Source organism: Streptomyces sp. NPDC035033 (assembly GCF_040636735.1).
In the GTDB taxonomy this organism is placed as follows: domain Bacteria; phylum Actinomycetota; class Actinomycetes; order Streptomycetales; family Streptomycetaceae; genus Streptomyces.
This window is the reverse complement of the sequence record NZ_JBEZUZ010000072.1, coordinates 1-41961: the sequence shown is the minus strand read 5'-3', so window position 1 is coordinate 41961 and position 41961 is coordinate 1. Positions and strand designations below refer to the sequence as shown.

The following is a 41961-nucleotide window of genomic DNA, read 5'->3' as shown; positions in this document are numbered from 1 at the left end:
ACCCCACTTCAGTTTTAGCCCGTTCGTGTTTGGTCAACGCGCATAAACGGCTCCCGCCGGCCAGAGCGGCGCGCGCGGGGGGGGGGGCCGCCCCCCCCCCCCCCCCCCCCCGCCGGTCCGGAAAACCCATGGTGATCAGGCCAGATCCGTCGCGCACGTGTCACCGGCGGCTCCGGGGCCGTGGCAGATTGCTGCCATGGTGGAAATCAACGGCCTGCTGGCCGGAAGGAAGGCGCTGGTCACCGGCGCCAGCAGCGGCATCGGCGCCGCCGCGGCCCGGGTGTTCTGCGAGGCGGGAGCCTCGGTGTTCCTGGTCGCCCGGCGGGAGGCCGAACTGGCGTCGCTCACGGCCGAGTTGACGGCCCAGGGCCATACTGCGGGCTACGCCGTCGCCGACGTCGCCGACCCCGGTGCGGCGCGGGCGGCGGTCGAGGCCGCGGCGGAGCGCCTCGGCGGGCTCGACGCGGCGTTCAACAACGCGGGAACGGCGACGGTGCCCGCGCCCCTGCACCTCACGGACGACGCGGCGTTCGAGGACGTCATGGCCGTCAACGTCCGCGGCACGTGGAACTGCATGAAGCACGAGATCGCCACCATGCTGCCCGGCGGCGGGGCGATCGTGAACAACAGCAGCGTCGCGGGCCTGGTGGCCACCCCGGCGGCCGCGCCCTACATCGCCTCCAAGCACGCGGTCATCGGCCTGACGAAGGCCGCCGCCGAGTACGCCGCCCTGGGCGTCCGGGTCAACGCCCTCGCGCCCGGCACCACCCGCAGCGAGATGATGGACCAGTGGTTCGCGCTCAACCCGGGCCTGGAGGAACGGCTGCACACCATGGCCCCCCTGCCGCGGACGGCGGAGCCCCGGGAGATCGCGGTCGCCGCCGCCTGGCTGCTCAGCGACGCGGCCTCGTTCGTCGTGGGGGCGACCCTCCCGGTGGACGGCGGCTGGACCGCCCGCTGACCGCGGACTACGCGCGCTTGGGCTTCCTGCGGTTCGCCGGGTTGCCGGTGCGGGCGCCGCGCCGCTTCTCGTGGCGGGCGCGGGCGGCCTCGTACTCGGCGCGGCGGAGCTTCTCGCCGGGGGCCTCCAGGAAGCAGCGGAGGAAGTAGGCGAGGAGCACGCCGATGAAGCCGATGGCCTTGAGGCTCCTGAGGGAGTCCTCGCGGGCCTGGTCGGCGGGGCGGCGGCCGAAGCCCTCCCAGGTCCTGGCGAAGGCGATCGCCGAGCAGATCGCGAACATCAGGATCACCAGGGTGTTCACGAGGCCGCCCACCTCGGCGACCTGGAGCCCCTCGTAGGCGAAGCGCAGGACGAAGGCGCCCGCCACGGCCGCGGCGAGCGCGCCGGCGGCGAGGCCGGCGCGCCGCGGTCCGTAGTGGGCGCTGTGATCGACCCAGCTCGTACCGAAGAAACGGATCTCCTCGGGCCGGGGTCCGTCCGCGCCGCTTCCGGGGTTCTGCTTGTCCTCGCTCACGAGGTCGATTATCCCCGGAGCGGCGCGCGGACGGGCGGGGCGAAGGTCCTCAGGCGCAGCGCGGCGCCACGTAGTCGTCGCTGCCGGTCCTCACGTACGCGTCGGAGACGTACTGCCCCGCGGCGATGCTGTCCCAGAGACGGGTGGTGCCGTACGGCCCCGAGACCCACTCGCCGGGCTTCTGGCAGTGGATCGGGACGGTCGCGCCCTCGGCGAGCACCCGGACCACCGGGTACTGCGTGCTCGGACCGGAACGGACGTTGACCCGGTAGCCCGGGGCGACCGGGTAGTACTTCACCGCCATGATGTTCTCCCCCTGGTTTCACTCTGTGCGACGCGCGCAGGCTAGCAAGCTCCTCCGACATCGCGGTGCGCATCGACTAGGCTCCGTCGCGTCGCGCACGCGCGCGGGGACGGACGCGGAACCACACGGGGGTGGGAGATGCCGCCGTTGAGCGGTACCGGCGCCGGCCGGGGCGCCGAGGGGCCCGAGTACGCCGGTGCGTACCGGTTGCAGGCGGTGCTCGGCGCGGGCGGCATGGGCGTCGTCCACCTCGCCTCCTCGCCCTCCGGGCTGCGGCTCGCGGTGAAGGTGGTGCACGCGCGCTATGCCGAGGATCCCGACTTCCGGGCCCGGTTCCGGCAGGAGGTGGCCGCCGCCCGCCGGGTCAGCGGCGCCTTCACCGCGCCCGTGGTGGACGCCGACCCGGACGCCGAGCGCCCGTGGATGGCCACCCTCTACGTCCCCGGGCCCACCCTCGCCGACCAGGTCCGCCAGCGCGGCCCCCTCTCCCCCGCCGAGCTGCGCCGGCTCACCGCCGGGCTCGCCGAGGCGCTGCGCGACATCCACCGGGCCGGCGTCGTCCACCGGGACCTCAAGCCGAGCAACGTGCTGCTCACCGATTCCGGGCCCAAGGTCATCGACTTCGGGATCTCCCGGCCCGTCGACAGCGACCTGCGCACGGAGACCGGGAAGCTGATCGGCTCGCCGCCGTTCATGGCGCCCGAGCAGTTCCAGCGGCCGCGCGAGGTCGGGCCGTCCGCCGACGTCTTCGCGCTCGGCTCGGTCCTGGTGCACGCGGCGACCGGCCACGGCCCCTTCGACTCGGACAGCCCGTACATCGTGGCGTACCAGGTGGTCCACGACGAGCCGGACCTGTCCGGGGTGCCGGCCGAGCTGGCCCCGCTGGTCGCGCGCTGCCTCGCCAAGGAGCCGGCCGAGCGGCCGACCCCGGGCGAGATCATGGCGGCCCTGCTCCCGCCCTCGTACGAGGCCGAGGCGTTCATACCGTCCCAGCGGCGGCGGCCCGCGCTGCCCGCGGACCCGTTCGCGCCGGACGGGCGCACCGGCGGCTCCGGCGGCCCCGGCGGCTCTCCCGGCTCCTCCGGCTCCTCCGGCTCCGTCGGAGGCGGTGGGGACGGCGGGGACGGCTTCTCCCGGGGCGACACCACGACCCGGACCGCCGGGGCCGCCGTGCCCGTCCGCCGCGGGCGCTCCCGGCTCGCGCCGCGCCTGACGGTCTCCGCCGCGGTCGTGCTCGTCCTCGCCGGGGCCGGGGTGTACGCGGCGCTGCGCCCGCCGGCCCGGCCGGCGGCCGAGGAACCCGTCCACCCCGCCGAGGTCGCGACCGCCTTCGACGGCTGGCACGCCCAGGTGCAGGAGCACGGTGACACCGCCGCGCCCGCCTGCGTCCACGAGGCGGGCTCCCTCTACTGCGCGGCCCGCGGGGTGGCGCTCGCCCGCCTCGACCCGATGACCGGCGAGGTCCTGTGGAAGCGGACCGGGCCGGTCACGGCGGAGCCGCCGGACGCGCCCGTGCCCCTGGCCGGCGGGACGCAGCCGCTGGTGGGCGCGGCGGCGGAGCCCGGTCCCCTGCGCGCGTACGCCGTCGGGGACGGGGCGCCCGGCTGGACCGCGCGCGCGGACGTGCCCGAGACGTACCGTCCGGCGGGCGCGGTGGTGGTCCTCTCCGACGGGCGCGGCGCGCTCCGGGCGCTCGACGCGCGGACCGGGGCCGCGCGGTGGGCCCACCGGCTCGACGGGTTCGACATGCCGGTCCTCGGCGCGTACGACGCCCCGACCGGGCTGCTCACCGTCTCCGAGACGGCCGCGGACGGCCGCAGCACGCGCGTGGGGGCGGTTCTGCCCGCGACCGGCGAGGTCGTCTGGAGCCGGGTGGTGGCCGGGGACGTCACCCCGGTCGGCCGCACCGGCGACGGGACGCTGGTCCTCGCCTCGCGCTACCGGGGCGGCCCGGTCGACGCGCTGGTGCTGCTCGCGCCGGGCGACCCCGCCGACCCGGGCAGCGGGCCGGACGCGGGTGCGGAGCGCCGGATCGGGATCCAGGAGCGGATGCAGCTCAGCGGCGTCGCCGTGCGGGGCTCGGTCGCGTACCTGCTCTCCCTGGACGGGCGGCTGGTGGCCCTGGACACGGCGGCGGAGCGGGGGAGCCGGCGGTGGGACCTGGTGACGGGGGCCGCGAACGTCTCGTCGCCCGTCCTCGGCCCCGACGAGCGGCTCTACCTCTCCGCGGCGGACGGGCGGCTGTTCGCCGTGGACACCGCGCGCGGGGCGGTCGTCGGGCAGACCCGCCCCCGGATGCGGAACGGGCGGCTCGGGTACGCGACCCGGGTGCCGGCGCCGCTGGTCGCCGGGGACCGGGTGTTCGGGTCGGCCCCGGACGGCTCGGTCTTCGCGGTGGACGCGCGCGTGGCGGAGTCCTGGTAGCCGCCCCCCCGGAACGGGACGCACGCGCGCGGGGAGGCGGGAGGAGACCCGTCTCCCCGCGCGCGTGCGGCGGAAAGGGCGGCCGTCAGCCGAGCTTGGACACGTCCCGGACGGCGCCCTTGTCGGCGCTCGTCGCCATCGCCGCGTACGCCCGCAGCGCCGCCGAGACCTTGCGCTCGCGGTTCTTCGGCGCGTACACGCCGCCCAGGGCCTCGCGGCGGGCGGCGAGGGTCTCGTCGTCGACGAGCAGCTCGATGGAGCGGTTCGGGATGTCGATGCGGATCCGGTCGCCGTCCTCGACGAGGGCGATGGTGCCGCCCGAGGCCGCCTCCGGGGAGGCGTGGCCGATGGAGAGGCCCGAGGTGCCGCCGGAGAAGCGGCCGTCGGTCACCAGGGCGCACGCCTTGCCCAGGCCGCGGCCCTTCAGGTACGAGGTGGGGTAGAGCATCTCCTGCATGCCGGGGCCGCCCTTGGGGCCCTCGTAGCGGATGACGACGACGTCGCCCTCCTCGACCTGCTTGAGGAGGATCTTCTCGACGGCCTCCTCCTGCGACTCGCAGACGACGGCCGGGCCCTCGAAGGTCCAGATCGACTCGTCGACGCCGGCGGTCTTCACGACGCAGCCGTCGACGGCGAGGTTGCCGTGCAGGACGGCGAGGCCGCCGTCCTTGGAGTAGGCGTGGGCGACGTCGCGGATGCAGCCGCCGGCCGCGTCCACGTCGAGGGCCTCCCAGCGCTCGGACTGGGAGAAGGCGGTCGCGGAGCGGACGCAGCCGGGGGCCGCGTGGAACAGCTCGGCGGCCTCGGCGGAGGCGGCGCCGCCGCGGACGTCCCAGGTGTCCAGCCACTCCTTGATGGAGGCGGAGTGGACGGCGTGCACGTCCTCGTTGAGCAGGCCGGCGCGGTACAGCTCGCCGAGGATGGCCGGGATGCCGCCGGCCCGGTGCACGTCCTCCATGTAGTACGTGCGGTCCTTGGCGACGTTCGGGGCGACCTTCGCCAGGCAGGGCACCCGGCGCGAGACCTCGTCCATGTCCGGCAGGCCGTAGTCGACCTCGGCCTCCTGGGCGGCGGCGAGCAGGTGCAGGATCGTGTTGGTCGAGCCGCCCATGGCGATGTCGAGGGCCATGGCGTTCTCGAAGGCGGCGCGGGTCGCGATCGAGCGCGGCAGGACGGAGGCGTCGTCCTCGTCGTAGTAGCGACGGGTGATGTCGACGACCGTGCGGGCCGCGTTCTCGTACAGCCCCTTGCGGGCGGTGTGGGTGGCGAGCAGCGAGCCGTTGCCGGGGAGGGAGAGGCCGATGGCCTCGGTCAGGCAGTTCATCGAGTTGGCCGTGAACATGCCGGAACAGGACCCGCAGGTCGGACAGGCGTTCTCCTCGATCCGGAGCATGTCCTCGTCCGAGATCGCGGGGTTCACGGCGTCGGACATCGCGTCGACCAGGTCGAGCGTGCGGACCGTGCCGTCGACCAGGACCGCGCGGCCGGCCTCCATCGGACCGCCGGAGACGAAGACCGTCGGGATGTTGAGGCGCAGGGCGGCCATCAGCATGCCGGGGGTGATCTTGTCGCAGTTGGAGATGCAGATCAGGGCGTCGGCGCAGTGGGCCTCGACCATGTACTCCACGCTGTCCGCGATCAGGTCGCGGGAGGGCAGGCTGTAGAGCATGCCGCCGTGGCCCATGGCGATGCCGTCGTCGACGGCGATCGTGTTGAACTCGCGGGCGATGCCGCCGGCGGCGGTGATGGCCTCGGAGACGATCCGGCCGACCGGCTGGAGGTGGGTGTGGCCGGGGACGAACTCGGTGAAGGAGTTCGCCACGGCGATGATGGGCTTCCGGCCGATGTCCGCGCCCGGTACACCGGAGGCGCGCATAAGGGCGCGGGCGCCCGCCATGTTGCGGCCGTGGGTGACTGTGCGGGACCTCAGCTCGGGCATCGTCGCTCGCTCCTCGTGATGGGTGTGCTTGTATCGAGCGTACGTCGCCGCTCCAAGATCTGGACATGGTGTCCGGAATGCGGGACGGATGTTCAGGGTTCGGTCAGGTGCCGGCAGGTCGGCCCCGGCCGGACGCTCAGGCTTCGGTCAGGTACCGCTGGAGCGTCGGGGCGACCTCCGCCACGATCCGCTCCGGGTCCGCCGAGGCCAGCGGCTCGACCTGGATCACGTACCGCAGGATCACGATCCCGATCATCTGCGAGGCCGCCAGCTCCGCCCGGAACTTCGGGTCCGGCACGGCCAGGCCGGCGGCGATCCGCTCCAGGAGGCGGCGCAGGACGAAGCTCCGCAGCACCTTCGCCGCCGCCTCGTGGGTCACCGCGGAGCGGATGACGGCGAGCAGCGGGGCCCGGGTCACCGGGTTCTCCCACACCCCGATGAAGAAGCGGGCCAGCCGCTCGCCGACGGCCTCGCGCGGGCCGTCGAGGATGGCCGGGACGACGAGGTCCGGTTCGAAGGAGACCTCGACGGCCGCCGCGAAGACCTCGTCCTTGGTGCCGAAGTAGTGGTGCACCAGGGCCGGGTCGACCCCGGCGGCCTTGGCGACGCCGCGGACCGAGGTCTTGTCGTAGCCCCGCTCCGCGAACTGCGTCCGCGCCGCCTCCAGGATCCGCTCGCGCGCGCCCGGACCGCTGTCGCCGTCGCGCGCGGGGCGGCCGCGGCGCCGGGGGGAGGACTCGCTCACGCGCGCGTGCCCCGGGTCGCCGAGGCGAGGTGGAGCCGGGTGAAGGCCAGGGCCTCGGCGAGGTCGGCCTCCCGTTCGGCGGCGGACATCGCGCGCCGGGTGTTGACCTCGATGACGACGTGCCCGTCGAAGCCGCTGACGGCCAGCCGCTCCAGGAGCTCGGCGCACGGCTGGGTGCCCCGGCCCGGCACCAGGTGCTCGTCCTTGGCGGAGCCGCGCCCGTCGGCGAGGTGGACGTGGCCGAGCCGGTCGCCCATGCGGTCGATCATCGCGAGGGTGTCCGTGCGGGCGGTCGCCGTGTGCGAGAGGTCGATCGTGAAGTGCCGGTAGTCGTCCTTGGTGACGTCCCACTCGGGGGCGTACGCGAGCATCTCGCGGTCCTTGTACCGCCACGGGTACATGTTCTCGACGGCGAAGCGGACGTCGGTCTCGTCGGCCATCCGCCAGATGCCGGTCACGAAGTCGCGGGCGTACTGGCGCTGCCAGCGGAACGGCGGGTGGACGACGACCGTGGACGCGCCGAGCTTCTCGGCGGCCGCCCGGGCGCGCCGGAGCTTGACCCAGGGGTCGGTGGACCAGACCCGCTGGGTGATGAGCAGGCAGGGGGCGTGGACGGCGAGGACGGGCACCTGGTAGTGGTCCGAGAGCCGGCGCAGCGCCTCGATGTCCTGGCTGACCGGGTCGGTCCACACCATGACCTCGACGCCGTCGTAGCCCAGGCGCGCGGCGACCTCGAAGGCCGTCGCCGTCGACTCCGGATAGACCGAGGCTGTCGACAGGGCGACCTTCGCATCCGGGACGCGCACCGCTGGTTCTGCCACGAGAGACAGGGTACGGGGCGCACCTGGGCGCGGGAGGGTGGTTCCGGTCACCCCGCCGCGCCCCGCACGCGCGCGTGCGGACGCGGTCAGGCGCCCGACAGCACCTCCGGCAGGTGGTCGAGGCGGCGCAGGATCACGCCCTCGCGCAGGGCCCACGGGCAGATCTCCAGCCGCTCCACGCCGAGCAGGTCCATCGCGCCCTCGGCGACCAGGGCGCCGGCCAGGAGCTGGGCGGCGCGTCCCTCGGAGACGCCGGGGAGGGCGGCGCGCTCGCCGCCGGTCATGCCGGCGAGCCGCGGCACCCACTCCTCCAGGGAGGCGCGGGTGAGGAGCCGCTCCACGTACAGGCCCTCGCCGGAGCCGGGCGCGCCGGCGATCCGGGCGAGCTGCTTGAAGGTCTTGGAGGTGGCGACGACGTGGTCGGGCTTGCCGAAGCGGCTGAACTCGCCGACCGTACGGGCGATCTGGGCCCGCACGTGGCGGCGCAGCGCCTTCACGTCGTCCGTCTCCGGCGGGTCGCCGGGCAGCCAGCCGACGGTGAGCCGGCCCGCGCCGAGCGGCAGGGAGACGGCCGCGTCGGGGTCCTCGTCGATGCCGAACGCGACCTCCAGGGAGCCGCCGCCGATGTCGAGGAGGAGCAGTTTGCCCGCGGACCAGCCGAACCAGCGGCGGGCGGCGAGGAAGGTGAGCCGGGCCTCCTCCTCGCCGGTGAGGACCTGGAGGCCGACGCCGGTCTCGGTCTTGACCCGGGCCAGGACGTCGTCGGCGTTGGTGGCCTCGCGGACGGCGGAGGTCGCGAACGGCAGGACCTCCTCGCAGCCCTTGTCCTCGGCCGCCTGGAGGGCGTCCCGGACGGTGCCGATGAGCCGCTCGACGCCGTCGGGGGCGATGGCGCCGCGCGCGTCGAGGAGCTCGGCGAGCCGCAGCTCCGCCTTGTGGGAGTGGGCGGGCAGCGGGCGGGCACCGGGGTGGGCGTCCACCACGAGCAGGTGCACGGTGTTCGAACCGACGTCGAGGACTCCGAGTCTCATGGCGGAAACGCTACTGCGCCCACCCGCATACGCTTGGGGTTGTGCCAAAGACGAAGAAGGCGAAACCGGGCGAGGACAGTGCCGCCGGCCGCGACGAGGCCGTGCGCGACGAGGCCGTGCCCGGCGGGCGGGACGTGCGGGACGTCAAGTACGCGCGGGACGTGAAGGGCGGGAAGCCGCCCGTCAAGGGCGTGAAGAAGCAGCGCAAGGGCGCGGAACCGGACGAGCAGGGGCTCGACTTCCCGCGCGCGTGGGTGGAGTTCGCGGACCCGGCCGACGAGGAGCAGGTCTTCCGCTGCGACCTGACCTGGCTGACCTCGCGCTGGACCTGCGTCTTCGGCAGCGGCTGCCAGGGCATCCAGGCGGGCCGGGCGGCGGACGGCTGCTGCACGCTGGGCGCCCACTTCTCCGACGAGGACGACGAGAAGCGGGTCGCGGAGCACGTGGCGCGGCTGACGCCGGAGCTGTGGCAGTTCCACGACGTCGGCAGCGAGACGGGGTGGACGCAGACCGACGAGGACGGCGACCGGCAGACCCGCCGCTGGAAGGGCTCGTGCATCTTCCAGAACCGGCCGGGCTTCGCGGGCGGCGCCGGCTGCTCGCTGCACATCCTGGCGCTGAAGGAGGGCCGGGAGCCGCTGGAGACGAAGCCGGACGTGTGCTGGCAGCTGCCGGTGCGCCGGACGTACGACTGGATCGACCGCCCCGACGACACGCGCGTGCTCCAGGTGTCGATCGGCGAGTACGACCGGCGAGGCTGGGGCCCGGGCGGTCACGACCTGCACTGGTGGTGCACCTCGGCGACCTCGGCGCACGGCGGCGGGGAGCCGGTCTACGTCTCGTACCGGCCGGAGCTGATCGAGATGATGGGCAAGGACGCCTACGACGTGCTGGTCGGGCTCTGCGAGGCGCGGCTCGCCTCGGCGCTGCCGATGGTGGCGCCGCACCCGGCGGACCCGAAGCCGTAGCTCCTCCCGAGGGGGCTTCCCCGGGGGTGCCCCTTCAGGAGGAGGGCGCCGGGGTCGGTTCGTCCGTGGCGGGCGGGGGCGTGGTGGGGTCGGGGGTGCCCGGCTCCGTGGTCGGCGGCGGGTCCGTGGTCGGCGGGGGGTCCGTCGGGTCGGTCGTCGGCGGCGGGGTCGTGGGCTCCGTGGTCGGCGGCGGAGTGGTGGGTTCCTCCGTCACCGGCGGGGGCGTGGTCGGCTCCGTGGGCTCCACCGGATCGGTCGGCCGGGGGTCGACCGGCCCGCCGGTGGGGGGCGGCGCGGTCGGCGGGGTGGTGGGGTCGGTGGTGACGGGCGGGGGCGGGACCACCCGGTCGTCGACCGGGGCGACGGGCCCCCGGCCGCTGATCCGGAGCACCGCCCCGGTGGGGTGGACCCCGATCCGGGCGCTCCACGGGCCGCGCGGTTCGCGGGCGCGGTCGACGTGGACGGCGACGGTGACGGTCCCGCCCGGGTCCAGGGTGCCGGAGGCACGGCTCACGTACAGCCAGGGCGCGTCCGTCCACAGCGACCAGTCGACGGGGGTGCCGCCCTGCCCGGTGAGGGTGATCAGGGTGACGCCGCCGAGGCAGCGCGCGGTGACGCCGATCCAGCCCGGGACCGGGTCGCCGGGCCGCGCGGGGGCGGCCGGGACGGCGGAGCGGGCGGGGGTGACGACCTCGACGGAGAGCTCCGGGGAGCGGCTCCCCCGGGGGAGGCGGGGGTCGGGGGTCGCACGGGCGCTGCCGGCGTTCTCGTACGGGTCGTGGGTGCGGTCGCCGCCCGTGCCGTCCCCGCTCTCGCTCGCGCTGACCCGGGAGCCGTCCCGGCCGGCCTCGGCGCCCGCGGGGACGCCGCGGTACGAGGTCCACAGGGCGAGCACCGGCGCGGCGACGACGGCGGCGACCACGGTGGTGGTGACCGCGCGGGCCCGCATCCGGTCGCGGCGGGCGACGAGGTCCTTGGGGTCGATCGGGAAGCCGGTCGGGGCGAAGCGGGGGGCGCCGGCACGCGCGCGGGGGACGTGCAGCATCGCCATGTAGGCGGCGGCCCGGGGGGCCTCGACGAGCGGCAGGCGGTCCTGGACGGCGTGGGGGCCGCCGCCGGGCCAGGGGGCGGTGGCGCCGGCCCGCTCGGCGGTGCGGCGGCAGACCGGGCAGTCGTCGACGTGCCGGACGAGCTCGGCGCGCAGGGCCGCGGAGAGGATCATCCGCTGGTCGCCGGTGTGGAGCCGGGCGACGGTGGGGCAGCCGCCGGCGGCGACGGCGGCGAGCGCGGCCCGGGTGCGCTCGACCTCGCAGCCGGCGGTGGCGAGCAGGTCGCGGGCGGCCTGCGGGTCGAGGGCGAGGACGGCGGCGACCTGGCGCGGGCTCAGGCCGTGCCGGACGGCGAGCTCCAGGGCCTCGCGCTGCTCGGGGGTGATGCCGGCGGCCTCGGGCCAGGCGAGGGTGGCCAGTTCCGCGCGGCGGCGCTCGGCGGTCCCGGCGGAGACGGGCGGCGGCCCGGGCGGGGTGACGGCGGGGCGGCCGGTGTGGGCGCCCTGGCGCCGGCGCCGCTGTTCGCCGAGGCTGCGCAGGCAGGCCCAGCGGGCCAGCGCGTAGAGCCAGGCGGTGCGGCCCTCCTCGTCGGAGGGGCAGCGGCCGTGGTGGCGCTCGGCGGCGGCGAGGACGTCGCCGAGGACGGCGGTGGCCGTGTCGTGGTCGCAGAGGACCGAGAGGCAGTACGTGAAGAGCCCGTCGAGAACGTCCTCGTAACGGGCGGGGGGCCGCTGGCCGAGCGTGCGCGGTCCCTGCTGCGGACCGCGGCGCGCCCGGTGGGCGCCCGGGGTGCGGGAGGATTCCAGCCTGCTGCTCGTCACTGGGCGACCGTAGGCGCGCAGGGGGGCACTTTTCATACCGGATCCGCTCTTCTCAGCCTTACGGGTGAAGCCATCACTCGAAAGGGGACGGGAAGGGGGCGTTCCGCTGCCGTGGGGGCCGACTGTCCACAGGGGGCGGGGCCCCGTCCACAGGGCCGGGGCGGGTGGCGGCCCGCTGTCGGTGGCGGCGGCTACGGTGGGGCACATGGCTGCCCGTACGAAAACCACCAAGGACCGTCCGTCCTACCGCTGCACCGAGTGCGGCTGGCAGACGGCCAAGTGGCTCGGCCGCTGCCCCGAGTGCCAGGCGTGGGGCACGGTCGAGGAGTACGGCGCGCCCGCCGTCCGGACCACCGCCGCCGGCCGGGTCTCCACCGCCGCCCTCCCCATCGGCCAGGTCGACGGCCGGCAGGCGACCGCCCGCTCGACCGGCGTCGACGAGCTGGACCGGGTGCTGGGCGGCGGTCTGGTGCCCGGCGCGGTCGTGCTGCTCGCGGGCGAGCCGGGCGTCGGCAAGTCCACGCTGCTGCTCGACGTGGCGGCGAAGGCGGCCAGCGACGAGCACCGCACGCTGTACGTGACGGGCGAGGAGTCCGCGAGCCAGGTCCGGCTCCGCGCGGACCGGATCCACGCCCTCAGCGACCACCTGTACCTGGCGGCGGAGACCGACCTGTCGGCGGTCCTCGGCCACCTGGACGCGGTCAAGCCCTCGCTGCTGATCCTGGACTCGGTGCAGACGGTCGCCTCGCCGGAGATCGACGGCGCCCCCGGCGGCATGGCGCAGGTCCGCGAGGTCGCGGGCGCGCTGATCCGGGCCTCCAAGGAGCGCGGGATGTCGACGCTGCTCGTCGGCCACGTGACGAAGGACGGGGCGATCGCCGGTCCCCGGCTCCTGGAGCACCTGGTGGACGTGGTCCTGCACTTCGAGGGCGACCGGCACGCGCGCCTGCGGCTGGTCCGGGGCGTGAAGAACCGGTACGGGGCGACGGACGAGGTCGGCTGCTTCGAGCTGCACGACGAGGGGATCACCGGGCTCGCCGACCCCTCCGGGCTCTTCCTCACCCGCCGTGACGTGGCCGTGCCGGGCACCTGCCTCACGGTCACCCTGGAGGGCCGCCGGCCGCTGGTCGCCGAGGTGCAGGCGCTGACGGTGGACTCGCAGATCCCGTCCCCGCGCAGGACCACCTCGGGCCTGGAGACCTCCCGGGTCTCGATGATGCTGGCGGTCCTGGAGCAGCGCGGCCGGATCAGCGCGCTCGGCAAGCGGGACATCTACAGCGCCACCGTGGGCGGGGTGAAGCTCTCCGAGCCCGCCGCCGACCTGGCCATCGCGCTCGCCCTGGCCTCCGCCGCGAGCGACACCCCGCTGCCGAAGAACCTGGTCGCGATCGGCGAGGTCGGCCTCGCCGGCGAGGTGCGGCGGGTCACCGGCGTCCAGCGCCGCCTCGCCGAGGCGCACCGGCTCGGCTTCACCCACGCGCTGGTCCCCGGCGACCCGGGGAAGGTGCCGGCGGGCATGAAGGTGACGGAGGTCGCGGACATGGGCGACGCCCTGCGGGTCCTGCCGTCCGGCCGCCGCGCGGCCCGGCGGACGGAGGAGCCCGGGGGCTGACCGGACCCGGCCGCGGGACGGCCCCGGGGCGGTCCCGGGACGGCTCGGGGTGCCCCGGAGCGGCTCCGGGGCCGTTCCGTCCGCGCGTGCGGGAGGTACCCCGGTGGGGCGGGAAAGGGGTAGGCGCGCGGTTCGGCGGGTAGGGCGGATCGCGACCGGGCCGCCCCGGCGGGCGCCCGTCCGGAGCGCCCCGGACCGGCGTGCGGCCCAGGGCGGCGGGGTGGTGTCGCTAGACTTTGCCCTGGTCTCGCCCATCCGTACGAGCCGGAGGAGTGCAGTGGCAGCCAAGGACGGGGCAGCAGCTCCTGGAAAGTCCGGCGCGGGCTCCGGCAACGAAGCGCTGATGCGCGCGGCCCTGAGCGCGGTCGCGCCCGGCACCGCCCTGCGCGACGGCCTGGAGCGGATCCTCCGCGGCAACACCGGCGGCCTGATCGTCCTCGGCATGGACAAGACGGTCGACTCGATGTGCACCGGCGGCTTCGTGATCGACGTCGAGTTCACCGCCACGCGCCTGCGCGAGCTGTGCAAGCTCGACGGGGCGCTCGTCCTCGACAAGGACATCTCCAAGATCCACCGGGCCGGCGTGCAGCTGGTCCCGGACGCCTCCATCCCCACCGAGGAGACCGGCACCCGCCACCGCACCGCGGACCGGGTCTCCAAGCAGTGCAACTTCCCCGTCGTCTCCGTCTCGCAGTCGATGCGCCTGATCGCGCTGTACGTGAACGGCGAGCGGCGGGTCCTGGAGGAGTCGGCGGCCATCCTGTCCCGGGCCAACCAGGCGCTCGCGACCCTGGAGCGGTACAAGCTCCGCCTCGACGAGGTGGCCGGCACGCTCTCGGCCCTGGAGATCGAGGACCTGGTGACCGTCCGGGACGTCACCGCCGTCGCCCAGCGCCTGGAGATGGTCCGCCGGATCGCCACCGAGATCGCGGAGTACGTGGTCGAGCTCGGCACCGACGGCCGGCTGCTCTCGCTCCAGCTCGACGAGCTGATCGCGGGCGTGGAGCCGGAGCGCGAGCTGGTGATCCGGGACTACGTGCCGGAGCCGACGGCGAAGCGTTCCCGCACGGTCGCGGAGGCGCTGACCGAGCTGGACGCGCTGACCCACACCGAGCTCCTCGAACTGCCCGTCGTGGCGCGGGCCCTGGGCTACAGCGGCTCGCCCGAGACCCTCGACTCGGCCGTCTCGCCGCGCGGCTACCGGCTCCTCGCCAAGGTGCCGCGGCTGCCCGGCGCGATCATCGAGCGCCTGGTGGAGCACTTCGGCGGGCTGCAGAAGCTCCTCGCGGCGAGCGTGGACGACCTCCAGGCCGTGGACGGCGTCGGCGAGGCCCGGGCCCGCAGCGTCCGCGAGGGCCTGTCGCGCCTGGCGGAGTCGTCGATCCTGGAGCGGTACGTCTGACCCGCCGCCCGGACGGCGGGCGGACGCCCGCCGCCGGGGTCCCGCTCAGTCCTTGGCGAGGGTGAACGGCGCCGCGACCACCTTGCCGCCGGACACGGACGCCTCCACCAGGTAGTTGCCCGGGCCGGCCTCGCCCGCCGGGGCGGTGGCGCACCGCGGGGCGCTGCGCCGGCGGTCCCACTCCACGGTGTGGGTGATCGTGGAGTGCGCGGGGACCTTCAGCAGCAGCGGGTCGCCGGGGCTCGGGCAGTCGTCCGAGGCCCACAGCCGGCCGGTCTGCGGGTCGCTGATCGTGAGCACCGCGGTACGGGGGCCGAAGTCGGCCTTGCAGTCGGTGTCCGAGGTGTTCTCGGCCACGAGGTGGAACCGGGGCTTCTCGCCGGGCGCGTACTCGAGTTCGGCGCTGCGCAGCGTGAACTCCAGGGATCCCATGGGGCAGTTCGGGAGCGGCGAGCCGGCCGGGACGCGCTGGCCCGCGCCGGTGCCGGCGCCTCCGTCGCCGCCCGCGCCGTCGGTGTCGCCGTTCTTCCCCGCCGTACCGGAACCGGCCGTTGCGGAGCCGTCGCCGGACCCCGCGTCCGCGCCGGAAGCGGAGCCGCCGTCGGAGCCCGCGCCCTCGCCGGAGCCCGTACCGGACTCCCCCGCGTCGCCGGAGTCGCCCGACTCGTCGCGGCCGCCGGGCTGTTGGCTGATGGCCGGTCCCGTCCCGGCGGGACCGGGGGTGATGGAGGGGGCGGGGGACGAGCCGTTGGCGGCGTCGTTCGTCTTCTTCCCGCCGCCGTCACCGGAGGTGAGGGCCCACACGGTGAGCAGGGCGAGGAGCGCGATCAGGCACAGCGCGACCGCCCTCCGTCGCCAGTAGATGGTGGAGGGAAGCGGCCCGACCGGATTGCGCAAAGATCCCACGCCCCGAACCTTACGAGAGATCCGGCCCAACTCCCGCCCCACCCGCCGCCCGAGAACCCAAGTTTTGCCGATGATCACATCCCTCGGGAACGGGAACTCTCCCCGCGGCGGCCGGAAATCGCCCCCCTTCGTGCCCATCCCCCACTTTCGTCAGGGGTAGCCTCGTCCCTTGGCCCAGGGCACGACGGTCCGGATTCCGGTTAGCGTCATCCACCATGGACAACCTCCTCGACCTCTCCGACCGTCTCTACCTCGACGTCCTCGACTTCGCGCACACCACACCGCACTGGTTCCAGTGGCTCGCGGAAGTCTGGACGGAGCTCGGACTGCTGCTCTTCGGTGCGCTGTTCCTGGCCGGCTGGTGGCGTTCACGGACCGGATCGAGCCAGGCGATGACCCTCGCCCTCCTCGCCCCGCTCGCCACCGCCTTCGGTTACGTGGTGAGCGAGGGCCTGAAGTCGCTGATCGACGAGGAACGTCCGTGCCGCGCCGTCGCGGGGGCACCGGCCGCGCTCATCGACTGCCCCGTGTACGGCGACTGGTCCTTCCCCAGCAACCACTCGGCCATCGCCGGCGCCGCCGCCGTCGCGCTCGCCCTCTCCTGGCGCGGGATCGTCTGGCTGACCGTGCCCATGGCGATCCTCATGGCCTCCTCCCGCGTCTTCGTCGGCGTCCACTACCCGCACGACGTGACCGCGGGCCTGCTGGTCGGCGGCCTCGTCGCCCTCGTGGTCATGCGGGCCGGGCGGAAGCCGGTGCGCGCGCTGGTCGAGACGGCCCGTTCCAGCCGGAGCGCGGCGGTCGTGTGGTGCGCGGGGCAGGGTCCCGCGACCCCGGCACACACCTCCGCGCGCCCCGTGCGCCGCTCGCGGGCACGTCACGGCGCGTACTGATCACTCCCCGGACGTGCCAGGATCGGAGGTGCCATGACTTCCATCGATGCCCCCGCCTCCCCGTCCCTCCCCTCCGGCGCGTCCCCGTCCGCGGCGCGCTCCGGTACGACCCCGTCCGCGGCGGCGCGCGCCGCCGCGGACGCCGGCCCGGGTCCGGCCGTCGCGCCGGACGAGCTGCACGGACCGGTCCTCGCCTGGTTCGACCGGCACGCCCGCGACCTTCCCTGGCGCCGCCCCGAGGCCGGTGCCTGGGGCGTCATGGTCAGCGAGTTCATGCTCCAGCAGACCCCCGTCGTCCGGGTGCTCCCCGTGTACGAGCAGTGGCTGGCGCGCTGGCCCCGCCCGGCCGACCTGGCCGCCGAGCCGCCCGGCGAGGCCGTCCGTGCCTGGGGCCGGCTCGGCTACCCGCGCCGGGCCCTGCGCCTGCACGCGGCGGCCGTGGCGATAAGGGACCGGCACCGGGGCGAGGTGCCGAGCGACCACGGGCAGCTCCTCGCCCTCCCCGGCATCGGCGAGTACACCGCCGCGGCCGTCGCCTCCTTCGCCTTCGGGCAGCGCCACGCGGTTCTCGACACCAACGTGCGCCGGGTCCTCGCCCGCGCGGCGAGCGGCGTCCAGTACCCGCCGAACGCCACCACCGCCGCCGAGCGGCGGCTCGCCCGCGCCCTCCTCCCCGACGACGAGGGCACCGCGGCCCGCTGGGCCGCCGCCTCGATGGAGCTGGGCGCCCTGGTCTGCACGGCGAAGAACGAGGACTGCGCGCGCTGTCCGATCACCGACCGGTGCGCCTGGCTGCTCTCCGGCAAGCCCGCCCACGACGGCCCGCCGCGGCGCGGCCAGACCTACGCCGGCACCGACCGCCAGGTCCGCGGCCGGCTCCTCGCCGTCCTCCGCGACGCCCCCGGCCCCGTCCCCCAGTCCGCGCTCGACGCCGTCTGGGACGAACCCGTCCAGCGCGGCCGCGCCCTCGACGGCCTGGTCTCGGACGGGCTGGTGGAGCCGCTGGACGGTGGGCGGTACCGGCTCCCGCTGACCTGAGGCGATGGGATCCGATGTCCGGGATTCTGGATCCAAGATCCTGGGTCCCGGACATCGGATCCGGGATCGTGGACCCGGGACCGTGGACATGGGATCCGGGATCTTGGATCCGAGACCGTGGACATTGGATCCGGGATCTTGGATCCGGAACCGTGGACATGGGATCCGGGATCTTGGATCCGAGACCGTGGACATGGGATCCGAGATCTTGGATCCGAGACCGTGGACATGGGATCCGAGATCTTGGATCCGAGACCGTGGACATTGGCCCCGGACGTTGGGCGCTGGATCCCGGACATTGGATCCCGGACATTGGATCCAAGATCCGATATCCCGGCTGTTACACAACCGATGGACAGCCGTGCGCCCACCGACGGCTGCCCCGCACAACCCCGTGACAACCGCTCCGTAGCGTCGTCGTCGACACGGAGAACAAGCAGGTCACGGGGATGTGGAGGCGGCTGGGATGAGCCAGGGCGAGGTGCTCGACTTCGAGGAGTACGTCCGCACGCGGCAGGACGCGCTGCTGCGCAGCGCCCGCCGGCTCGTCCCGGACCCGGTCGACGCGCAGGACCTGCTGCAGACGGCCCTGGTCCGGACGTACGGCCGGTGGGACGGGATCGCGGACAAGTCGCTGGCCGACGCGTACCTGCGCCGGGTCATGATCAACACGCGGACGGAGTGGTGGCGGGCGCGCCGGCTGGAGGAGGTTCCCACCGAGCAGCTTCCGGACGCGAGCGTGGAGGACGCGACGGAGCAGCACGCAGACCGGGCCCTGCTCATGGACGTCCTGAAGGTGCTGGCGCCCAAGCAGCGCAGCGTCGTGGTGCTGCGGCACTGGGAGCAGATGAGCACGGAGGAGACCGCGGCGGCGCTGGGCATGTCGACGGGTACCGTGAAGTCCACGCTCCACCGCGCGCTCGCCCGGCTCCGTCAGGAGCTGGAGAGCCGCGACCTGAACGCCCTCGCCCTGGGGCGGCCCGTGGAGCGGACCGGTGGACAGCGGTCGGCTGCGGCGGCCGTGCGAGGTGACGAGGGAGGGCGCGAGCGGTGCGCGGCGTAGACGACGGCGACGTCGACGACGGCAGAACCGGCCACCGGCCCGATGACGGCGCCGGCGGGACCGGCGGGACCCGGGGCGGGGCGCCCCGGGGAGCCGGCACCAAGGCGGCGGGCGTCACGGCGGTGGCCGGGCTCGCCGCCCTCGGCCTGTTCGTGGCCGCCTGTTCCACGGGCGGCACGGGTTCGCGCGACGAGGGCGCGGCCCGCGCCGACGCGACGGCGGCCGGCGCCCCGACCCCGCCCGCCGCGGCCTCCGGTTCGGCGAAGGCGGCCGAGCGGGTGGACCCGGTCGCGCTCCTCAAGAGCGACCCGAAGATCGGCGCCCGGGTGAAGGCCGACCTGAAGCCCTGCGCGGCCGACGCCTACCCGGTGGACGCCTCGTACGGCAATCTCACCGACGGTGCGGCGCCGGACGTCGTCGTCAACGTGATGACCTGCGGAGACGCGGTCGGAATCGGGACGTACGTCTACCGCAGGCAGGCCGGCGGGAGCGCCGCCGCCGACACGGCCGCGGCCGCCGGCTACGAGAACGTGTTCATGTCCGAGGACGCGGCCGTGTACGGCACGATCGACCGCGGCGACCTGATCGTGACGAAGCAGATCTACGCGGAGGACGACCCGGTCGCGTACCCGTCGGGCGAGGACGTGCTCACGTACCGCTGGTCGGGGAACCGGTTCGTCCAGCACGACTGGGTGCACAACGAGTACAGCCAGGCCGTCGGCGAGGGCGACGGGGCCACCGAGGCGCCGGAGCCGGTGCCGAGCCCGTCGGCCGCCGGCTGACCCCCGGCGCCCTCCGCTCCCGCTCCGCACCGCCCCCTCCACGCTCCCCGTCCCCCACCCCATCCCCACCGAAGGACCGCACGATGGCCGAGACCCATGTCCTGTTCGTCGAGGACGACGACGTCATCCGTGAGGCCACCCAGCTCGCCCTGGAGCGGGACGGCTTCCGCGTCACCGCGATGCCCGACGGGCTCTCCGGCCTCGACGCCTTCCGCGCCCACCGGCCGGACATCGCGCTGCTCGACGTGATGCTGCCGGGCATGGACGGGGTGAGCCTGTGCCGCCGGATCCGCGACGAGTCGACCGTCCCGGTGATCATGCTGTCGGCGCGCGCCGACTCCATCGACGTCGTCCTCGGCCTGGAGGCCGGGGCGGACGACTACGTGACCAAGCCCTTCGACGGCTCCGTGCTCATGGCCCGCATCCGGGCCGTGCTGCGCCGCTTCGGGCACGCCGCCGGCCACGGGGCGGGCGACGGGGCGGAGGAGCCGGGCGGCGACGGCGGCCCGCTGGTCTTCGGCGACGGCGACCTGGAGGTCGACACCGAGGGCATGGAGGTGCGCCGGGGCGGCGCGCCGGTGGCGCTGACGCCGACCGAGATGCGGCTGCTCCTGGAGTTCTCGTCCGCGCCGAACACCGTGCTCTCCCGCGACAAGCTCCTGGAGCGGGTCTGGGACTACGGCTGGGGCGGCGACACCCGGGTCGTCGACGTGCACGTCCAGCGGCTGCGGGCCAAGATCGGCCAGGACCGGATCGAGACGGTCCGCGGCTTCGGCTACAAGCTCAGGGGCTGATCGGTGAGAGCGCTTCCGCTCCGCACCGGCGTCCGCTGGAAGATCGCCCTGGCCATCGCGGGGGTCGGCGCGCTGATCGCGGTCACCCTCAGCGTGGTCGTGCACAACGCCGCGCGGATCTCGATGCTGGACAACGCGCGCGAGGTGCAGATGGAGCGCCTGCTCTTCGCCCAGCGCCTGTACGAGACCTCGAAGCCGAAGGAACCGCGCTTCGGCGCGAAGCTCAACGACCCGGCGCTGCCGGACCAGCTCGACGAGCTGATGCGCGACCAGCGGCGGGGCACGTACGTGCAGGAGCACCGGCACGGCGGGCCGCCGGACGTGTGGGCGGCGGTGCCGCTGGCCAACGGCGACGTGCTCTCCCTCCACATCCCCTTCGCCGACCGCAGCGCCACGATCATGAAGGACCTCGACCGGGCGCTGGTCATCGGCTCGGTCTCGGTGGTGTTCGGCGGGGCCGCGCTCGGCATCCTCGTCGGCGGGCAGCTCTCCCGGCGGCTGCGGAAGGCCGCGGCGGCGGCCGGGCGGGTCGCCCAGGGCAACGGGGACGTCCGGGTCCGGGACGCCGTCGGCGGGGTCGTGCGGGACGAGACCGACGACCTCGCGTGGGCGATCGACTCGCTCACCGACGCGCTCAACGAGCGGATCGAGGCCGAGCGGCGGGTCACCGCGGACATCGCGCACGAGCTGCGCACCCCGGTGACCGGGCTGCTCACGGCGGCCGAGCTGCTGCCGCCCGGCCGCCCGACCGAGCTGGTGCGGGACCGGGCGCAGGCGATGCGGACGCTGGTCGAGGACGTGCTGGAGGTGGCCCGGCTCGACGGGGCCTCGGAGCGGGCCGAGCTCCAGGAGATCGCGCTCGGCGAGTTCGTGGAGCGGCGGGTGCGGTCGATGTTCCCGGACGCGGAGGTCCGGGTGGTGCACGAGTCCTGGGTGTCGACCGACCCGCGCCGCCTGGAGCGGATCCTCGGCAACCTGCTGGCCAACGCGGCCAAGCACGGCAGGGGCCCGGTGGAGGTCACCGTCGAGGGCCGGGTGGTCCGCGTACGGGACCACGGCCCGGGCTTCCCGGAGGCGCTGCTCCGCGAGGGCCCGAGCCGCTTCCGTACGGGCACGAGCGACCGCGCGGGCCAGGGGCACGGCCTGGGCCTGACGATCGCGGCCGGCCAGGCGCGGGTCCTCGGCGCCCGGCTGACCTTCCGGAACGTGGCCTCGGAGGGCGCGCCGGAGGGCGTCGGCGGCGCGGTGGCGGTGCTGTGGCTGCCGGACCACGCGCCGACCAACACGGGCAGCTTCCCGATCCTGCGCCTGCCGGACTGACCGGCGCCCGCCGGACCGACCGGCGCCTTCCCGGGCCGACCGGCGCCTTCCCGGGCCGACCGGCGCCCGCCGGCGGCGGGACCCGTCACTTCTCCCGGGGCGCCCCGAAGTCCTTGGAGAAGTCCAGCTCCTCGTTGCGCTGGGTCAGCGAGTACCAGTTGCCGTTGTCGTCGCGGAAGATCGCCTCGATGCCGTACGGCCGCTCCTGCGGCTCCTGGACGAACTCCACCCCCTTCGCCCGGAACGCCTCGTAGTCGCCCCGGCAGTCGTCGGTGCGGAAGGCCCCGGCGCCCAGGACGCCCTTGCTGACGAGCGTCTTCAGGGCGGTCGCGGACTCCTCGTCCATGGCGGGCCCGTCGGGGCTCATCAGGGCCAGCTCGACGTCCGGTTGGTCCTTGGCGCCGACGGTGACCCAGCGCATGGGTCCCATGGCGAGGTCGGTGCGCACCTCGAAGCCCAGCTTCTCGGTGAAGAACTTCCTGGTCCGCTCCTGGTCGAGCGTCCAGACGGTCGTGATGCCCAGTCCCTTGATCATGCGTCCACGGTAGGCAGGGGCCCGCTCAGCCCGCTTCTTCGCGATTGCTCTCCGCCCGGCCCGGGAAGGCACCCGCGTACAGCAGGGCGAAGCAGCCGGGTATGAGGGCGGCCCCGCGCCCCGCGTGCCGGGCGCGGTACTCGGTCGGGGTGAGGCCGGTCTGCCGCTTGAAGCGGGCGGAGAAGGTGCCGAGGCTGCTGAAGCCGACCAGGCAGCAGATCTCGGTGACGGTCAGGTCGGCCGTGCGCAGCATCTCCTCGGCGCGCTCGACGCGGCGGCGCGAGAGGTACTGGCCCGGCGTCTCCCCGTAGGCCGCCTTGAAGGCGCGGACGAAGTGGAACCGCGAGTAGCCGGCGCGGCCGGCCACCGCCTCCAGGTCGAGCGGGCCGGCCCAGTCGCGGTCCATGACGTCCTTGGCGAGCCGCAGCCGGCGGAGCAGGGCCTGCCGCGCCCCCTCGGGGGTGTTGGTCTCCACGTACGGAAGCGTCGCACGCGGCACCGACAACGGCCCCCGCCGTCCCCGGAGGGACGGCGGGGGCCGGGTCGCCCGGGAATCCGGGGCTCCGGGAATCGGGAATCCGGGAATCCGGAGCTCCAGGGCTCCGGGGCTCCGGGCTCCGGGGCTCAGACCGTCTCGGCGACCTTCGCCGCCCCGGCCGGCTCCTCGGCGGCCGCCGGTCCCGCGCCGCGCAGCGCCACCTCCTTGACGAGGAAGGCGAGGACGAAGCCGAGGACCGCGACCGCCGCGCCGACGAGGAAGGCGGAGTGGGTGCCGGCCGCGACCGCGTGCTGGTAGGCCTCGCGCAGCGCCTCCGGCAGCCGGGCCAGGCTCGCGGCGTCGAGCTGGGCGGTCCGCTCGGTGACGGCGGAGCCGCCGCCGGCGGCCATCTCGTCCTGGACCCGGCCGGTGAAGAGCGCGCCCATGACGGCGACGCCGAAGGAGGAGCCGAGGGTCCGGAAGAGGGTGGTGGAGCTGGAGGCCACGCCCATGTCCTTCATCTCGACGCTGTTCTGCGCGACGAGCATGGTGATCTGCATCAGGAAGCCCATGCCGGCGCCGAGGACGGCCATCCAGACCCCGGAGACGAGGCGGGAGGTGCCGGTGTCCATCGTGGAGAGCAGGAACAGGCCCGCGGTCATCAGGGCGCCGCCCGCGATGGGGAAGGCCCTGTACTTGCCGGTGCTGGTGGTGAAGCGGCCGACGAACAGCGAGACGACCATCATCGACAGCAGCATCGGCAGGAGCAGCAGGCCGGAGTTGGTGGCCGAGGCGCCCTGCACCGACTGCTGGAAGATCGGCAGGTAGAGGACCGCGCCGAACATCACGAAGCCGGTGATGAAGCCGATCAGGGACATCAGGGTGAAGTTGCGGCTGCGGAAGATGTGCAGCGGCATGATCGGGTCGCTCGCGCGGGTCTCCACGTACAGGAAGGCGGCGAGGGCGAGCGCGCCGCCGGCGGCGAGGCCGACGATGGTGGCCGAGCCCCAGGCGTACTCGGTGCCGCCCCAGGTGGTGACGAGGACGATCGCGGTGATGCCGACGGTCAGCAGCGCGGCGCCGAGGAAGTCGATGCGGGTGCCGGCCGCCCGCCGCTTCGTCGGCAGGTGGAGGACGGCGGTGACCATGGCGAGGGCGACGGCGCCCAGCGGCAGGTTGATGTAGAAGGACCAGCGCCAGCCCCAGTGGTCGGTGATGGTGCCGCCGACCAGCGGGCCGCCGATCATGGCGAGGGCCATGACGCCGGCCATCATGCCCTGGTACTTGCCGCGCTCCCGGGGCGGGATCAGGTCGCCGATGATCGCCATCACGCCGACCATGAGGCCGCCGGCGCCGAGGCCCTGGACGGTCCGGAAGCCGATGAGCTGGCCCATGTCCTGGGCCATGCCGCTGAGCGCCGAACCGATCAGGAAGATCACGATCGAGGTGAGGAAGACGCCCTTGCGGCCGTACATGTCGCCGAGCTTGCCCCAGATCGGGGTGGAGGCGGCGGTGGCCAGGGTGTAGGCGGTGACGACCCAGGAGAGGTGCTCCAGGCCCCCGAGCTCACCGACGATCGTCGGCATCGCGGTACCGATGATCATGTTGTCCAGCATCGCGAGGAGCATCGCGATCATGAGGGCGAGGAGGACCACGCGCACGCTGCGCGGCGGCTCCGGCTCCTCCCGGGTCTGTTTCGTGCTGGTCGGTGCGGTGCCCGTCATGGCCGTCCCCTTACTTGCCGCCCGGCTAGTTACTACACTGGGGACGGTAGGCGCGTCACTTGCCGGTCGTCAAGTAAGTTTTGTGGAAAGTGGGAGTGAACAGCCATGGCCCGAGGCAACACCCGGCAGCGCATCCAGGACGTGGCCCTCGAACTCTTCGCCGAGCAGGGCTACGAGAAGACCTCGCTCCGGGAGATCGCGGAACGCCTCGACGTCACCAAGGCCGCGCTGTACTACCACTTCAAGACCAAGGAAGACATCATCATCGGGATCTTCCAGGACCTGACGCGCCCGATGGACGAGCTGCTCGTCTGGGCCGCCGAGCAGCCGCGCACCCTGGAGACCAAGCGGGAGATCCTGCGCCGCTACCAGACCTGCCTGCTCGCCGCGACCCCCCTCTTCCGCTTCATGCACGAGAACCAGGCGACCGTGCGCGAGCTCAGCATCGGCCTCACCTTCAAGGAGCGGCTGCTCGCGCTCTACGAGTTCGTCCAGGAACCCGAGGCCCCGCTGAAGGACCGGGTCCGCGCCATGAGCGCGGTCTTCACCCTGCACGCGGGCACGTTCTTCATGCAGAACGACGAGGACGACCCCGAGGAGCGGCAGGAAGCCGTCCTCGGGGTCGCCCTCGATCTGATCGAGCAGGCCCAGCGGGCCTGACGCGCGTCGGCGTCAGATGGTCACGCCGTGGGTCCGCAGGAAGGCGGCCGGGTTGACGGCGGAGCCGTAGTTCGGGGTCGTGCGGATCTCGAAGTGCAGGTGCGGGCCGGAGGAGTTGCCGGTGTTGCCCGAGAGGGCGATCCGCTGGCCGGCGGCGACCTTCTGGCCGACGTGGACCTTGATCTTCGACAGGTGGGCGTACTGCGAGTACGTGCCGTTGGCGTGCTTCACGACGATGGCGTTGCCGTACGCGGGGCCGTCGCCGCCGCCGTTCGGGCCGGCCTTCACGACGGTGCCGGCGCCGGCGGCCTTGACCGGGGTGCCGACCGGGACGGCGAAGTCCTGGCCGGAGTGCTTGTGGGCCCACATGGCGCCGCCCTGGTTGTAGCTGGCGGTGAGGGTGTACGAGGTGACCGGCTTGACCCAGCCCTTCGCCTTCTTCGCGGCGACCGGCTTGGCGGCGGCCTTCTTCGCCGCGGCCTTCGCCTGGGCGACGGCCTTGACCTGGGCGGCGACCTTGGCCTGGGTCTCGGCCTGCGCCTCGACGGCGGCGGCCACGGTGCCGGCGACCGGAGCGGCCTTGCTCTCGGCGGCGAAGGCGGACCCGGCTCCGGCCACCAGCGACGCTCCCAGACCCGCGGTGGCGAGGGCGACGGCGGCGGTGCGGACGGCGGGGTTCATGACGCGCTTCGACATACGGGGGAAGACCTCCGGACAGAACGGGACCCGACGCGATCGGTGCGTTGCGCCGGGCTGGCCGTTCCTTGGTAACCCGCCACCCAGGTCATCCCAAAACACCCCATCTACGACAGAAGGTCGTAGCGATCTCCACCGGAATACGGCCCTTGACACCCGGGTGAGCCGCTCGCGAAAACGGACATAACGCCTGAAGTTTCCAGGTTTAGCCGCACGTCGACCGGGCTGGGAAAGCCCGGAAAGGCGGTGCGACGCCCGATTCGGGCGGTTCGGGACCGAGGTCCCGGTGGTTGACTCGTGAACGTCCCGAATAGTCCGTTATAAACCTACGATCCCGACTAGTACCCCTCGAAACCCCTGTGCGCCTTGTCACCGCGCGGCCCCCGCCGATGGGACCTGGGTCACGCGATCGCGGCCCTCCGCGGGCCGTCCCGCACTAGGCTGACCGCATCGGGGACGTACGGGGGGACAGGCATGGAACCGGCACTCATCGGCACCCGGCTCGCGTCGGCCGCCATCGGCCCGCTGCTGAGGAAACTGCTGGCCCGGGACGTCCCCGGGGCCGGCCTCACCGGCGCCGAGCGGCCCGTACGGCTCGCCTCGCTCCTCTCCTTCCGCGGCGAGAAGCGCACCCTCACCGAGAAGGACGTCCGGAAACTGGCCGCGACACTGGTCGCGCGGACCGTCGAGGGCCCCGGCGAGGCCCCCTTCCCCGCCGACGAGACCGAGGCCGTCACCGACGCGCTCGCCGCGAACCTGCTGGCCCTCGGCGACCTCGACATGGACGACGCCCAGGCCGTCCACCTCGGCCACCGCGCCCTCGCCCGGCGGCTGCGCGCCGCCGCGCCCGCCCCCGACGGCCTCTCCGCGGACGCGGTCCTCCACCTGGAGACCATCACCGAGGCGGCCTGCCGCCACATCCTGGAGTTCTTCACCCAGCGCCCCTCCTTCGTCGCCCGCACCCTCGTGGAACAGACCCGCGGCCAGGCCCGGATCTCCGCGAAGCTCGACGCGATGGCGGCGGCGCACCCCGGCCCGCTCGCCGAGGACGCCGCCTTCGAACGCCGCTACCTGGCACACCTGGCGAAGAAGCACGGCCGGCTGACGATCTACGGCCTCGACCTGCGCGACGCGGCGGCGGAGTGGCCCCTCGACGTGGCCTACCTCTCCCTGGAGGCGGCGGGCGAGGACCGCGGCCCCCACCGCGACCACCAGGAACACGCCGGCCACCGGCCGTACGCCTCCCTCCGCGCCGACCTCGCCCTCGCGGCCCACGACCGGATCCTGCTCCGGGGCCAGGCCGGCTCCGGCAAGACGACCCTCGTCCAGTGGCTGACGGTCGCCGCCTGCGCGGCGGACCCCGTGGACGGGATGGCGTACCTGTACGGTCGCGTCCCCCTCGTCCTCCCCCTGCGGACCCTCACCCGCCACGGCGAGCGGCTCCCCGACGCCGGGCGCTTCCTCTCCGCCGCCGGCTGCCCGCTCACCCCGCCCGACGGCTGGGCCGACCGCGTGCTGGCCGCCGGCCGGGGCCTGGTCCTCGTCGACGGCATCGACGAGATCCCCGAGGCCGAGCGCGGCCGGGCCCGCGAGTGGCTGCGCGGGCTGCTCGACGCGTACGGGGAGGGCAACCGCTGGCTCGTGACCTCCCGCCCCACCGCCGTACGCGACGACTGGCTGGCCCGCGACGGCTTCACCGAGCTGACCCTCGCGCCGATGTCCCCCGCCGAGGTCACCACCTTCGTCCGCCGCTGGCACCGCGCGGCGGGCCCCTCGGCGGCACCGTACGAACAGCGGCTCCTGGACTCCCTCCGCACCACGGAACACGTGGCCCAGCTGGCGACGAACCCCCTCATGTGCGGCCTGATCTGCGCCCTCCACCACGACCGCCGCGGCTACCTCCCCCGCGGCCGCAAGCCCCTCTACGACGCGGCCCTCTCCCTGCTCCTCGCCCGCCGCGACCGCGAGCGCGGCATGGGCGCGCCCTACGGCGTGGACCTGGACGAGGCGCCCCAGATCCAGCTCGTCCAGCGCCTGGCGTACTGGCTGACGCTCAACGACCGCCTCGTCATGGACCGCGCCCACGCGCGGTCCCTGGTCACCGAGGCCCTCCCGGCGATGGGCCTCACGGACCACACCCCGGACCAGGTCTTCACCCACCTCCTCCACCGCAGCGGCCTCCTCCGCGAGCCCACCGCCGACACGGTCGACTTCGTCCACCGCACCTTCCAGGACTACCTGGCGGCCAAGGCCCTGGTCGACCACTGGGACATCGGCGTCCTCGTCCGCCACGCGGCGGACGACCGCTGGGAGGACGTCATCCGCATGGCCGTCGGCCACGCCCGCCCCCGCGAGGCGGCGGAGATCCTGCGGGAACTGCTGACGGCGGCGGACGCGGCCGCCACGCGCCGCACCCGCCTGCGCCTGGTGCTGCTGGCGGCCACCGCCCTCGGACACGCGACGGAAGTCGCTCCGGAGATCCGTGCGGAGATCCTGCGGCGTACGGAGAGGATCGTCCCGCCGCGCACGCCGCACGAGGCCCGGGAACTGGCGGCGGCCGACGGCATGGCCCTCGACCTGCTGCCCGGCCCGGAGGGGCTGGACGACGAAGCGGCGGAGATGGCGGTGATCGCCGCGAGCCACATCCCGGGCGACGCGGCGATCCTGTACCTGACGCGCTTCGCCGACCACCCGTCCCTGGACGTCCGGGCCCAGCTCGTCTGGGCCTGGAAGCGCTTCGACACCCGCCCGTACGCGGAGGAGGTCATCGCCCGGCTGAACCCCGCGGACCTGCGGTACCTCGCCTCCGACGACGAGCAGGCGGACGAACTGCTCCGGCTCGGGATCGCCCCGCGCCGCCTGGAGATCGGCGAGCGGGTGGGGGACGAGCGCGTGGCGGCGCTGCTGGACCGCTGCGACCTCAAGGCGCTGATCGTCACCCGGGGCGCCGGGCACGCCTTCCCCGCCGCCCTGAGCCGGCAGGAGAACCTCGAAACGCTCTCCCTCCTCCTGCCGGACGGCCTGACGTGGAAGCTGGCCGATCTGCCGGCGGCGCCCCTGCGCGAGCTGTACTTCAGCTTCCTCCCCGACGACGACCTCGCCGGACTCCGCCGCTACCCGGACCTGCGCCACCTCTCGGTGTGGTGGCCGACCCCCCGGTACGAGGAGTACTGGCGGGCACTGGCCGGCCTGGGCCGCCTGGAGTCCCTGGCCGTGGAGCCGGACGTCATCGCCACCTGCCCGGAAGGGCTCGCCCTGCCCTCGGTGACGACCCTCCACCTCGGCTCGGTCCACGCCGGAACCCCCCTGGCCCGGGTCTTTCCCGGCCTGCGGGAGGTGGTCGCCCTCCACGTGCCGCTGGCAGGCGCCGAGCACCTCCCCCCGCACGTCGAGGTCCTGGGGCGCTGGAAAGGGGCGGTCCCGGAACCTGATGGTTCCGGGACCGCCCCTTAAGACCGCTCCACGCTCAGCGCGTGCGTCACGCGTCCTTCGAGAGGTTCGGGCCGCCCGACTCGCCCGCCGCGACCGGAGGCGCGTCCGGGAGGGCCGACTTCTCCTCGCCGCGGAAGGTGAACTTGCGCTCCTCGCCCTCGCCCTCCGTGTCCACGACCACGATGTGGCCGGGGCGGAGGTCGCCGAAGAGGATCTTCTCGGAGAGGGTGTCCTCGATCTCGCGCTGGATCGTCCGGCGGAGCGGGCGCGCGCCCAGGACCGGGTCGTAGCCCTTCTTCGCCAGGAGCTCCTTCGCGGTCTGGGAGAGCTCGATGCCCATGTCCCGGTCCTTGAGGCGCTCGTCCACGCGGCCGATCATCAGGTCGACGATCTGGAGGATGTCGTCCTGGGTCAGCTGCGGGAAGACGATGATGTCGTCCACGCGGTTGAGGAACTCGGGGCGGAAGTGCTGCTTCAGCTCCTCGCTGACCTTCGCCTTCATCCGCTCGTAGTTGGACTTCGTGTCGCCCTGGGCGGCGAAGCCCAGGTTGAAGCCCTTCGAGATGTCCCTGGTCCCGAGGTTGGTCGTCATGATGATGACCGTGTTCTTGAAGTCCACGACCCGGCCCTGGGAGTCGGTCAGGCGACCGTCCTCCAGGATCTGGAGCAGGGAATTGAAGATATCGGGGTGGGCCTTCTCGACCTCGTCGAAGAGGACGACGGAGAACGGCTTGCGGCGCACCTTCTCGGTGAGCTGGCCGCCCTCTTCGTAGCCGACGTATCCGGGCGGCGAACCGAAGAGACGGGAAACCGTGTGCTTCTCGCTGAACTCCGACATGTCGAGGGAGATCATCGCGTCCTCGTCGCCGAAGAGGAATTCGGCGAGCGCCTTGGACAGCTCGGTCTTACCGACACCGGACGGACCGGCGAAGATGAACGAGCCACCGGGACGCTTCGGGTCCTTCAGGCCGGCGCGCGTGCGGCGGATCGCCCGCGAGAGGCCGATGACGGCGTCCTTCTGGCCGATGACGCGCTTGTGGAGCTCGTCCTCCATGCGGAGCAGACGCGAGGACTCCTCCTCGGTCAGCTTGAAGACCGGGATGCCGGTGGCGGTCGCGAGGACCTCGGCGATCAGCTCGCCGTCGACCTCGGCGACGACGTCCATGTCGCCGGCCTTCCACTCCTTCTCCCGCTTGGCCTTCGCGGCGAGGAGCTGCTTCTCCTTGTCGCGCAGGGACGCGGCCTTCTCGAAGTCCTGCGAGTCGATCGCGGACTCCTTGTCGCGGCGGACGCCGGCGATCTTCTCGTCGAACTCGCGGAGGTCCGGCGGCGCGGTCATCCGGCGGATGCGCATCCGGGAGCCGGCCTCGTCGATCAGGTCGATCGCCTTGTCCGGGAGGAAGCGGTCCGAGATGTACCGGTCGGCCAGGGTCGCGGCCTGGACGAGGGCCTCGTCGGTGATGGAGACGCGGTGGTGCGCCTCGTACCGGTCGCGCAGACCCTTGAGGATCTCGATGGTGTGCGGCAGCGACGGCTCGGCGACCTGGATGGGCTGGAAGCGGCGCTCCAGGGCGGCGTCCTTCTCCAGGTACTTGCGGTACTCGTCGAGCGTGGTGGCACCGATGGTCTGGAGCTCGCCGCGGGCCAGCATCGGCTTGAGGATGCTGGCGGCGTCGATCGCGCCCTCGGCGGCGCCCGCACCCACCAGGGTGTGGAGCTCGTCGATGAACAGGATGATGTCGCCGCGGGTGCGGATCTCCTTGAGGACCTTCTTCAGGCGCTCCTCGAAGTCACCGCGGTAGCGGGAGCCGGCGACCAGCGCGCCGAGGTCCAGGGTGTAGAGGTGCTTGTCCTTGAGGGTCTCGGGCACCTCGCCCTTGACGATGGCCTGCGCCAGGCCCTCGACGACGGCGGTCTTGCCGACGCCGGGCTCGCCGATGAGGACCGGGTTGTTCTTGGTGCGGCGGGACAGCACCTGCATGACCCGCTCGATCTCCTTCTCGCGCCCGATGACCGGGTCGAGCTTGGACTCGCGGGCCGCCTGGGTGAGGTTGCGGCCGAACTGGTCGAGGACCAGGGACGTCGAGGGGGTGCCCTCGGCAGGGCCGCCGGCGGTGGCGGCTTCCTTGCCCTGGTAGCCGGAGAGCAGCTGGATCACCTGCTGCCGGACCCGGTTGAGATCGGCGCCCAGCTTCACGAGGACCTGGGCGGCGACGCCCTCGCCCTCGCGGATCAGGCCGAGCAGGATGTGCTCCGTGCCGATGTAGTTGTGGCCGAGCTGGAGGGCCTCGCGGAGCGACAGCTCCAGGACCTTCTTGGCACGCGGGGTGAAGGGGATGTGCCCGGACGGGGCCTGCTGCCCCTGTCCGATGATCTCCTCAACCTGCTGGCGGACCGCCTCGAGCGAAATCCCGAGGCTCTCCAGGGCCTTAGCGGCGACACCCTCACCCTCGTGGATAAGGCCCAGAAGGATGTGCTCGGTGCCGATGTAGTTGTGGTTGAGCATCCGGGCTTCTTCCTGAGCCAGGACGACAACCCGCCGCGCGCGGTCGGTGAACCTCTCGAACATCGTTAATCGCTCCTCAGAGCGGTCAGTCAGTTAGGGGTCGATCCCCTCCCTGTCCTTCCGCAGCTTAGTCCCGCAAGCGGGGACCGCTCATTCCAACTGCCGACATCCGTCCGGATCACCCCCTTGTCCGTGGGGTGGCCCGCTGCCGAACAGCCGACAAATGCTCCAACTCGATGGTGCGAGACGATGTTCCCGCAGGCCAAGCGGTTACCCCCGCCTTGAGTACGCCGATGGCGAACGTGAGACGGCTCGGGCCGGCGAGTCACCCCTCTCCACTAGGAATGTCTTACCCGTAGGGTCCGACACTCCATGCGGCGCACCCGGGGTCCCTCCGCTACCAGCGAACAACATTGCGGCGTCGAATGCACTCGTACACCCCATTCCCGGACACCTCGGGTCCCCGGACCGGAACGTTACGTCACCGGTCGCGCCCGGGGCCGTAACCTCCTCCGCCCCGCGGGAGTTCCCCGGGCATGCCCTTCACCGTCCCGCTCCCCCGGTCGCCGATCGACGGCGGCGGGGAGCTCGCGCTCTGGTACGAGCGGGAGCTCGGCTGGGCGACGGTGCCGGGCCCGCCGGTGCAGCTGGTGACGGGGCTCCGCTTCGACGTGCTGGAGCTGCCCGCGGAGGCCGGCCGGAGGGTGCTGCGCCGGGTGGGCGCGGCGACGGGGCCGGTGGCCCTGATGGGGCGCCGCATGCGGCTCCTGGTGGCCGCGGGGAGCGCGGAGGAGCTCCCCGGCCTGCTGGAGTGGCTGGAGTGGGGCGGGATCTCACTGGATCTCGCGGTGCTGGGCGCCGACGGCCGGATGACCGCTCCCCTGCCTCCGGGCCGGGACGGATCCGGCGCGCCGGGCGCCGCCGTGTGGCTGCGGGCCCCCGAGCCGGGGCGCGAGGTGGAGGCCTCGCTGCCGGCTCCGCGGTCCGGGCCGTGGGGCCGTGCGGGGGCCCCGTGTCTGACGCGTCTGGTGGCCGCGGCCGCGGTGGAGTGCCATCGGCTGCGACTGCTGAGCGCGGGTGCCGGCGGGCCGGCGGCTCAGCGGGGGACGCCTCAGCGGTTCGCGTCCTCGTAGGCCGCCTTCACGTGCGCGGGGACGCGGCCGCGGTCGTTGACCTCGTAGCCGTTCTCCTTGGCCCAGGCGCGGATCTTCGCCGTGTCCGGGCTGCCGGCGGCGGCGACACGGCCCTTTCCGCGGCCCGTGGTGGTGCGGCCGCCGGTGCGGCGCCCGTTCGTGGTGTACGGCTCGAGCAGGCCACGGAGCTTTTCCGCGTTGGCGGTGGTGAGGTCGATCTCGTAGGTCTTGCCGTCCAGCGCGAACGTCACGGTCTCGTCCGCTTCGACGCCGTCGAGGTCGTCGACAAGAAGGACCTGAACCTTCTGTGCCACCGGATTTCCTTTCATCGAAAATGCAGTACGCGGAAAGGAAACCGCTTTTCCCTGAAAAACACAAACCCCTGGCAGAGGTTCGGAAGCCCGGCAACGCGGGAAACGTGCGCGATTCGGACATAGGGTTCCGCCCGGGTTCCCCCCGGGCTTCCGGTCAGAGGTGCAGAAGCATCCGGCTGTTGCCCAAGGTGTTCGGCTTCACTCGTTCGAGACCGAGGAACTCGGCGACGCCCTCGTCATAGGAACGGAGGAGCTCGCTGTAGACATCTCCGTCGACCGGGGTCTCGCCGATCTCGACGAAGCCGTGCTTCGCGAAGAAGTCCACTTCGAAGGTGAGACAGAAAACCCGGCGGACGCCGAGCCAGCGGGCGGTCTCCAACAACTTGGTGAGCAGCCGATGACCGACGCCGGCGCCCTTGAACTCGGGATCGACGGCGAGTGTGCGGACTTCCGCGAGGTCTTCCCACATGACGTGCAGGGCGCCGACTCCGACGACCTCGGCGTCCTCGTCGCGTTCCGCGACCCAGAACTCCTGGATGTCCTCGTAAAGGGTCACCGTGGCCTTGTCGAGGAGGATGCCGCGGCGCGCGTAGGGGTCGACCAGGCGCCGGACGGCGGCGACGTCGGAGGTGCGGGCGCGGCGTACGGTGACGGCTTTCGACATGGGGGGACGGTACCGCTAGGAGGCCGCCGGTTCTTCTCCGCCCTCCTCCGGCGCGGGGGGAAGCGGGTTGTCGCGCTGGACGATCCGGATGGCGTCGTTCAGGGACTCGCGCTGTTCCGGGGACATCATCCCGAAGAAGGCGACCAGGGCGGCCGCCGGGTTGTCGCTCTGCGCCCAGGCTTCGTTCATCAGTGCGGCCGAGTAGGCGGCGCGGGTGGAGACCGCCGTATATCGATAGGCGCGGCCTTCGACTTCCCTGCGCACCCAGCCCTTCTGATGGAGATTGTCGAGGACGGTCATGACGGTGGTGTAGGCGATGGAGCGTTCCTGCTGGAGGTCTTCCAGGACTTCCCGGACGGTCACCGGGCGGTTCCATTGCCAGATGCGCGTCATGACGGCGTCTTCGAGTTCTCCCAAGGGACGGGGCACGGCTTCACCCTAGTGGGAGAAGCGGGAGATAAGGGCCATTGAGGGACCGAACTCGACAAAAAGGGCGCACGACCGTGACGGTCGTGCGCCCTTCGGGTGCCGGGGGTCCTACGAGGAGGAGCCGTCCGCCTGGCGGGTGGCCTCCGCGCGGGCGAGGGCCTCGTCGACCGCCGCGTCCTCCTTGGCCTTGTTGGGGCCGCCCTGCGTCTTGACGATCACGACGATCAGGGCGATGAAGAACGCAGCCATCACGACGGGGGGCAAAAGCGCGGATACGTAGTCCATGGCGACCAGGGTAGCTAGCCCGCGGCCCGCTCCTCGGGCGGGGGCGGGGGTACGGGGCGGCGGCGCGGCGGGAAGACCTCGGAGGGTTTGGGCACCGGGCGCTCGGCCGGCGCGGGGGTCGACGGCTTGGGGCGGGGCTCCCCGGCCGCGCGGCCGCCGGGCAGGGCGAGCAGCCGGGCCCGGGAGGCGGCCGCCGGGGCGGCGGTGCCGGAGACCCGGGCGAGGCGGGCGCGCACGGAACGCTCGGCGAGGGCCTGGCAGCGGGCGAGCAGCCGGGCGGCGGCGGGGTTGCCGCGCAGGGCCCGCAGGGCGGCGAGGTCGTCGGCGCCGGGGTCGTAGCCGTCGGCCAGGGCGCCCTCCAGGAGCTCCAGGTAGCCGCCGAGCGAGCCGGGGAGGGCCTCGCGGTAGCGGGCCAGGTCGTCGAGGAGGAAGGCGCGCAGCCGGCCGGCCTCGCGCACGGCCTCGTCCACGGAATCGGCCAGGCGGAGGGCGTCGCGGACGTCCTCCTCCGGGAGGGGGGCGGGGTGGAGGGCGTTGGCGAGGGCACGGCGGAGCACACGCAGCTCGTCCGCGCTGAACGCCATGCCGCCGCGGGTTCCGTATGGCGTGGGCATGGGCCGACGATACGCGCTAATCGGACAATTTTCGCTTAGCGATCATCCGGCGCGTCGGCCTCCGGCCCCCCTCACCTGCGGATTCCCGCCCCCGAGATCACGTACGACGGATGATCACGATCGGTCGCACGTGATCATCCGCGGTCACATGCGGGAGACGTTCCGCTCGTACACCAGCCGCAGCCCGATCAGGGTCAGCCAGGGCTCGTGCTCGTCGATCTCCTTCGCGTCCCCGAGGACCACCGGCGCCAGCCCGCCCGTCGCGATCACCGTGACGTCCGAGGGGTCGCCGTCCGGCCCGACCAGCTCCCGCTTCATCCGCGCGACCACGCCGTCGACCTGGCCCGCGTAACCGAAGACGACGCCCGACTGCATCGCCTCCACCGTGTTCTTCCCGATCACGCTGCGCGGCCGGACCAGCTCGACCTTGCGGAGCATCGCGCCCTTCACGCCGAGCGCCTCGACCGAGATCTCGATCCCCGGGGCGATCGCGCCGCCCGCGTACTCGCCGCGCGCGGTGACCGCCTCGAAGGTCGTCGCGGTGCCGAAGTCGACCACGATCGCGGGGCCGCCGTAGAGCTCCACCGCCGCGACCGCGTTGACCACGCGGTCCGCGCCGACCTCCTTCGGGTTGTCCGTGAGGATGGGCACGCCCGTCTTCACGCCGGGTCCCACGAGGACCGCCGGCACGTCCCCGTAGTAGCGCCGGGTCACCTCGCGCAGCTCGTGCAGCACCGAGGGGACCGTCGCGCAGATCGCGATCCCCTCGATGCCGTCGCTCAGCTCGGCGCCGAGCAGGGGGTGCATGCCCATCAGGCCCTGGAGCAGGACCGCCATCTCGTCGGCGGTCCTGCTGGGATCCGTGGAGACCCGCCAGTGCTCGACGATCTCCTCGCCGTCGAAGAGCCCGAGGACCGTGTGCGTGTTGCCGACGTTGATGGTGAGCAGCATCAGCCGCGCACCTCGCGCAGGTCCAGGCCGATGTCGAGGATCGGGGAGGAGTGCGTGAGGCCGCCGACCGCCAGGTAGTCCACGCCGGTCGCCGCGTACGCCGCCGCGTTCTCCAGGGTCAGCCGGCCGGAGGACTCCAGGACCGCGCGGCCGGCGACCAGGGCCACGGCCTCCTCGGTCTCGTCCGGGGTGAAGTTGTCCAGCAGGATCAGGTCGGCGCCCGCGTCCAGCACCTCGCGGACCTGGTGCAGGGTGTCGACCTCGACCTCGATCGGCACCTCCGGGAACGCCTCCCGGACCGCCTGGAACGCCTCGGCGACACCGCCGGCCGCCACCACGTGGTTGTCCTTCACCAGCGCCGCGTCCGAGAGCGACATCCGGTGGTTGACGCCGCCGCCGCAGCGGACCGCGTACTTCTCCAGGGCGCGCAGGCCCGGCGTCGTCTTGCGGGTGTCGCGGACCTTGGCCTTCGTGCCCTCCAGGGCGTCCGCCCACGCGCGCGTGGCGGTGGCGATGCCGGAGAGCCGGCACAGGATGTTCAGCGCGCTGCGCTCGCCGGTGAGCAGGTCACGGGTCCGGGCGGTGACGCTGAGCAGCAGGTCGCCGGGCTCGACGCGCTCGCCGTCCTCGCGGTGCCGCTCGACCTCGAACTCGTCGGTGCAGACGATCGACAGGACCGCCTCGGCCACCCGCAGTCCGGCGACCGTGCCGGCCTCCCGGGCCACGAAGTCGGCGGTCGCGACGGCGTCCTCGGGGACGGTCGCCACGGTCGTCACGTCCACCCCGCCGTCGAGGTCCTCGGCGATCGCCAGGTGGGCGATGTCCTCGACCTGGACGGGGTCGAGGCCGGCGTCGGCGAGGAGCTGGGCGAGCGCGGGGTCGAGCCCGCACTCGTACTCCTCGCCGCAGCCGCAGCCGTCGCCGCAGCCGCCGTCGGCCTCCCCGGAGGCGCTGATCTGGATGAGAGGGACGTCCACGGGCTCGGGACGGGCTTCCTCGGGCGTGCTCACGGCTGCTGCTCCCTGGGGGCTTCGGGGGTTACGGGCGGAAAGTCCGCGGTCTCGGTGGTGCGCACCACCGGCCTGCGGTCGGGCGTGAGGCGGACGACCAGGTGGCGCCGCCACCGCTCGTCGTCCCGGTCCGGGCGGTCCTCGCGCCAGTGGCAGCCGCGGGTCTCCTCGCGCGCCAGGGCGGCCGCGGCCAGGACCCGGGCCACGCAGAGCAGGTTGGTGGTCTCCCAGGCGTCGACGCCCGGCACGGCGGCCTTGCGCTCCTCCTCGGCACCCTCCCGGAGCGCTTCGAGGGCGTCGGCGGCGGCCGTCAGGCTCGCGGCCGACCGCAGCACGCCCGCGTACCGGGTCATGATCCGCTGGATCTCCCGGCGGGCCTCGGGCGGGAGCAGCGCCAGGACCGTCGGCTCGGCCTCCGTCCGGGGCGCGCCCTCGCGGTGCGGGCCGTGCTCGGCGAGGTCCGCGGCGATCCGCTCGGCGAAGACCAGGCCCTCCAGGAGCGAGTTCGAGGCCAGCCGGTTGGCGCCGTGCACGCCGGTGCAGGCGACCTCGCCGCACGCGTACAGGCCGGGGACGGTGGTGCGGCCGCGCAGGTCGGTGCGGACGCCGCCGGAGGCGTAGTGGGCGGCCGGGGCGACCGGGATCGGGTCGGTGACCGGGTCGATGCCGTGCGCCCGGCAGGCGGCCAGGATCGTCGGGAAGCGGTGCTCCCACATCTCGGCGCCGAAGTGCCGGGCGTCCAGGTACATGTGCTCGGCGCCCTGCTCCCCCATGCGGCGGGTGATCGCCTTGGCGACGACGTCCCGGGGCGCCAGCTCGGCCAGCTCGTGCTGTCCGAGCATGAAGCGGACGCCGTCCGCGTCCACCAGGTGGGCGCCCTCGCCGCGGACCGCCTCGGAGACCAGCGGCTGCTGGCCCTCCGCGCCGGCGCCGAGGAAGAGCACGGTCGGGTGGAACTGCACGAACTCCAGGTCGGAGACCTCGGCCCCGGCGCGCAGCGCGAGGGCGACGCCGTCGCCGGTGGAGACGGACGGGTTGGTGGTGGCGGAGAAGACCTGGCCCATGCCGCCGGTGGCGAGGACCACGGCGGGGGCGCGGACGGCGCCGACGCCGTCGTGCTGCCCCTCGCCCATGACGTGCAGGGTGACGCCCGCCGTCCGGCCCTCCTCGTCCTTGAGGAGGTCGAGGACGAGCGCGTGCTCGATGGTGCGGACCCCCTGCGCGCGGATCGCCTCGACCAGGGCCCGGGAGATCTCCGCCCCGGTGGCGTCGCCGCCCGCGTGGGCGATCCGCCGGCGGTGGTGGCCGCCCTCGCGGGTGAGGGCGATCTCGCCGTCGGCGGTGCGGTCGAAGTCGGCGCCGGTGGCCATCAGGCGGCGGACGGCGTCCGGGCCCTCGGTGACGAGGAGGCGGACGGCCGGCTCGTCGCAGAGCCCGGCGCCGGCGACGAGGGTGTCGTCGAGGTGCTGCTCCGGGGTGTCGCCCTCGCCGAGCGCGGCGGCGATGCCGCCCTGGGCCCAGCGCGTGGAGCCGTCGTCCAGGTTCGCCTTGGTGACGACGACGGTACGGAGCCCGGCGGCGCTGCAGCGCAGGGCGACCGTCAGTCCGGCGACGCCGGAACCGACCACGACGACGTCCGCGTCGATGGCCCAGCCCGGCTCGGGGGCGTGCAGCCGTATTCCGGTCACGAGGCGGCTCCCTGGGTGGCTCCGAAGGTCAGCGGGATGTTGTCGATCAGCCGGGTGGTGCCCACGCGCGCGGCGACCGCGAGGATCGCCTCGCCCCGGTGGGCGTCCCCGACCTCGGTGAAGTCGGCCGGGTCGATCAGGGCCAGGTAGTCGAGGACCAGCGGCGGCTCGGCCTTCGCGGCCTCGTCCAGGACCGCCCGGGCCGCGGCCCGCACGGCGTCGGCGCCGCCGCCCTCGGCGGCCTGCGCGACCGCGTGGGCGTCGGCGGCGGCCCGTGCCTCGCCGATCCGGGACAGCGCCTCGGCCCGGGTCTCGGCCCGCTCCTGGGCGCCGGGCAGGGCGAGCGCGCGCGCGTGCAGCGCCTCCTGGGCGGCGAGCCGGTCGCGGGCGGCGAACAGGGCCCGGGACAGGGCGAGCGCGGTGCGCCGCTCGCCGGGCGACAGGTAGCGGTTGCGGCTGGACAGGGCGAGGCCGTCGGTCTCGCGGACCGTCGGGACGCCGACGACCTCCACCGGGAAGTTGAGGTCCGTCACCATGCGGCGGATGACGGCCAGCTGCTGGGCGTCCTTCTGGCCGAAGAAGGCCAGGTCGGGCCGGGTGAGGTGGAGCAGCTTGGCGACGACGGTGAGGACGCCGTCGAAGTGGCCGGGCCGGGAGGCGCCCTCCAGGCGGTCGCCCATGGGGCCGGCGGTGATCCGGACCTGGGGCCGGCCGCCGGGGTAGACCTCGTCGACGGCCGGGGCGAAGACGGCGTCGGCGCCGGCGGCGGAGGCCAGCTCCAGATCGGCGTCGAGGGTGCGCGGGTAGCGGTCGAGGTCCTCGCCCTCCCCGAACTGGAGCGGGTTGACGAAGACGGTGACGACGACGAAGCCGCCCGCGCCGACCCGCTCGCGGGCGGCCCGGATCAGGGTGGCGTGGCCCTCGTGGAGGGCGCCCATGGTCATGACGACGGCGTTCTCGCCCGGCCGGCCGCCGAAGTGGGACCGCACGTACTCCAGGTCCTCCACGGTGGGGACCAGCTCCGCCCGCGCGGGGCTCTTCCGGTCGAACAGGCTCATCGCTCGTCTCCTCGGGGCCCGTCGGCGGGGCCGGTGGTGTCGGTGTCGGCGGCGAGGACGCCCAGCAGGTCCTGGGCCAGCTCGGGCTTGAGCAGGCCGTGCGCGAGCGCCCGGTCGGCGGTGGTGCGGGCCATCGCCAGATAGCCGGCGACGGTTCCGGGCGCGTGCTTGCGGAGCTCGGCCACGTGGGCGGCGACCGTGCCGGCGTCGCCGCGCGCGACGGGGCCGGTCAGGGCCGCGTCGCCGGACCGCAGCGCGTTGTCCAGGGCGGCGCCCAGGAGGGGGCCGAGCATCCGGTCCGGGGCGGCCACCCCGGCCGTGCGGAGCAGCTCCATCGACTGGGCCACCAGGGTGACCAGGTGGTTCGCGCCGAGGGCGAGGGCCGCGTGGTACAGCGGCCGGGCCTCCTCCGCGATCCACTCGGGCTCCCCGCCCATCTCGATGACCAGCGCCTCGGCGGCGAGCCGCAGCTCCTCCGGCGCGGTCACCCCGAAGGAGCAGCCGGCCAGCCGCTGCACGTCGACGGCGGTGCCGGTGAAGGTCATCGCCGGGTGCAGGGCCAGCGGGAGCGCGCCCGCGCGGCGGGCCGGGTCCAGGACCCGTGCCCCGTACCGCCCCGAGGTGTGGACGATCAGCTGTCCCGGCCGGACGGCGCCGGTCCCGGCGAGTCCTTCGACGAGGCCCGGCAGGGCATCGTCCGGGACGGTGAGCAGGACCAGGTCGGCGAGGGCGAGCACGCGCGCGGGCTCCACCACCGGCACCTCCGGCAGCAGCTCGGCGGCCCGGCGCCGGGAGGCGTCGGAGACGGCGGAGACGGCGACGGGGCGGTGCCCGGCGAGCCGGAGGGAGGCCGCGAGGGCGGGGCCGACGCGGCCGGCGCCGACGACTCCGACGGTGAGCCGGGCGGGCCGGTCCTCGGCCCGGGGCTCGGGCGCTGCTGGTGCGTTCACGGTGGGTGCGGCCTTCCGTTCCAGTCCTCGGCGGGTACCGGACGATTTCTGGTCATGCTACGCCAGCGTTTCGTCCCTCCCCCGGCCGCCCGAACCGTCACGGGCGCGGGTGCGGGCGGTGGTGTGATGATCTCGCCATGGACAAGGATCAGCCGCCACCGCGGACGCCCGGCGAGACGGCCGGCGGGGCCGCCGCGGAGACGCTCGACGAGGACGCGGCACGTCGGTACCGGGCCCGGGTGTGGGGCGGTGCCACCCGCTCGCTGTGGCGCCCGTCCGTGGACGGCACGGCCGGCGGCCGGCTGCGCGAGCTCCTGGCGTGGGCGGAGGAGGCGGGCCTCGCGGACGAGGCCCCCGACGTGTACGGCGACGGCCTCGTGGAGGCCCTGGAGGAGCGGGTCGCCGCCGAGCTGGGCATGCCCGCCGCCGTCTTCTTCCCCACCGGCACCATGGCCCAGCAGGTGGCGCTGCGCTGCTGGGCCGGGCGGACCGGCAGCCCGGTCGTCGCGCTCCACCCGCTCGCCCACCCCGAGCTCCACGAGGGCGGCGCCCTGGCGGCCGTGTCGGGGCTGCGGACGGTCCACCCGACCGACGCGCCCCGGCTGCCGACGGCCGAGGAGGTGCGGGACCACCCGGAGCCCTTCGGGACGCTGATGCTGGAGCTGCCGCTGCGCGACGCGGGCTTCGTGCTGCCCTCCTGGGAGGAGCTGACCGCGACGGTGGAGGCGGCCCGGGAGCGGGACGCCGTGGTCCACTTCGACGGCGCCCGGCTGTGGGAGTGCCCGACGCGTTTCGGCCGCCCGCTCGCGGAGATCGCCGGGCTCGCGGACAGCGTCTACGTGTCGTTCTACAAGTCCCTCGACGGGATGTCCGGGGCCGCGCTCGCCGGGCCCGAGGACCTGGTGGCGGAGGCCCGGGTCTGGCTGCACCGGTACGGGGGGCGGCTCTTCCAGCAGTACCCGGTGGCGCTCGCGGCCCTGCGCGGCCTGGACACCGAGCTGCCCCGGCTGCCGTCGTACGTGGCCCACGCGCGCGTGGTGGCCGCGGCGCTGCGCGAGGCGCTGGCGGCGCGGGGCGGGCCCGGCTGGTTCCGGGTGCGTCCGGAGGTGCCGCACACCCACCAGTTCCAGGTGTGGCTCCCGTACGAGCCGGACGTCCTGACCGCGGCCTCCCTCGCCCAGACCGAGCGGACCGGGGTCTGTCTCTTCCGCCGCTGGTCCGCCCCGGGCGCGGGCGGCCCGCCGGGGACCGCCGTCACCGAGGTGACGGTGGCGGCCGCGGGCCTGGAGTGGACGGCCGGGGAGGTCAGGACGGCCGTACGGGACTTCCTGGCGTGCCTCGACGGGTGAGGCGCGCCGCCAGGCGGGCCCGGAGCCCCCGCAGCACGGCCGCGTCGTGGGCGCCGGGGGTCGCCGCGGTCCTCGGCGGTGGTGCGGATGCCCTGGAG

At 74.0% G+C, this 41961-nt stretch carries 38 protein-coding genes; 15 read left to right on the top strand and 23 right to left on the bottom strand.

What is annotated here, in order from left to right:
* Nucleotides 1–196 precede the first annotated feature (196 nt).
* Entirely contained in the window at nucleotides 197–961 is a 765-nt protein-coding gene (locus AB0E83_RS25570) for an SDR family oxidoreductase (protein WP_362116299.1), read from the top strand.
* 7 nt (nucleotides 962–968) lie between these two features.
* On the opposite strand, the gene AB0E83_RS25565 is transcribed toward AB0E83_RS25570, so the two are convergent.
* Together AB0E83_RS25565 and AB0E83_RS25560 are read right to left on the bottom strand one after the other, a co-directional pair.
* On the bottom strand, nucleotides 969–1475 hold the full coding sequence (locus AB0E83_RS25565; RefSeq protein WP_362116297.1) for a hypothetical protein: 507 nt from the start codon (nucleotides 1473–1475) through the stop codon (nucleotides 969–971).
* 49 nt (nucleotides 1476–1524) lie between these two features.
* Nucleotides 1525–1779 (bottom strand): SH3 domain-containing protein, encoded by a 255-nt coding sequence (locus AB0E83_RS25560; RefSeq protein WP_362116295.1) that lies wholly within the window; start codon nucleotides 1777–1779, stop codon nucleotides 1525–1527.
* A 138-nt stretch (nucleotides 1780–1917) separates the two neighbouring features.
* Here AB0E83_RS25560 and AB0E83_RS25555 point away from each other — a divergent pair, with 138 nt between their 5' ends.
* On the top strand, nucleotides 1918–4203 hold the full coding sequence (locus AB0E83_RS25555; protein ID WP_362116293.1) for a serine/threonine-protein kinase: 2286 nt from the start codon (nucleotides 1918–1920) through the stop codon (nucleotides 4201–4203).
* 85 nt (nucleotides 4204–4288) lie between these two features.
* On the opposite strand, the gene ilvD is transcribed toward AB0E83_RS25555, so the two are convergent.
* The 4 genes from ilvD to AB0E83_RS25535 all read right to left on the bottom strand — a co-directional run bounded on the left by ilvD (nucleotide 4289) and on the right by AB0E83_RS25535 (nucleotide 8739).
* Nucleotides 4289–6142, bottom strand: a complete 1854-nt coding sequence (gene ilvD / locus AB0E83_RS25550; protein ID WP_362116291.1) for a dihydroxy-acid dehydratase — start codon at nucleotides 6140–6142, stop codon at nucleotides 4289–4291.
* Between the two features lie 136 nt (nucleotides 6143–6278).
* The gene (locus AB0E83_RS25545) at nucleotides 6279–6887 is read right to left on the bottom strand and encodes a TetR family transcriptional regulator (RefSeq protein WP_362116288.1); all 609 of its coding nucleotides are present in this window, start codon (nucleotides 6885–6887) and stop codon (nucleotides 6279–6281) included.
* Nucleotides 6884–7708, bottom strand: a complete 825-nt coding sequence (locus AB0E83_RS25540) for a sugar phosphate isomerase/epimerase (RefSeq protein WP_362116285.1) — start codon at nucleotides 7706–7708, stop codon at nucleotides 6884–6886. The genes AB0E83_RS25545 and AB0E83_RS25540 overlap by 4 nt, the downstream gene beginning before the upstream one ends.
* 86 nt (nucleotides 7709–7794) lie before the next feature.
* Nucleotides 7795–8739 carry a Ppx/GppA phosphatase family protein gene (locus AB0E83_RS25535; protein WP_362116282.1) on the bottom strand — a complete coding sequence of 315 codons (945 nt, stop codon included), beginning with the start codon at nucleotides 8737–8739 and terminating at the stop codon, nucleotides 7795–7797.
* 161 nt (nucleotides 8740–8900) lie between these two features.
* On the opposite strand from AB0E83_RS25535, the gene AB0E83_RS25530 reads away from it, so the two are divergent.
* The gene (locus AB0E83_RS25530) at nucleotides 8901–9707 is read left to right on the top strand and encodes a hypothetical protein (RefSeq protein ID WP_362116307.1); all 807 of its coding nucleotides are present in this window, start codon (nucleotides 8901–8903) and stop codon (nucleotides 9705–9707) included.
* A gap of 34 nt (nucleotides 9708–9741) precedes the next feature.
* Here AB0E83_RS25530 and AB0E83_RS25525 read toward each other — a convergent pair whose 3' ends face one another.
* Entirely contained in the window at nucleotides 9742–11577 is a 1836-nt protein-coding gene (locus AB0E83_RS25525) for a hypothetical protein (RefSeq protein ID WP_362116279.1), read from the bottom strand.
* A gap of 205 nt (nucleotides 11578–11782) precedes the next feature.
* On the opposite strand from AB0E83_RS25525, the gene radA reads away from it, so the two are divergent.
* Together radA and disA are read left to right on the top strand one after the other, a co-directional pair.
* Nucleotides 11783–13189 carry a DNA repair protein RadA gene (radA, locus tag AB0E83_RS25520; protein ID WP_362116276.1) on the top strand — a complete coding sequence of 469 codons (1407 nt, stop codon included), beginning with the start codon at nucleotides 11783–11785 and terminating at the stop codon, nucleotides 13187–13189.
* A 277-nt stretch (nucleotides 13190–13466) separates the two neighbouring features.
* Nucleotides 13467–14591 (top strand): DNA integrity scanning diadenylate cyclase DisA, encoded by a 1125-nt coding sequence (gene disA / locus AB0E83_RS25515; RefSeq protein ID WP_362116273.1) that lies wholly within the window; start codon nucleotides 13467–13469, stop codon nucleotides 14589–14591.
* 45 nt (nucleotides 14592–14636) lie between these two features.
* On the opposite strand, the gene AB0E83_RS25510 is transcribed toward disA, so the two are convergent.
* Entirely contained in the window at nucleotides 14637–15497 is an 861-nt protein-coding gene (locus tag AB0E83_RS25510; protein ID WP_362116270.1) for a hypothetical protein, read from the bottom strand.
* Between the two features lie 215 nt (nucleotides 15498–15712).
* On the opposite strand from AB0E83_RS25510, the gene AB0E83_RS25505 reads away from it, so the two are divergent.
* The 6 genes from AB0E83_RS25505 to cseC all read left to right on the top strand — a co-directional run bounded on the left by AB0E83_RS25505 (nucleotide 15713) and on the right by cseC (nucleotide 21387).
* Nucleotides 15713–16390 carry a phosphatase PAP2 family protein gene (locus tag AB0E83_RS25505; protein WP_362116267.1) on the top strand — a complete coding sequence of 226 codons (678 nt, stop codon included), beginning with the start codon at nucleotides 15713–15715 and terminating at the stop codon, nucleotides 16388–16390.
* Between the two features lie 33 nt (nucleotides 16391–16423).
* Nucleotides 16424–17428, top strand: a complete 1005-nt coding sequence (locus AB0E83_RS25500; protein WP_362116264.1) for an A/G-specific adenine glycosylase — start codon at nucleotides 16424–16426, stop codon at nucleotides 17426–17428.
* Between the two features lie 466 nt (nucleotides 17429–17894).
* Nucleotides 17895–18491, top strand: a complete 597-nt coding sequence (locus tag AB0E83_RS25495; protein WP_362116261.1) for a SigE family RNA polymerase sigma factor — start codon at nucleotides 17895–17897, stop codon at nucleotides 18489–18491.
* Nucleotides 18479–19273, top strand: coding sequence for a hypothetical protein (locus AB0E83_RS25490; protein ID WP_362116258.1), 795 nt, complete (start codon nucleotides 18479–18481; stop codon nucleotides 19271–19273). The genes AB0E83_RS25495 and AB0E83_RS25490 overlap by 13 nt, the downstream gene beginning before the upstream one ends.
* 83 nt (nucleotides 19274–19356) lie before the next feature.
* Complete coding sequence (gene cseB, locus AB0E83_RS25485) at nucleotides 19357–20067, top strand: two-component system response regulator CseB (protein ID WP_362116255.1); 711 nt, start codon at nucleotides 19357–19359, stop codon at nucleotides 20065–20067.
* A gap of 3 nt (nucleotides 20068–20070) precedes the next feature.
* Nucleotides 20071–21387: a two-component system sensor histidine kinase CseC gene (gene cseC / locus AB0E83_RS25480; protein WP_362116252.1), complete on the top strand. Its 1317-nt coding sequence runs from the start codon at nucleotides 20071–20073 to the stop codon at nucleotides 21385–21387.
* Between the two features lie 85 nt (nucleotides 21388–21472).
* Here the strand turns inward: cseC and AB0E83_RS25475 are convergent, their stop codons facing one another.
* From AB0E83_RS25475 to AB0E83_RS25465, 3 genes are all read right to left on the bottom strand, one after another.
* A complete protein-coding gene (locus tag AB0E83_RS25475) occupies nucleotides 21473–21922 on the bottom strand; it encodes a VOC family protein (RefSeq protein ID WP_362116249.1) in 450 nt (149 codons plus the stop codon).
* 25 nt (nucleotides 21923–21947) lie between these two features.
* Complete coding sequence (locus AB0E83_RS25470; RefSeq protein ID WP_362116304.1) at nucleotides 21948–22328, bottom strand: helix-turn-helix transcriptional regulator; 381 nt, start codon at nucleotides 22326–22328, stop codon at nucleotides 21948–21950.
* A 218-nt stretch (nucleotides 22329–22546) separates the two neighbouring features.
* Nucleotides 22547–24124, bottom strand: coding sequence for an MDR family MFS transporter (locus tag AB0E83_RS25465; RefSeq protein WP_362116246.1), 1578 nt, complete (start codon nucleotides 24122–24124; stop codon nucleotides 22547–22549).
* 105 nt (nucleotides 24125–24229) lie between these two features.
* On the opposite strand from AB0E83_RS25465, the gene AB0E83_RS25460 reads away from it, so the two are divergent.
* Nucleotides 24230–24784 (top strand): helix-turn-helix domain-containing protein, encoded by a 555-nt coding sequence (locus AB0E83_RS25460; protein WP_362116243.1) that lies wholly within the window; start codon nucleotides 24230–24232, stop codon nucleotides 24782–24784.
* Between the two features lie 12 nt (nucleotides 24785–24796).
* Here AB0E83_RS25460 and AB0E83_RS25455 read toward each other — a convergent pair whose 3' ends face one another.
* On the bottom strand, nucleotides 24797–25480 hold the full coding sequence (locus AB0E83_RS25455; RefSeq protein ID WP_362116240.1) for a M23 family metallopeptidase: 684 nt from the start codon (nucleotides 25478–25480) through the stop codon (nucleotides 24797–24799).
* 474 nt (nucleotides 25481–25954) lie between these two features.
* Here AB0E83_RS25455 and AB0E83_RS25450 point away from each other — a divergent pair, with 474 nt between their 5' ends.
* Complete coding sequence (locus tag AB0E83_RS25450; protein ID WP_362116237.1) at nucleotides 25955–28933, top strand: NACHT domain-containing protein; 2979 nt, start codon at nucleotides 25955–25957, stop codon at nucleotides 28931–28933.
* A gap of 25 nt (nucleotides 28934–28958) precedes the next feature.
* Here AB0E83_RS25450 and AB0E83_RS25445 read toward each other — a convergent pair whose 3' ends face one another.
* Complete coding sequence (locus AB0E83_RS25445; protein WP_362116234.1) at nucleotides 28959–31481, bottom strand: ATP-dependent Clp protease ATP-binding subunit; 2523 nt, start codon at nucleotides 31479–31481, stop codon at nucleotides 28959–28961.
* Between the two features lie 473 nt (nucleotides 31482–31954).
* Here AB0E83_RS25445 and AB0E83_RS25440 point away from each other — a divergent pair, with 473 nt between their 5' ends.
* Nucleotides 31955–32551, top strand: coding sequence for an SCO3374 family protein (locus tag AB0E83_RS25440; protein WP_362116231.1), 597 nt, complete (start codon nucleotides 31955–31957; stop codon nucleotides 32549–32551).
* Here the strand turns inward: AB0E83_RS25440 and AB0E83_RS25435 are convergent.
* From AB0E83_RS25435 to AB0E83_RS25390, 10 genes are all read right to left on the bottom strand, one after another.
* Complete coding sequence (locus tag AB0E83_RS25435; protein ID WP_362116228.1) at nucleotides 32530–32865, bottom strand: Lsr2 family protein; 336 nt, start codon at nucleotides 32863–32865, stop codon at nucleotides 32530–32532. The genes AB0E83_RS25440 and AB0E83_RS25435 overlap by 22 nt on opposite strands.
* Nucleotides 32866–33019: 154 nt before the next feature.
* Nucleotides 33020–33529 carry an amino-acid N-acetyltransferase gene (locus AB0E83_RS25430; protein ID WP_362116225.1) on the bottom strand — a complete coding sequence of 170 codons (510 nt, stop codon included), beginning with the start codon at nucleotides 33527–33529 and terminating at the stop codon, nucleotides 33020–33022.
* A 15-nt stretch (nucleotides 33530–33544) separates the two neighbouring features.
* Complete coding sequence (locus AB0E83_RS25425; RefSeq protein WP_362116222.1) at nucleotides 33545–33958, bottom strand: BlaI/MecI/CopY family transcriptional regulator; 414 nt, start codon at nucleotides 33956–33958, stop codon at nucleotides 33545–33547.
* A 108-nt stretch (nucleotides 33959–34066) separates the two neighbouring features.
* Nucleotides 34067–34243: a hypothetical protein gene (locus tag AB0E83_RS25420; protein ID WP_362116219.1), complete on the bottom strand. Its 177-nt coding sequence runs from the start codon at nucleotides 34241–34243 to the stop codon at nucleotides 34067–34069.
* 14 nt (nucleotides 34244–34257) lie between these two features.
* Nucleotides 34258–34827, bottom strand: a complete 570-nt coding sequence (locus AB0E83_RS25415) for a hypothetical protein (RefSeq protein WP_362116301.1) — start codon at nucleotides 34825–34827, stop codon at nucleotides 34258–34260.
* A gap of 174 nt (nucleotides 34828–35001) precedes the next feature.
* The gene (locus AB0E83_RS25410) at nucleotides 35002–35808 is read right to left on the bottom strand and encodes a type III pantothenate kinase (RefSeq protein ID WP_362116216.1); all 807 of its coding nucleotides are present in this window, start codon (nucleotides 35806–35808) and stop codon (nucleotides 35002–35004) included.
* On the bottom strand, nucleotides 35808–36818 hold the full coding sequence (nadC, locus tag AB0E83_RS25405) for a carboxylating nicotinate-nucleotide diphosphorylase (RefSeq protein WP_362116213.1): 1011 nt from the start codon (nucleotides 36816–36818) through the stop codon (nucleotides 35808–35810). Before nadC ends, AB0E83_RS25410 begins: the two co-directional genes overlap by 1 nt.
* The gene (locus AB0E83_RS25400; RefSeq protein ID WP_362116210.1) at nucleotides 36815–38506 is read right to left on the bottom strand and encodes an L-aspartate oxidase; all 1692 of its coding nucleotides are present in this window, start codon (nucleotides 38504–38506) and stop codon (nucleotides 36815–36817) included. The genes nadC and AB0E83_RS25400 overlap by 4 nt, the downstream gene beginning before the upstream one ends.
* Nucleotides 38503–39564 (bottom strand): pantoate--beta-alanine ligase, encoded by a 1062-nt coding sequence (gene panC / locus AB0E83_RS25395; protein ID WP_362116207.1) that lies wholly within the window; start codon nucleotides 39562–39564, stop codon nucleotides 38503–38505. The genes AB0E83_RS25400 and panC overlap by 4 nt, the downstream gene beginning before the upstream one ends.
* Nucleotides 39561–40514 (bottom strand): DUF2520 domain-containing protein, encoded by a 954-nt coding sequence (locus AB0E83_RS25390; protein ID WP_362116204.1) that lies wholly within the window; start codon nucleotides 40512–40514, stop codon nucleotides 39561–39563. The genes panC and AB0E83_RS25390 overlap by 4 nt, the downstream gene beginning before the upstream one ends.
* A 137-nt stretch (nucleotides 40515–40651) precedes the next feature.
* On the opposite strand from AB0E83_RS25390, the gene AB0E83_RS25385 reads away from it, so the two are divergent.
* A complete protein-coding gene (locus AB0E83_RS25385; RefSeq protein WP_362116201.1) occupies nucleotides 40652–41863 on the top strand; it encodes a beta-eliminating lyase-related protein in 1212 nt (403 codons plus the stop codon).
* Nucleotides 41864–41961 lie beyond the last annotated feature (98 nt).

What these genes read in the sequence shown, in the direction of transcription:
- radA (WP_362116276.1), top strand. Translation starts at nt 11,783, where the DNA reads ATGGCTGCCCGTACGAAAACCACCAAGGACCGTCCGTCCTACCGCTGC.
- AB0E83_RS25430 (WP_362116225.1), bottom strand. Translation starts at nt 33,529, where the DNA reads ATGTCGAAAGCCGTCACCGTACGCCGCGCCCGCACCTCCGACGTCGCC.
- AB0E83_RS25535 (WP_362116282.1), bottom strand. Translation starts at nt 8,739, where the DNA reads ATGAGACTCGGAGTCCTCGACGTCGGTTCGAACACCGTGCACCTGCTC.
- AB0E83_RS25475 (WP_362116249.1), bottom strand. Translation starts at nt 21,922, where the DNA reads ATGATCAAGGGACTGGGCATCACGACCGTCTGGACGCTCGACCAGGAG.
- AB0E83_RS25570 (WP_362116299.1), top strand. Translation starts at nt 197, where the DNA reads ATGGTGGAAATCAACGGCCTGCTGGCCGGAAGGAAGGCGCTGGTCACC.
- cseB (WP_362116255.1), top strand. Translation starts at nt 19,357, where the DNA reads ATGGCCGAGACCCATGTCCTGTTCGTCGAGGACGACGACGTCATCCGT.
- AB0E83_RS25500 (WP_362116264.1), top strand. Translation starts at nt 16,424, where the DNA reads ATGACTTCCATCGATGCCCCCGCCTCCCCGTCCCTCCCCTCCGGCGCG.
- panC (WP_362116207.1), bottom strand. Translation starts at nt 39,564, where the DNA reads ATGAGCCTGTTCGACCGGAAGAGCCCCGCGCGGGCGGAGCTGGTCCCC.
- AB0E83_RS25470 (WP_362116304.1), bottom strand. Translation starts at nt 22,328, where the DNA reads ATGGACCGCGACTGGGCCGGCCCGCTCGACCTGGAGGCGGTGGCCGGC.
- ilvD (WP_362116291.1), bottom strand. Translation starts at nt 6,142, where the DNA reads ATGCCCGAGCTGAGGTCCCGCACAGTCACCCACGGCCGCAACATGGCG.
- AB0E83_RS25560 (WP_362116295.1), bottom strand. Translation starts at nt 1,779, where the DNA reads ATGGCGGTGAAGTACTACCCGGTCGCCCCGGGCTACCGGGTCAACGTC.
- AB0E83_RS25495 (WP_362116261.1), top strand. Translation starts at nt 17,895, where the DNA reads ATGAGCCAGGGCGAGGTGCTCGACTTCGAGGAGTACGTCCGCACGCGG.
- AB0E83_RS25385 (WP_362116201.1), top strand. Translation starts at nt 40,652, where the DNA reads ATGGACAAGGATCAGCCGCCACCGCGGACGCCCGGCGAGACGGCCGGC.
- AB0E83_RS25455 (WP_362116240.1), bottom strand. Translation starts at nt 25,480, where the DNA reads ATGTCGAAGCGCGTCATGAACCCCGCCGTCCGCACCGCCGCCGTCGCC.
- AB0E83_RS25420 (WP_362116219.1), bottom strand. Translation starts at nt 34,243, where the DNA reads ATGGACTACGTATCCGCGCTTTTGCCCCCCGTCGTGATGGCTGCGTTC.
- AB0E83_RS25465 (WP_362116246.1), bottom strand. Translation starts at nt 24,124, where the DNA reads ATGACGGGCACCGCACCGACCAGCACGAAACAGACCCGGGAGGAGCCG.
- AB0E83_RS25505 (WP_362116267.1), top strand. Translation starts at nt 15,713, where the DNA reads ATGGACAACCTCCTCGACCTCTCCGACCGTCTCTACCTCGACGTCCTC.
- AB0E83_RS25445 (WP_362116234.1), bottom strand. Translation starts at nt 31,481, where the DNA reads ATGTTCGAGAGGTTCACCGACCGCGCGCGGCGGGTTGTCGTCCTGGCT.
- AB0E83_RS25415 (WP_362116301.1), bottom strand. Translation starts at nt 34,827, where the DNA reads ATGGCGTTCAGCGCGGACGAGCTGCGTGTGCTCCGCCGTGCCCTCGCC.
- AB0E83_RS25450 (WP_362116237.1), top strand. Translation starts at nt 25,955, where the DNA reads ATGGAACCGGCACTCATCGGCACCCGGCTCGCGTCGGCCGCCATCGGC.
- AB0E83_RS25460 (WP_362116243.1), top strand. Translation starts at nt 24,230, where the DNA reads ATGGCCCGAGGCAACACCCGGCAGCGCATCCAGGACGTGGCCCTCGAA.
- AB0E83_RS25410 (WP_362116216.1), bottom strand. Translation starts at nt 35,808, where the DNA reads ATGCTGCTCACCATCAACGTCGGCAACACGCACACGGTCCTCGGGCTC.
- AB0E83_RS25440 (WP_362116231.1), top strand. Translation starts at nt 31,955, where the DNA reads ATGCCCTTCACCGTCCCGCTCCCCCGGTCGCCGATCGACGGCGGCGGG.
- AB0E83_RS25555 (WP_362116293.1), top strand. Translation starts at nt 1,918, where the DNA reads ATGCCGCCGTTGAGCGGTACCGGCGCCGGCCGGGGCGCCGAGGGGCCC.